This is a genomic window from Dysgonomonadaceae bacterium zrk40 (genome assembly GCA_016916535.1).
In the GTDB taxonomy this organism is placed as follows: Bacteria; Bacteroidota; Bacteroidia; order Bacteroidales; family Dysgonomonadaceae; genus Proteiniphilum.
The window spans coordinates 633,445-691,115 of record CP070276.1; the positions used below are offsets into that span (position 1 = coordinate 633,445).

Genomic DNA, 57,671 nt, shown 5'->3' on the forward strand with positions numbered 1-57,671 from the left:
GCTATCCACATATGTAATGCCTGTGCATTCACCAAATCCAAAGAGTTTGAGCAAGAGCATGAAAGGTACAATCACCCTGGGTTGCAACTCGACAAAACGGTTGTAGGAAACGGCATTTGGAAAATAGCTCTTCATGTGTTTGCAAATATAAAACAGGTAATAATTCTTGAAATTATGGAAGGTTCCGCAGTGGAAACAGACCATCACGGCAATAATCTCGCTCTGGGACATTTGCGTTTTCCTGTTTCTCCTTTTAGTTGTACCCCCGGCTTGAAGTTGATGATTCTGAATTTCATTCTCATATTCTGCACAAAAATCGTCGGCAATACAAAATATTTCAATAACTTTGTCTGTTGTGATCATAGGGCTGATGTTTGTTATTTGTTTGATTATCAGCTATAAATATACAAATAATCTCCCTATATCACAACTTTTTTTATGCTTTTCTTATCCCGAACTCACGTTACTAGTGTATTCAGATAAATCCTGTGCAGTCAAATTCAAGTTTCTGATATATAGAAGTTCAAACTCCTTTCCGATCTCAGTATTTGAGTTAAACATATCACGTAATAATTCTAATTTACCATTATCGATATGCGCATCTAATGGTAAAAAATCACCATAAAGAGCCAGTATAAATAACTTCGAGGTATCTTCATCAAATTTTCCTTTGTCTGCTTGGCGCACTATTTCTCTGATAACTCTTTGCTTAAAACCTGTAAAATCAAGCTTAATTTTAGGTAAACGGTTAAACTTACGGTTATCCCATACTTCACTAATCAACTGTCGTTTAATGCCATACAAATAGCCGTTATCATTCTTTGGGGGATTTAGTTTGTAATCTCGCCAAAATTTCGTGTATTGCAGAACTGCTTTTATAGCTCTACCTTCACGATTTAATTTTTTGAAAAGCTGTTTTAGTTCTTTTTTTATATTGTTTGTCGTAGCTTCATTGGGATTATTAAAAAGAGGCACATGTTTAATATAGTGATTTTTGAAAAAAAGTTTTTTTCCTTCACTCAACGGCACACCACTAACATCTATAAAGAATATTTTCTCTTCATTGTTTTCTGCACCTCTGCGATCCAAAATATCTTTTACCCATGACAACCAACTTAAAAAATTGGGGTCATCACCGGAAAAGCCAATGAGACAAAATGAATCCTGAAGTAACGCTATTCGCATGAGATTCACGAATGCTTCATGTTTTTCCTTATACTGTTCATAGTCATGAGATGCAATGATATAATGACAATGAGAATCATTGTCGAATCCATATGTGTCATTTTCAGGGGTTCTTATTGTACCATGGAGTTTAATCAAATTACGTTGTTTCTGAAGTGATAAATCAAAGGAATTACGGACAAGATGATAGAGGCCGTTTTGCTCTTTCTCAAAGGATTCTATAGTGCGTTTACAAATTCCCTTCTCCTCTAACAATTTTCCTCGCTCTTCCACTAGGGATTTTTGCTGTTTATTGATCGATTCAAGTTTTTCAGGGTCAGCACTTGAACTTACAAGGCTCTCTTTCTCATTGAAGACATCTTTGAATTCTAATTGATTTGGTTCTTCTGCTATTTTAATATTTTCGAGCTCTTTATTAATATCTCTGAGCCGTGAATCAATTTGAGTAATACGTGAATTTAAATTATTCTTCTCGGCTTCAAGTTCCTCATTTCTGTCGGCTCCACCTGCAATATCCAACAGGTTGTCATAATTAAAAGTATACACATTATTCCATTGAACATCTAAAAGATATTCGTGTGTTGTTAAATCGACTTCATGTTTCTCGTCGTTTAGTTTTGCAAAATATTTATCTTGATCCTTGATAACCAATGGCGTTCTTGCTTCTATATAATTATCTATGATTTCTCTGTAGCCATACCTTTTGATATATTCAGATGCGATGTTTAAATATCCCTTTTCGGCAATAATCTGATCAACAAAACAATTCCATAACAGTTGTTCATTATCACTACCTCTTATTTTAGCATACTCGGCTGTGTTACGGACCCTGGAACCATACATTTCAAGAATCATATCCTTAAGAAGTTCTTTCCAAGAAAGGTATTTAGGGCTCGCATTCTTGCTAAAGCCTGCTCCAACAACGACAGAAAGTTTATTTTTATCAACAAGCTTAATTAACTGTTCAATTGTGTCTTTCATGATATATATAGTTGTATTTTAATTTTATCACTTCACATGAATTCTCCAGTTTGGATGCACGTTGTCGAGGATTCAGTCTGATTTATTTTAAAGCTCTTCACATTTTATCATTCTTTGCCAACAGTCGTACAGCTTCATCCAATTGAAGTGAGAAAAGTACCCTGACTTTTATATTATCTATATCTTTATCCTATCATATAATGAGCAAATATTGTGTTTTTACTATACTTTATGATGGGTTATAATTAAGTTAAGGCGAATAATCTTATTACAGTTATCTAATCTACAACTCTTCTTTCAAAAATAACAATGATGTAAAGATACACAAATCCTTCTATCGCTTCTTTCCAGAATTCATCCATTATGTTAACATATTTCTAATACTGACTCCAGACACATAAATGATTCCCATCATTCCGCCGGGTCAGGGTTACACATGTTCGCATATATTCTTTGGTTCACAACCAAAAACAAAAACGTTACCTTAACACAATGGGTTCGCTGATCTGTATCCTATTACCTCTTTAAAGTGATCAGTACATCTGCAACGTCATTTAGATCATCCTTCAGATGGTTATCTACTCCATTGTATCATCCAAGATTCCATTGTCAAACAAAAAATCACACATGTATACCATCGCTTCATATGCTACAATAGTTTCTTTTACTTCCTCATCATCCACACTCCGATTTGTCAATTCAGAGAGCATCTCGATACTCATAAACTCATTATGTAACACAGAGAGATAGGCGACCCTCGCTAAACGTGTTCTATCAAAAGTTTGTGTACTGAGTGGTGCGATACTGATCCACAGATCGAATGCTTGAATTAAATCATTGTTTTTAAAATAACTAATTCCCATAATACCAATTTATTAATATATATTTTCGTTTAATTACGCCAAAGATAATGATTGATGGTTAATAATATTTGCTATTTATTAACCATCAATCGATTTTTATTGAAAGGAATTTATAGTGCTCACAATTGCGTTTTTGTGCAGCATGATAGCAACAACCATTCATTTTCACAATTGACTGATGATCTAACGGTTGAATACTGCACAAATGCTTCGTAAACCACTGGTTTTAAACTGGTGTATCAATTTTCTTGTATATTTACGATTATAAAATAAATCTGCAAACTATCAAAACCCGCTATTAAATCTACAATGCTTCTTTCAATAAAAAAATCAGTGATGACAATTATCCTCTTTTCACCGGTTTCCGGAGGGCGTTTGAAATACGGTTCCAATGTCGAGTACGGTATCGTCTCTGGCTATCACTCAGAGAGTGGTTCAGGCTCTGCTGTAATACATAATGAATAGAATTTGTACGATTGTCTGCAAAATTAATAACTTTGTGGCGATTCTCATCAAATAAATGGTGTAACAAATGCGACTAATTGATTCATATTCATAAAATGTAATGGAATAGTTAAATATTTCTATATTTTATAGCTTACACTTGCTGTTATCTATTTTTTACCTATCTTTACAATGAAATTGACATTCAGAACAAAAAAAATTGAGAAACTGGCAAACGATTACAATAAATGTCAGAAGGAATTAGGCCCGCTACGTGCAAAACTATTCAATAAACGGCTTAATGATTTACTCGATGCTGTAACATTAGAGGATGTAAGAAATCTACCGGGACATTATCATGAACTAAAGGGAAACAGGAAAGGACAATGGGCATGCGATCTCGACCAACCCTATCGCTTGGTCTTCACTTCTCACGAAAATCCAATTCCGACCAATAAGGTGGGTGGATATATATGGATCGAAATTAAAGGCGTGGAAATAATTGAGATCATTGATTATCACAACGAATAGAATGCAAACAGTATGATTACTAGAGAAAACAAATATATGCCCCAAATTGTATTTCATCCGGGTGAAACACTCTCTGAAAAACTGGAAGAGATGAATATGGGGCCGAAAGAATTTGCCGTTCGTACCAGTAAGCCGGAAAAGACGATCATCGCTGTATTGAAAGGTGAGAGTTCCATTACTCCTGATATGGCGGTACTGTTCGAGAGTGTAACAAAGATACCGGCCCATTTCTGGATGAACAGACAACGTAGCTATGACGAGTACCTGGCCAGGGAACGTCAGCAGACATTGATTGCAGAATCGATTGAATGGGCCCGAAATTTCCCTCTTGCTGATATGATCAAAAAAGGATGGTTGCAGGGAACAGCTGATATCAAAGAGAAAACAGCAGGCTTGTTGTCATTTTTCGGGATGAGCAGTCCAAAAGCATGGCACGATTATTATTTTCATAAAGAGTTAAAGGTGGGCTTCAGCATCTCGCTGGCACATACGGGTGATCCTTTTGCAATCTCTGCATGGTTGAGAAAGGGGGAATTGCAGGCAGAGGAGCTGACTTCGACAAATGCATATTCGGAGAAAAAATTCAAAGAGATTCTTTCTCATGTGAAGGGGTTGATGGCCGATCATCCGGCTGATTTCTTCAATCGATTACAGTTGCTATGCCTGGATGCCGGGGTGAAAGTTGTACACACTCCTTGTCTGCCACATGCCCCCATACACGGTGCTACCCGATGGTTAAACAACACACCTTTTATTCAACTTAGCGGTAGATACAACCGTAACGATCTTTTTTGGTTCACCTTTTTTCATGAAGCCGGACATATTCTGCTGCACGGGAAAAAGGAAATTTTCCTGGAGAACATGGAGTACCCGGATAAAAGTGATGCAAAAGAAAGAGAAGCGAATGAATTTGCCATAAAATGGACACTGACCAAAGAACAAGAACAGGAGATTATAACAAAAGGTCATATTTCTTCATCTGATGTAATGGAATTTGCGAAAAAGTTCTGCACTCATCCGGCAATCATCATCGGTAGACTACAACATGACAAGTATATACACTACTCGGTTGGTCGTGAATTCTTCGAGAAAGTGGAATTGAGTTAAATCAGCATTGTTGAGGGTTGCTCCACCCTTTATCTCCAATACATTTAGAGGTTGAGCACCTGTCTTATTCTTCCTGCACATAGCCCCCAGGATTCGCGTGAAGGTAGTTCTAGAACGGATCTGATTTGAAGGGGGTTCATTTTATACATATTTGCATTACGAATGCAAATATGTATAAATAATCGGGCGATTGTGCAAATAAAATGATTAGTGTTTCCTGAAAACTATCAAGACCGCTATTAGATTTACAATGCTTCTTTCAATAAAAAATCAGTGATGTACAAATGAACAACTCCCTCTATCGCATCTTTCCAGAATTCGTCCATCGTGACTACATATTTCGGATATTGGTCACCGACGGACAAAAGATTCCTAAATTCCCTGGCTACTGTTGCCTGGTTTTCCAATTTGTATGCAACCTGGATATATACCTTCTGACCTTGTTTTTCAGCGACAAAATCGATCTCACCATTGTCTGATTTGCCAACATACACGCTGTAACCTCTTCTTTTCAACTCCAGAAATACAATATTCTCCAATATTCCGCCAATCATCCGGTCGCGGTTGCCCATGGTGGCGTAAATGATGGATATATCGCTTACATAAAACTTCTCTTGCGTTTTCAGTATCTCTTTTCCTTTGATGTCGTATCGGGGTACACGGTAAAGGATAAATGCTCCTTCCAAGGCATTCAGGTAATTGTAGATTGTATTGAGATCGACCTTCCTCTGCTGACTTTTGAAATAATCCGCTACATTCTTTCCGGAGAAGGTATTTCCGATATTGTCGAAGGCATACTTGATCACTCGTTCCAGTAGTTCGACATCACGGATCTTGTATCGCTGCACGGTATCCCGAAGAATCACGGATGAATAGATGTCATACACAACCTTGTAGGCCGATTCATCGGGATAGTCGGCGGTATGGATGACGGGGAAACCGCCTTTGCGCAGGTATTCCAGAAAGAGGTTTCCCTTGTTCTGCCTGTCAGAAAAATAACTCTCCCTGAACGCCAAAAATTCCCGGTAAGAGAGGGTATATACGGGTATCTCAACGTAGCGACCCGCGAGAAATGTAGCCAGCTCTGAGGATAACAAATGGGAGTTGGAACCGGTAAGGTATATATCCAAATCAAAGTCGACCAAGAACGAATTGATCGCTTTTTCCCAATCTTCTACTTCTTGTATTTCATCTAAAAGCAAATAGTACTTGCCGGATGATTGTACTTCATTTTTGATGTGCTGGTACAATTTTGTGGCTGTCAGAAGATGGGAAACGGAAAAGCTCTCAAAATTGATGGATATGATTTGTTCTTTCTTTACGCCCCTGGACAGTAATTCATCTTTCAACAAAAGCAACACTGTGGATTTACCGGAACGTCTGATTCCGGTAAGGATCTTTATCTGAGGCTTATCGATAAAGGGTTTAAGCTGCGCGATGTAGGTAGGTCTTACAATCATATCTTTTAGGGTTACATCCACAAAAATAATGTTTATTTTTGATTATTTAGGGTTATAACCACAAATATAGTCATTTTCCACTCCCAACCAATCCCTGAATTCAATCTTTCAAACATCCCAACGGAATTACTTTGACACCATCGGCTCGTGTATAGGAGATTTCGCCCCCTGTCAGTATGATCAAAAGGTCGGGGAGCCTTAGGGAGGTCTGTTTCTCTTTCCGAATCCTTTCTTCCACCAGATTTTTCAGCGCAATCAAATGTTTAGCACCCTCTTCTATATCACGGCTGCCGAGCTTGCATTCAATGAGTGCATATCTTCCGTCATCCAGATGTAGCACGGCATCTGCTTCCAGCCCGTATCTGTCGTGATAGTATGACAACCTGCCTCCCAGGGACTGGGAGTAGATTTTCAAGTCGCGTATACACATGGATTCAAAAATAAATCCAAATGTCTTGAGATCATGTTCCAGGTTCTGCGGGGATGTTCCCAATGCTGCGACAGCGATGGAAGGATCTACAAAACAACGTTTCTTTCCCGTTCGGATTTACTTGCGATATGTAACGATGCAGGCCAACCGCCCCTGCATGCAGCAAATATAAGATCTTCAATTGACAAGCTTGAAACGATTCCATCTATATCAAATGCATCATTGTCAAAAAGTTCTCGCAATGAAACCTCTCCGCTGGATTCTTTGGACTCATAAAGGCTCATGGGGTACATCGACATTTTAGATATTCTTCCGGTGCCGGTATGCATGATTTGATCGCTATCAATAACAGTTGAACCTGTAAGTATAAATTGTCCTTTTAATTGTCTTTCATCAACGGCATGACGAACCGCATCCCATAGAACAGGTGCCACTTGCCATTCATCAATCAATCTTGGGGTCTCTCCTTTAAGCAAAAGAAACGGCTTGGTGTGTACAGTAGCCAGAAAACCTTCCAAAGTTAGATTATTTATTCATGAAAACTATAAACATTACGTGTTTTTGAGGTAAATCGTTACCTGTTTTTGAGGTAAATCGTTATCTGTTTTTCGGCGACAAAATCGATCTCACCATTGCCTGATATGCCAACATACACGCTGTAACCTCTTCTTTTCAACTCCAGAAAAACAATCATATCACACTGACAACTGATCCCTGACAACTGACAACTGCTTCCTCAGCTTTTTCCCTCCCCAATGCGTTCACTGTCTGAGTACCATTGTTTAATATTTTAAAATTTCACAGATGAAAAAGACGATCTTTCTATTGTTCCTGCTGGTGTGCATGCATGCCCAGGCGCAAAATCAACGCAAGTTACCCATCAGGGAAGGGGGCCAAACCATTGATCCGGGAAACATTCCGGAAGCGATCCGCTCGAACGATACCACCCTGAACGGGGCGACCGATGCGGTGCGCAAGAGGCCGGGCAAGATGAAGGTGGGCAGGGTCACCTTGAGAAATGCTGCTTCGCGGGAGGTGAAGGTGATGGATGCGGAGCTGCTGGAGGCGGTGGCCAAAGGGGCGAAACTGACCAAGGCGGACGGCGACGGGGTGCTGGATGTCACCGCCCTGACAACGGACCACTGATTACTGACAGTGTAGCGACATCTATTGAAACCAACGAACTCCTAAGTTTAGACAACGTTTTCTGCATCATATTCTTTGCAGACTGCTCGGTGATATCCATGACTATGGCGATCTCGCGATAGCTAAGTTGCTCCCGAAATCGCAGATAGAGGAGCTGTCGTTGTCGTTCGGTTAACTGTGAATTGAGTTCAGAAAGAAGACGTGCCCTTTCCTCACGCTTTTCTCGTTCCAGCATATCACAATCTGCTTGTCGGTCGGCAGGGGGTTCTACTTCCGGCAGCTGCTCCATGGAAAAGGTGAGTGCTTTCTGCTTGAGATTTCGCAACAAACGGCGGCGTAACGACACAAGCAGATAGGCCGAGATGCTATCCACGCTCTTGGGTAGCTGTGCACGTTTCTCATAAAGGTAAACAAACAGGTCGTGAATGGTATCTTCCAACAACTCCCTGTCGCCGGTAAAGTGCTTGCCATAACGATACATCATCTTCGCATACAGTACGTAAAGCTCTTCAAAGGCTTCTTGTGAACCTTGAATAAAACGACTCCACTGTTCCGATTGATTCACCATTCTTTCCATTTGGGGTTCAAACGTAGTGAAAATTGTTGAAAAGAAAGGGGTACCTTTTACAGTTTTTGGGTTCTTTATGGTGTTAAGTTTTCGTTACAATAGAATAATTTTTGAAATATTGGCAAATAAAGAAACATACAATCTGGAGGATTTGCTTGACGACAAATGTTTTGTTGACGCGGTAAAGCGGAACGACAAAAAAGCGTTGTTGAAATGGGAAAAGGAGCTGATTGCAGGCAACCTCGACGCCGATCTGTTGGCAGAAGCCAAATTACTGGTGAAGCTGTTTGAAGAGGAGCCCGGTGAAGAGGAGGAAGTTGATTTGCGTGTGCAGCAGCTGTGGGTGAGAGTGAACGACTCTGTGCACAGACGCAGATCACGCAGATGGATAACCCTGACTGCAGCAAGTGCGGCTGTGATCCTACTGGCTTTCATTTCCCTCCGGCAGATCTTGCAAAGAAGCAATTACAATGAGATGCGTCACGCGAAAGAGATGTTATTGTCATATCAGGGTGACATCGGCGACCAGATCATGCTCATAGACGGGGAGGACAGCATCAATGTGGAGGGCGATTTTGCAGAAATTGAACACAACGAAGAGGAGCGGATCAGTATCAACCACAAATGGGTTGATAAGAAAAGTGCACCACAGGAGAAAGTAGCCATGCTACGCCTCATCGTGCCCAAGGGGAAACGCTCTTTCCTGAAATTGAGCGATGGCTCCACACTATGGGTAAACTCAGGATCACAGGTGGTTTATCCGGTTGCCTTCAACGAAGACAAAAGAGAGATATTTCTGGATGGTGAGATATATGGCGACATTGCAAAAGACCCACAAAGGGCTTTCTCTGTGCATACCGAGAGGTTGGAAGTTACCGTGCTGGGCACGGAGCTAAACGTGCAGGCTTATCGCGCCGATCAAAAAGAGGCAGTGGTACTGGTCACCGGATTGGTGGAGGTGAAGCCTGAGAAAGCAAAAGCAGAACGGCTCACACCCGGTAAGATGGCTGTGATGGAGCAGAACAGGCTCTCGGTGACGACGGTGAACGTGCAGGACTATGTCTCCTGGAAAGAGGGCTATTATCGGTTTAAGAATGAAACACTGACTACTGTTGCAAAAAAACTGTCGCGTTACTATGGTGTGGAAGTAACATGCGACCCGGATGCGGGTAAACTAAAATGCTCGGGGGGTATCTTCCTGCAGGATGACCTGAAGGATATTCTTGAAGGACTCTGCATTTCTCTCCCGATCAGTTATGTGAAGAGTGATAACGATTATTATTTACAAACAAACACAAACTAAACATTCTTGCCTATGAGAAAAAAAACAGGAAAACAAAAAAGACGAGCAATACCGGAAATATTGCCCGTCAGAGATGTTACAAATTTTAGCGGAATTCATAAACACCTATCTAACTTACAAATGTATGACTTTTTTCACGGTTATTGAAGGAATGAGACAATTTCTTCCAACTAAAATCAAAATGACAACAATCCTGATTGCTTATCTTGCCATTTTACCCCTACAGGTAAGGGCTGATTCGGTCACTTATGACGTTGAACTGAAAAATGAGAGTCTGGTGAACGCCATGGAGGTGATTCAGCAAAAAACCGGTTATATCTTTTTTTATCACGATGAGCTGGTGAATGCGTCTCAAAAAGTAGACCTGCACACCAATGGTCTATCCATCACGCAGACACTGGATGAATTGCTGAAACAAACAGAGCTGGGATATCACATCAAGGAAAACCAGGTCTTCATCTATAAGAAAAAAAGTGAGCCCCGAAACGAGTTACCTTCTGAACAGCAAATCAGTAAAATCACAGTATCGGGCAGGGTATTCGACAACGAAGGGCTCCCGGTAATTGGCGCCAATGTGCTGGAAGTGGGCACCTCAAACGGCACCATCACGGATGTGGATGGCAGGTTCACTCTCCTCAACGTGACTCCCGGAGCGAGTGTGAACATCTCATACATCGGGTTTAACACCCATACCTTCACGGCACAGGATGACCAAGTGGTGGAGATTGTGTTAAAGGAGAACTTGCTCACGATGGATGAGCTCGTGGTGATTGGCTATGGTACCCAACGTCGCTCACTTGTGACCAGCGCAATCAGCAAGATGGAGCTGGATGAATCGAACAAACGACAGGTTGCCAGCCCGGGGCAGCTGCTCAACGGCAGGATTGCCGGAGTCACAACCTTCACCGGCTCCGGGAACCTGGGGAGCGGTGAGCGAATGAGCATCAGGGGAATGTCATCTATCAGTGCAGGCAACGAACCGCTCTACGTCATTGATGGGATACCAATTACCAACGACAACGCCAATATTTTCAACTTCGGTGAGTCGATGAGTCCCCTGGCAACGCTCAACACTTCCGATATTGAATCGATTGAGGTGCTGAAAGATGCTGCTTCGGCGGCCATTTACGGTTCCAGGGCAACCAACGGGGTCATTGTGATCACCACCAAATCGGGGAAAGAGGGGAAATCGGATATCAGCATCAATGTGAGCACCGGCATCTCAAGGTTCCCTGATATCGGGAAAATTGAACTTGCGAACTCTCAGCTTTATGTGCAGGACTACAATGCCGGGGTCCACAACTACAACAAACAGTATGGATATGGCATAGGCGACTCAGGCTACAAAGTGCCCATCTCCAATCCATTTGGTGACCTTCCCGACACAGATTGGATGGAGCTGATAACACAGACCGGTTCTTCACTCAACATGGATGCCTCTTTTTCAGGTGGTTCTGCCAAAACGAAATATTACATCGGTGCCAACTATAACTCCATGGAGGGGGTGATTGTCTCTAACAAGCTGAACAAGATTAACTTCAACACCAAGCTCAGTCACGCTTTCAAACCATGGCTGGAGGTGGGTCTCAACAACTCCGCAAACTACACCAAAAACTTCCAGGTGCCGGGTGCCAACATGGGGTCTACGGTGATTGGTCGTGCCATCGAACAGAGACCTTTTGACCGGCCCTATAAACCCAATGGTGAATATTACATCGGCGGTACCGATGAACTGACACGTCACAACATTGTACAGATCCTCAATGAACAGGATGCTTACTTGGAAAACTTCAGATTCCTGGGGAACTACTATGCACAGTTCAATTACAAGGAGAAGCTTACTTACAGGTATTCATTCAGTACGGATATCTATCACACCTACGACTTCACCTACTACAACGAAAATCACCCCTACGGCATGGGTAGCGGGCGAATGGTGGACCAGAACAGGCTTGTGAATAACTTTGTGAGTGACAACATCATCAACTACAATGATCAGATCAGTGATCTTTCCATTCACGCAACACTGGGTCACTCTTTCCAGAAGGTGACCAACAGGAACGCAAGCGTTGATGCCCGCGGGTTTCCCTCCCCCTCGTTCGATGTGGGCAGCGTGGCCAGTGAGATTCTCGGATCGACTAGTGCCGGAGTATATGCGATGGAGTCGTACTTCGGTCGCACAACCCTATCCTATCTAGACAGGTACATCCTGACGGGGACCTTCCGCACCGACGGGTCCTCAAAATTTGCAGAAGAGAACAGATGGGGCTGGTTTCCTTCAATCTCGCTGGGATGGAACATCTCAAACGAAGAGTTCATGAAGGATAAGGATGCGGAGATCAAATTCAGGCTCAGCTATGGCAAGACGGGTAACCAGGGAGGTATTGGTCGCTATGACTACCAGGCTCTCATGCTGGGGGGATACAACTACAGGGGCAGTAGCGGTATTGCCGTCTCAACCTTCGGGAACAAAGAGCTCACATGGGAAAGAGCCGATCAGTATGACGTGGGCTTTGACATCACCCTCTTCAGGGGCAAAGTGAACATGATGTTCGATGCTTACCTCAAAAACACCAACGACCTGCTCTACAGCATGCCCATGCATGCTACGTCAGGGGTGACATCAATCATCTCCAACATTGGATCGATGCGCAACGCCGGAGTGGAGTATACATTGAACACGCACTTCAACTTTGGTCCTCTTGAATGGCTTTCACAGTTCAACATTGCTACCAACCGCAACAAGATTACCTCATTGATTGATGAGACCAACCCCATAAGCATCGGTTCTAACAGAGCCCTGAAGGTGGGCGAAGAGATGGGTGCTTTTTATATCTTCAAAATGGATGGAATCTATCAGTACGACGGTGAAGTTCCCAAACCCCAATACGACATGGGCATCCGTGCCGGTGACGTGAAGTGGCAAGATGTGGATGGCAACGGCATCATCAACGACAACGACAGGGTGATGATGGGCTCGTCCAATCCGGACTTCTACGGTGGACTCAACAACACACTGCGGTTCAAGAACCTGCAACTGGATGCCTTCGTTACCTATATGTACGGCCAGGATGTATACGCCCAGTGGATGACTACTGTAGCTCGCACGGGCTACCGTATGGCCACACTGAAGGAGTACGCCGAGAATGCCTGGACCGGTCCTGGATCGACCAACCTGTATGCTCGTCCCATGGAAGGTGATGTGAACAATAACCGCAACTCAGATCGCTGGCTGAAGGATGGCTCCTTCATCCGCCTGCGATCACTGACGCTGGGTTACAACCTTCCCAGAAAATGGCTGGAACCAATTGGCATGAAGAATGTGAGGATCTACCTGCAGGGGGACAACCTATTGTTGTTGACCAGATATCCAGGATGGGATCCTGAGATCAGCACCGATCTAGACCCACGGTACGTGGGTGTGGACAACTGGGTAGTACCACAACCCCGTACCATCCTCTTGGGAGCCAACTTTAGCTTCTAATGGAATTACAATAGAAACACGAAAAAAAAAATCTTATGCATAAATATATCATACCCATCATCCTGTTGATAGGCCTGACCTACTCCTGCTCCGGACAACTGGATCAGTTTTCACGGGCAGCCATCGCTCCTGATGCTGTGACAGAAAAAGATATCCCCGCAGTAAGAAACGGGATGTACAGCCGTGTACAAAACGCTCCCAGTGTTCGCTCTTACATCATGTTCGACATGCTGGGTGGCGTGATATCTACCAGCACCGGTAACGCCAGGGATCTGATAAACTCAACATTGAGCCCCCTGAACGGTTATATCTCTTCTAGCTGGAATGGTTATTACAACGCACTCTTCCAGGTGAACAACATGCTCGATATCACTGAGCGCTTCCCGGACTCAGACATCGCTCAGCTGGCACGGGGCGAAGCATATTTCTTCCGTGCACTGATATACTACAACCTTGTAACACGTTGGGGTGGTGTACCTGTTCTCCCAGAAAACACTATGGAGAAGGTCCCCAGAAACAGTGAAGAAGAGGTGTGGGCTTTCGTGGAGGAGAATATTGAGGATGCACTCTCCATTCTTGACCGTTCCACAAGCTTCTACCTGGTATCGAGCGACGCAGCACTGGCCCTCAAGGCAAGGGTGATGCTCAGCCAGGGCAAGGAGAGTGAAGCAGCAACAATCGCCGACCAACTGATCTCCTCAGGACAGTATAAGTTGGATAGCTTTGAAAAGATATTCAGAAAAGAGATGAACAGTGAGATCATTTTCGCCTTCGAGAACCTCACCGAAGAGTCGTCGATCAATATCAGTGACCTCTATTACACCTACGCCCACCCCAATAAGGGACAGGGTGTATATCGTCCCACTCCCGAGGTGGTGAAGTTATTTGCCGACAACGACACGCGGAAGAACATCTCGATTGTCAACATCGCCGGAACGGACTGCATTAACAAGTATCCAAGCGGACAGACCGGCAACGACCCAATCATTCTCTTTCGCATTGCGGAGATGTACCTCATCAGCGCCGAAGCTAAAGGAAGGGCGGCAGGAATAGGCAGGCTCAATGAGCTTCGTCGTTTCAGAGGCCTGGATGATATCTTCCCCTCAAACGAGGAGGAGTTTCTTACAGCCATCCTCGATGAGAGAAAAAGGGAGCTGCTGGGTGAAAACTTCATCTATTACGATTTGGTGAGAACAGGTCGTGCGCAGCAAGACCTGGGACTGCTTGATCACCAAATGCTTTTACCTATCCCCGGTAGAGAACTGCAACTGAATCCAAACCTCACACCCAACCCGGGTTATTAACTCACCAAGTAAAATAATGACAATGATTACAAAAAAATATCTATTCATGCTGATCGCATTGATCAGTATGACCACCACACAAGGATGCAGCAACAATGAGTATGCACTGGAGTATTCGCTTCAAACGCAAACAACTGTAGGAGAGAAACTGGTTGGTAACACCAATCTCTTTGGTCACATTATCTCCGACTCAACCTACATGGTTACAAGCGGAGTGGAAGCTACCGAAGTGCAATATCTCTCACAAAAGGGTCTGGCAATGAAGATATTCATCATGCAGGTAGACCTGAGCAACCCGGCTCTATCGATTGGAGCATCAATGCCCAACAACAAAAACAGTTTTGCCATGCAGCGCATGACCCTCCAGGCCTCACATGCCGACACGGAGGAAAACAAAGTGTGGGCCGGTATCAATGGTGATTTTTACAACATGACCACCGGGGTACCACAAGGAATTGTTTACCGTAATGGCACCGCTGTGAAGACTACATTCCAGGATGCTGTTTGCACTTACTTCGCTGTGACACACGACGGTAAGGCAATTGTGGCCGGACAGGAGCAATATCCAGACCTGAAAGATCAGATAAAAGAGGCTGTAGGTGGTAGGGTATGGCTTGTACAAGATGGTGCGGTGGTGAAACAGACCAACAACACCGTGGAACCTCGTACCTCCATTGGTGTCTCGGAAGATGGTACGCAGGTTTACATCTTGGCTGTAGATGGAAGAAACTTCCACTACTCCAACGGTATGTCGTATGATGAGCTGGGACAATGCCTCAAAGCATTAGGAGCATACAATGCCATCAACCTGGACGGGGGTGGTTCCACTACCTTTTTCATCAGGAACACTCCTGACTTCACTGACGATCGCTTTGAGATTCGCAACTGGCCTAGTGACAACGGTGGTGATGAAAGATCGGTTGCCAACGGATTACTGATTTTCTCAAACGAATAACGGTTAAAACAATGGTACAGATGAAACATTATATATTATCCTTACAGAACCTACTCCTGCTCATGTTAATAGTTGGAGTAGCGCCATCATGCTCGGAGAAGATTGAGCTGGGCAGCTTCACACCCGAAACACCTGTCTACTCGTTCGCAGTAGATGAAATCAATATTCCCAAAGAGGGAGGTGACTTCAGCGTGGAGGTTAAATCAAACCTCCCCTGGCGCGCCAAAACAAATGCTACATGGATCAGCCTCACCGAGGAGAGTGGGCTCACAGACGGTACGGTCACTTTCACCGCTAGCCGCAACAGGACCATCGATCAGCGGGAAGGGGAAATCATTGTCTGGGTGACCGGGGATGATCAGAAATCGATACGGATTGTACAGGCACCCAGTGAACCAAGCGACCTGATCACCCATTATTACGCAAAAGAAGCAGGTAGCGATAGCAACGACGGTCTCTCGTGGGAAACAGCGGTCTCTCTTGCCGGGGCGCTTGACAAGGTGGTCTCGGGTGACGTGATTCACATTGCCGCTGGCACACACCTCCCAAAAAATATGGTTACCGGTGGAAATGAACAGGGTGATATCACCTTCGAAATACACAGCAATGTGACATTGATTGGTGGTTATGCTGACGATGCTACCGAAGGGGCACAGCCTGATCCGTTGAACAATGAGACAATTCTAAGCGGTAACAGGGAGGTGTTTCACACCATGACCATCACAGCTCCCGTGGAAGAAGGAAAAAAGGTAATGCTCAATAACCTCACCATCACACAGGGTCATGCAGGTCAATCGAACGCCGGCACGCTTAGCATTGGCGGACTCACTTACCGCCGTTCCTATGGTGGGGGAATCAGTGTGGGGGGCTCGAAGGTGGAAATTAACAACTGCGTGATCACCGACAACGAATCAAGACAGCATGCTGCCGGTATCTATATGTTTAACGGTGCCGAGCTGATGATGCGGGACTGTGACATCACCAATAACAAGGGGATACTGGAAGCTTCCAACGGAGGGGGTATCTTCAACGAGTCTGCCACACTCTATCTGATGAACTGCAACGTAACTGGTAACTCAGTATGGGGTGTAGGAGGTGGATTGTACAGCTATAGTGCTAACACGCTGACCTACCTCTATCTCTATAACTCCACCGTGGCTTTCAACTCCACAAACGCCGGCCCGAATACCGGACGCAGAGGTGGGGGACTCTATGCCCGTGAGTTTTCAAGAGTTCAGGTGGTTAACTCTACCTTCTACAGTAACGAGAGCGGTCGTGGTGGCGGTATCAGTATTTATGGAGCAGCCGGTAAGACCTCATCGGTTGATTTGATTAACAGCACTGTGTTCAATAATTATGCAATCAACAACGCTGCAGGCGTAGAGGTTCTGGCCAATACGACATTCAAGGCTTACAACTCAATCATCGCCGGCAACAGTGCGACCACAACTCCAGATTTGCAGATGGCACCCAACACCACTACCCTGTCGTACATGGTGACAGGCAACCAATTGTTGGATGCCGCCGGTGCTGTGATGACGGGTGTGACATTCGATGCTGCCACCATGCTGGGGACATTGATGGTGAACGGTGGAAGAACGCAAACTTCAATGCTCTCTTCCTCCTCACCTGCAGCCATCCACGGAATGACAACCACTCAACTGGAAGAGCTCGCTGCGGAATATAACCCGCCCATTGACACGGAAATAATCCTGAAGGACCAGACTGGTGCTTCACGCAACAGCCAAAAAGCCATGGGTGCAGTGGTACCAAGATAAAAGGAGACTATTTAATTGACTCCCATAGGGGTTTATCAAATGTTACTTGATATTGTAGGAGGGAAACGCAAGTTTTGCCTCCTACTTTTTTTTGCTTATCACTTATGGGTTATTACGGACAAGTATGTTCTATTAAATGCCCGCATTCCGAAAGATGCCCGCTCCATGCGAAGTGAAAAAAAACTTGTTTCTCTTCAACACAATAGGAATTAAATCTGAAAGTAATTTGGGCAATACCAAGAATATTTAGTGGCATTATTTGCATATTAACATTAAAAATTTGCATCTGATTAACCTATAGCTTAATTTTTCGATAAAAAGAAAATGTCGACAACTGATTTCGTCGTCTGACGGTCGTAGAGATTATCTTGGAAGGGCACAATAATTGTGATAGCTGCGGTTTTACATCCGAGGAAAAAGTCTCAAAAAAACTCCATGGTAGAAAAAGTCATTATTAAAAGAGTTGGAGGATACGAATATGAAATTGACTGAAAAATATATTGTTAATCCTGAATTTGAATACAGCAAAAATGACCTTTTTTATGTAATTGTTGTACAAATCAAAATAAACAATCCCGATAATTCACCTCAATTGGGAGGATATTCTTTAATGGTTGAAGGCACATCGATTTTTGAATTTAAACAAAATCATGAAATTTCAAAAGAGGATAAAGGTGCACTGTTAAAATACTCAGGACTTTCAATTACGATCAATTTCATTAGGGGCTTTATTGCAACACTTACCGCCTACGGACCTTATGGGAGATACAACCTACCTACCATTGATTTGAATGACCTTCTCTCGCAGAAACGAGAGAAAACACTGACCGGTAATCTAACCCCTGACAACTGTTCACTGACAAGTGTTCACTGACAACTGTTCACTGACAACTGTTCACTGACAACTGTTCACTGACAACTGATACAACCGCTCGTTGAGGATCCGGCTCAACTTGGCTGCACCTTGCTTGTTGAGGTGGTCGGGGTTGAAGAAATCATCGCGCGTGAACCGTTCATCGTTGTCGTACCGCCAGTAGGGGATGTCATGCTCACGACATATCGTTCCGATGTCATGCAGGTTGCGCGCTGTCTGGGCGCTTTCGAGGTGGCGGTTGTACTCCCGGTAGGTGGGTGAGGAGAAGAGGATGGGCCGAATGTTGCGCTCCTTGAGGAAACGGATGAACTGGTGCAGGTCGGACAACACCGCGGCACGCTCGCCGGAGGTGGTGTCTTCGCGGAACTCGTTCGCGAGCTTCCTGTATTCCGATGGTGTGAAGGAGGACTCTTTGGTCCCCTCCAGACCGAGGAACCCACGGGTGAGGCTGTCTGTCACGTTCACTCCCCGCTCCACATGAAAGGGTACCGCTTCGCCGCCATGCTTGAGCCGCCACTTGAGGGCCCTGCGCGCCATGATGTAGGAGACGCGGGGAGTGTATCCCCAGATGAAGGGGGAGAGAGAGGATTGCCTTGGTGTAGTCCTGATCCTTGTAACGGATGCCGTTGGCGTAGAACGACCAGGCGTTGCGCTCATCCTGGCTGGAGGTGTGCAGCGAGTGGTAGTCGACGCTGATGAAGAGGTAGCGCAGGTTCGTCACCCCCTCCCCGATCGCCTTCATGGTGAGCCGCTTGTCGAAGTAGAGCTGCTGACTCACCATCGCCAGGTTGTAGGCCTTGAAGCCGGGCATGTGGAGGGGGTTGATGCCGTAATGGGCGTGTGAGTTGCCGACGAACAGCACCTCTACCCGGTGTTTCATCTTTACGAGCCCGTCGTACTTGGCACTGTAGAGCGTCTCCATGTTGCGCAGGTAGAGATCGAACAACAGCACCACCACGATGGGCAGCAGCAGGAAGAGGAGGGTATCGCGCAGGAATCTTTTCATGGGTGCCGTCAGAATTGAAAGTAGATGAATTGCTGATTGCCCACGCCAAACCAGAAGAGGGAAAGGATGAGGGCGTAATAGAAGGCGCGCCGCAAAGGGCGCTTCCAGCGGAGGCCCAGCTCCTGAATGGCGTATTCACGCTCCCTGCCGAACCATTCGATGGCGAGGAAGAGGAGGATGAGCAGTGCCGTGGTGATGGCATCGTCGCTGCCCGGGAAAGTGGGCAGGGTGAAGAGCGAGGGGGTGAAGATGCCCGCGATGTAGGTGAAGGCTTGGTCGAGGTTATCGGCACGGAAGAGATCCAGGCGAACACCGTGAGGGCGAAGGTGCCCGCCATGGCGACCGTTTCGCGGGGCGTGGGCAGGATCCGTCCCTGGGCGACGACGGAGAGGTTCTTGCGGTTTTGCCGTGCGAGCAACAGCGGCAGGAAGTAGAGGGCGTTGAGCGCTCCCCAGATGAGGAAGGTCCAGTTGGCTCCATGCCAAAAGCCGCTCACCAGGAAGATGATGAAGGTGTTGCGGATCTTCATCAGCAGGGTGCCGCGGCTGCCTCCCAGCGGGATGTAGAGGTAATCGCGGAACCAGGTGGTGAGGGAGATGTGCCAGCGCCGCCAGAACTCTACGATGTCGCGCGAGAAGTAGGGGTAGGCGAAGTTGCGCATCAGGTTGATGCCGAAGAGGCGGGCGGTACCGATGGCGATGTCGGAGTAGCCGGAGAAGTCGCCATAGATCTGAAAGGTGAAGAAGAGGGCTCCCAGCACCAGCGTGCTGCCCGACATGGCTGCGGGATCCTGGAAGATGGCATCGACATGCACCGCGCAGTTGTCGGCAATCACCACCTTCTTGAAGAGACCCCAGAGCATCTGCCGCAGGCCGTCGACCGCCTGGTCGGGACGGAACACCCTCTTCCGCTGGAACTGGGGCAGCAGGTTGGTGGCCCGCTCGATGGGACCGGCGACCAGCTGGGGGAAGAAGCTGACGAAGGCGAAGAAGGAGAGCAGGTTGCGCGTGGGACTTATTTGCCGGCGGTAGACATCGATGGTGTAGCTCAACGCCTGAAAGGTGTAGAAGCTGATGCCCACCGGCAGGATCACCTGCAGGGTGCGGGGCGACAGCTCACGGCCGAAGAGCGAGAAGGCATCGACGAAGCTGTCGACGAAGAAGTTGTAGTATTTGAAGGTGCCCAGTATGGCCAGGTTGAGGGTGATGTTGAGCGCGGTGATGAGGCGTGACGCGCGGCGGGCGGAGCGCCCTTCACGGTTGTTACGCACATGACGGATGGCCAGGCCGCTGAGGTAGCTCAAGGTGATAGTGACCACCATCAGGAGCAGGAAGCGCCAGTCCCACCAGCCGTAGAAGAGGAAGCTGGCGGCGACGATCAGCAGGTTTTGGCTTCTCAGGTTCTTGTTGGTTGCGAACCAGTAGAGAATAAATACAAGGGGCAGGAATATTGCAAATTCCAGCGAGTTAAAGAGCATATGGGTTGTTTCTTATAGCTTTCCGTCCACCAGATGGGCCGGGAGCAGTCCCTTGACATCGTAGGCCACGCCGGGCTCGTTGAGGAGGCTGTTGACGTCGATCTCCCTGAATGCGTTGTGTGCCACCGCCAGGATGAGGGCGTCGTAACGCTCTGCCGGCAGGCTGCTGACGATCTCAACGCCATACTCGTGGAGCGCTACGTCGGGGTGGGCCCACGGGTCGTGAATGGTCACCTGCACGTTGTACTCCTCCAGCGTGTGGATGATGTCGATCACACGGGTGTTGCGCACGTCGGGGCAGTTCTCCTTGAAGGTGAAGCCGAGCACCAGCACCCTGGAACCGAGTACCTGGATCCCCTTCCTAAGCATTAGCTTCACCACCTGGTCGGCCACGTACTCGCCCATGCTGTCGTTCATGCGGCGACCGGCGAGGATGATCTCGGGGTTGTAGCCGTGGCGTTGTGCGGCCTGCGCCAGGTAGTAGGGGTCCACGCCGATGCAGTGGCCTCCCACCAGTCCCGGCCGGAAGGGGAGGAAGTTCCACTTGGTAGCGGCGGCTTCGAGCACGGCGGCGGTATCGATCTCCATCTTGTTGAAGATCTTGGCCAGCTCGTTCACGAAGGCGATGTTGATGTCGCGCTGCGAGTTCTCGATCACCTTCGCTGCTTCGGCCACCTTGATGGTGGGGGCCAGATGGGTGCCGGCAAGGATGACCGACGCGTAGACGGTATCGACCGTCTTACCGGTTTCGGGGGTGCTGCCGGAGGTGACCTTCTTGATCTTCTCTACGGTGTGCTCCTTGTCGCCGGGGTTGATCCGCTCGGGACTGTAGCCGGCGAAGAAATCACGGTTGTAGGTAAGGCCGCTCACCCGCTCCACGATGGGGATGCATTCATCTTCCGTGACGCCGGGGTAGACGGTGGACTCATAGACGACGATATCGCCTTTCGCAATCACCTTTCCCACCGTTTCACTGGCTCCGTACAAGGGGCGCAGGTCGGGGTTGTTGTTCCTGTCCACAGGAGTGGGTACGGCCACGATGTAGAAATTACATTCGCGGATTGCGTCGACATCAGTGGTGCAGGTCAACCCACCGACGCTGCCGGTCCGCCCGGCTTGGATCGCTTCCTGAAGCAGATCATCCTCCACTTCGAGGGTGCTGTCGCGGCCGCTCATCAGCTCCGCCACGCGGGTGGGGTTCAGGTCGAAGCCCACGGTCTTGTATCTGGTGCTCATCAGCCGTGCCAACGGCAGGCCTACATATCCCAGGCCGATCACGGCCACCTTGATCTGGTTCATATAAAAGCTTTCAGTTTACAGATTGTCACGGTACCATTTCACAGCCTCCTGCAGCCCCTGCCGCATGGTGAACCGGGGCTCGTAACCCAGAAGGGCGCGGGCCTTGGCGATGCTGGCCAGTGAGTGGGGGATGTCGCCGGCGCGGTTGGGACCGTGCTGCACCTCGATGGCGGCGATGGCCGGATCGGTGACGGAGAGTTCATCCTTCAGGTATTGCACCAGCCGGTTCAGCGTGGTGCGCTCTCCCTGGGCGGTGTTGTAAACGGTGTTCAACGCCTCGGGATTGGTGGTCTCCATGGCGAGCAGGTTCATCCGGATCACGTTGTCGATGTAGGTGAAGTCGCGGCTGTGCTCCCCATCGCCGTTGATCACGGGCGACTCATGGTTCATCAGTTTCTTCACGAAGAGGGGGATCACCGCAGCATAGGCGCCGTGGGGGTCCTGCCGCCTGCCGAAGACGTTGAAGTAGCGCAGCCCGATGGTCTCCAGGCCGTAGGTGCGGGCGAAGACATCGGCATAGAGCTCGTTCACATATTTGGTGATGGCGTAGGGCGACAGGGGCTTCCCAATCACCTCTTCCACCTTGGGCAGCGTGGGGCTGTCGCCATAGGTGGAGGAGCTGGCGGCGTAGATGAACCGCTTGACGCCTGCATCGCGGGCGGCGACCAGCATGTTGAGGAAGCCGGAGATGTTGACTGCGTTGGTGGTGACGGGGTCTTTAATGGAACGGGGTACCGAGCCGAGCGCCGCCTCGTGAAAGACGCAGGCTGCTCCCTCTGCCGCATTGCGGCAATCGTCCGGGTTACGGATGTCTCCCACCCGGAGGGTAAGGGTCTCGGGATATTTTTCCAGCAGGGGCAACAGGTTCTCAATCTTACCGGTGGCGAAGTTATCGAGCACCGTCACCCGTTCTCCCCTCTCCAGGAGTGCCTCCGTGAGGTTGGATCCGATGAAGCCGGCACCGCCGGTGACCAGTATTTCATTCATCTCATTTCTTTTAGACTGCAAAAATAGTACAAAAAGAAACATCCCCCCTCATGGTTCGGGGGATTTGTGTCAGTTGAAGACGGCTTTAATCACCCCCTCTTCCTTCAGGCGTTTCTTGATGACGTAATCTCGATTGCCCCGGCTCCTCTTGCCGTGCGCCAGACGATAGACATGGATGGCCGATGTTTTGTATTCATTGGCTATAGACCGATAGATCTTCTTGTAACTTGACAGGAAATAGCATCTGATGAAGGAATACATGCTGATTCTTTTTTATTTATTTTTTTAACTACACTGAAAATTAAAGAAAATATATTGATATTATATTTTTTCAACCGAAATAGTTACATTTGCACACACAAATGACGCCTATGGTTGGGTTTTGTCATCAAAGCAATGCTTCTATATTGAACTGAATGGTTATGGATTATTATTATCTCAAATATTATCCTGATGAGGTTGGGAAGAAGAGCGAAGTGCATCGCGAAGGGTGCCCCCGGCTCAACGAGGCATCTCACACTGTCTACGTGGGTTATTACTCATCCTGCCGCGATGCGATAGACCATGCGAAACGTATTTATCCCTACATTGCCGACCTGTGCAGTGAGTGCTGCCCGGAGTTCAAGGGGTTACCATGAGGTGTAGTGGACTGATGATCAATGAAACAGTTCTCAGATGTGTCTCAACGCAACGTGCTGTCGATTACCCCATGTTCCTTGAGGCGCTTCAGGATGTAATAGTCCCTGTTCCCCTTCCCTTTCTTACCGTGCGCAAGACGGTATACATGTACCGCAGAGGTATTGTATTCACGTGCAACCAAACGATAAACCTCCCTGTTGCGGGAAAAGAAATAACATCTTAATGTAGAAACCATTGCTGTTGTAATATTTCAAATAATTTGTGACGGGAATTGGTGTTCCCGGCATATAGATTCAGCTCCCCCCCGGGGAATTCATTCACTTTTTAACTTCCTTTACTTTTGATTGCGCACCGATATCACAACCACACTTACATTTACTTACAAAAATAGGACAATGTGTGTAAAATAAATAGAACCATTGGGGAAAATATTCTCTATTTAATTTAATTTAACATAATAGTTGGGCCTAGAAAATGCATTGAAAAAAAAAGGGCAGCCATTCAACCGGCTGCCCTTTGCATTTTACTCCTAAGTGCTTACCGCTTTCAGTTTATCGCTCATAGAATCGTATCCAGTCTATATCGAGCGACAGTGGCAAGTGAGCACTGTTCACGTTACCCACCCAGCTGCCTCCCAATTGGGCGCTCAGAATCAGGTAGTAGTTGTGTTCGGTGAAGGGGAACTGTCCGTCGACGGCGGGCGACAAGCGGGGATAGCGAAAGGTGACCTGGTCGTTGACCAGGAAGACTACCTCATCGGTATGCACTTCCACACTGTAGATGTTGAACACCTCGCTGTTGATGCCCTGGGTGCCGTGCGCCTGGGGATTGCTCTTGCTCACATGCTGCGTGTAATCGGAATGGACAGTCTGGTAGACAAAGCTGTCGAAGTTGAGGTGCTCCATGATGTCCAGCTCCCCTCCCGTGGGCCAGCCGGCACCATCGCCCAGCATCCAGATGGCGGGCCAGAAACCTTGTCCCGATCCGTAACGGGCACGCACGTCGATCCGCCCAAGATCGAAGGTCAGCTTCTGGTTGCCCCAGAGACCACCGGTAAGGTAGGGCGAGGGGTCATCGGGATAACTGGTGTTGGCGATCGCTTTCAGGCTCAGCACACCGTCGTTTACTTCATAGAGCTCGTCGGCATCGCTCATGGTGTTGTTCCAGTCAGAACCGGCACGCGGTGTCTTGGACCATACATCCCAGTTGATCTCGCTTCCTTCGAACTGTTCTTCCCAGACCAACTGCCAGGAGTGATCCTGCGGGTAGCCTTCGCTGCTCTTGCCTACCCAGTCGGGCAGCAGCAGCTGATATTCGCAGCTCTCTCCGTCGAGGGTGACGGTGAGGGTGTTGCTGCCACTCAGCTGCGCCAGCAACAGCGAATCGTTGGGTGTGAGGGTACCCCCCTGCCCGAGGTGGGAGACCACCCCGGTAATCTGATCGGTGTATTCGATGCCCCCGATGGTAATCGTACCCGCTTCGTGGTTGATGTAGCCAAGGTAGGTCTTGCCGTTGTAGCCGAAGCCAAACGACTGCAGGGTCTCCCGCACCTCCATCGACTCCGTCTTGACGTTGCAGGAGAAGAGAAAGAGGAGGGTGAATATAAATGAAAATATTTTCTTCATAGCTTTTTTCTTGTTGTTGTTTTGTTGTTGGGGATGATCATGCCGCCGAAGCGGCATGGATCAGTCACCCCACCAGTCAATACCGCGGACAACAGAAAAAGTGACATTGCCCAGTGATATTTTTTCAGTATGATTACCTACCCTATTCGTTCAACCATAGAGGCGTTCATCTCGACGGCGGCACAGCCAAGAAGTTCGATGCGGATCACGATGGAGGACTTGCCATCGACGGTGACCAGCTCGCCGGTGAGCCCCTTGAGTGGGCCACGCACCACACGCACCTTTTCACCTGGCTGCAGGTCGCATCCGTCGAAGTTGACAGGGGTCTCGGAGAGGTCGACCATGAAGCGGAACGCCTCCATCTGCACATCGGGGATCGCAGCAGGGGTATGCTCGCCGCGCAGCACCACGTAACGGATCACTGCCGGAAGCTGCAACACCTCCAACTGTTCCACACGGTCCACATACACGAAGATCATCATCGGGATCAGTACGCGGTCGACCTGCTTCTTGCGATCGCTCCACTGCCGCACCACGCGCTGCACCGGCAGGAAGGTGGTGATGCCCATCTCCGTGAGACGGTCGCGCACCTTCTTCTCGTGATGCATCCGCGTGTAGGCCGCCAACCAAAGGCGTTCGCTGTTCTCTTTAGAATCCTTGGCCATGATTTTGAATGTTCTTCAGGAGCAAAGATAATAAAAAAACATTCAGCGATCAGTTGTTGGCCGATGGCTGAATGCTTCCTCCACAGTGTAGCCCGAATTACAACCTGAAGGAGATACCCAGCTCAAGCGCGGAGATGCCATAACCGATCTCCCCGTAAGCAGCAAATTTATCGGAGAAATGATATCGCGCTCCCACGAAGGCTGAGTAACCGATGCCGCTGGCACTGGATGCCTCCGGGGTATAACTGCCCAGGTCGTCACCGAAATACTTACTGCCAACAACGTTGTAGCCCAGCATCAACCCGGCATATGTGTCCAGTTTTTCCACGAACTGGTAGTGGAAGGCACCACGCGCACCAATCATCATGTAGCTGTACTTGTAGCCATAGGTGTCACCTCCGACTGATGTCTCCCACTTGTTCGCGGTGTAGCCAAGATAACCTCCCACGCCAATGGATCCCTTGCCATCCAGCAGGCCGTCGATGATGCCTTGCTCGAAGGAGATAGAAAGAGGCGGGATGGAGCTGCTATATCCGGTGCCACCGTAGTAGCTGCCGATTCCAAGACCGATATTCACAGCCCGCTCACCCTTTGAAAAGATATTCTGCGCATTGATGACAAAGGATGCCCCGCAAATAAATAGCACAAATGATGCAATTAGTTTTTTCGTGATCATAATTTGAATAGAGAATGTAATAAATGAGTGCCTACTCATATAGCTTTTCGGCTTCCGCTGATATTGTTCAAAACCCGTCTGAGAAAATCGCAGGCAAAGGTAGAAATTTCCCAAAACGACTGCAGGGAGGCTGTTTGCGCTGTGTAAATATGTTTTTGCATCCGGTAAAATTTCACTATTTTTGCGCTTATTTATTCATGAATCATGAAAAGAAACACAAAACAATGCAATGCCGAATAAACTTTTGTGGATGAATGAAAGGATGAGCCCCTTGACGAAACAGAAACGTCCCCTGGTCTACACCCTCATCCTGCTCCTCGTGGTTGCAGGTCAATATTTCGCCATGAAGATGCCTCTCGACCCCTTCAGGTATACCCGCCAGTCGGTCATGTCGATGCTTTGCCTCCTGGGTTTCTGTGGTGCTTTTGTGTTGATGTCCCGAAAAAAAGGGGGACGTGCCGATCTGCTTTTCGCCTTCCTGATGTTCACGATCGGACTTACCAACCTGATCTCTCTGATAAAAGGATTGACCACCGGATATGCCGGAGTGGTGGAATACAGGTATCTCTCACTCTCCATGCTGGTCTACGGCAGCACCTTCGCCTATTTCTATCTCCTCTACCCCATCGAAGCGTTCCGGCCCGGCTGGCTTACACTGAAAAGGGCTCTCTTGCTTTTTCTGCCCACCCTGGCAATCATGGGACTCTATCTCCTTGCTACCAAAGTATTTCGGGTGACGGTGCCGGTGATCGACGACTGGAGCGATCTGACCCGTGAGTTTTGGAATGTGACGGTCTGGCTCCGCCTCCTGGTCCTTTTCTATCCCATTTTCGGACTGGCAATCATGCTCCGCTACCGAAAAAACTACAAGGAGTGGTGCGAAAACAATTTTGCCTCGATGAAGGATATCGACAGCAAATGGCTGGGAGATTACATCTTCGGCAACTTCGTAATCACCTTTTCATGCCTGGTAATCGTCTTCAGCAACAACCCCCGCAGTGTATTGGTGCACAACATCATTTTCCTCTGTTTTTTCCTCTACGGATTTCATCGCGTCTTTTCCCGCAAGAATCCCTATCCCGAAGGTTATTTCAAGGCAAGCATGAACGAAACAAAGGCTGTGATGAGTGAAACCGGTGAGCAGGATCAAAAATCGCAGAGTCACTTTGCAAGGAGATTGCCGGAGTACAGGGAGAAACTGGAACAGTGGATGGAGCATGAGAAGCCATACCTGCGCAAAGATTTCAAGCTGACCGATGCCATGGAGATACTGCCGCTGAACCGCAGCTACCTCTCACGCCTCTTCAACGAGGGATATGGCGAGAGCTTCTATCAGTTCGTGATGCGCTATCGTATTGCGGAGAGCAAACAGCTGCTCCTGTCCCGTCCGGACCTCACCATTTCCTCGATTGCAGGGATGTCGGGATTCAGCTCTCCCTCTGTCTTCGGGAGAGCTTTCACCCAGGAGATGCAATGCAGCCCCATGCAATGGCGCGAGAGGGAGCTGACTTCCCTATTATAGTTTCTTCAACATTATAATTTCTTCAACCCTTTTGCCTGAGACTTGTCGGTTACCGGAACAATCGAGATCGCGTAGCCGCCGCCCGGCGCGGAGCGCTGCGTCAGCTTCGACTTGCTGGTCACCTTCACCTTGCGAATGGTGTAGGCTTGCGGGTTGCTCTTGTAATGGGCATCGGGCGTATCGGCATAAATGGTGGCGATGTAATCCCTCCCCTTCTCCAGGAAATCGAAACTGATCTTTGAGGTGAAGGGCTCGTTGCCTGCGGTGTTGCCCACGAACCAGTTGTCGCTGCCCTTCGCCTTGCGGGCCACGGTGACATAGGCGCCCGGCTCAGCCTCCAGGTAATGGCTTTCATCCCAGTCGAGTGCCACATCCTTGATGAATTGGAACGCGTCGGGGAAGCGCATGTAGTTTTCCGGCAGGTCGGCCGCCATCTGCAGGGGACTGCTCATGGTGACGTAGAGTGCCAGCTGGTTGGCGATGGTGGCGTTGACGTGCGAGTCGTTGTTGGGGTTGAGCTTGGAGATATCCTGCTCGAAGATGCCGGGGGTGTAGTCCATCGGCCCGCCAATGAGTCGCGTAAAGGGGAGGATGGTGACATGGTTGGGCTTGCTGCCGCCGAACGCCTGGTACTCAGTGCCACGGGCGGACTCGTTACCGATGAGGTTGGGCCAGGTGCGGCTGATGCCGGTGGGGCGCACCGCCTCGTGGGCGTTGACCATGATCTTGTATTGGGCCGCTTTCTCGATGGCGTACTGGTAGTGGTTGTTGATCCACTGGCTGTAGTGGTTCTCACCACGCGGGATGATGTCGCCCACGTAGCCGCTCTTCACCGAGGGGTAATCGTAGCGGTTCATCAGCTCGTATGCCTTGTCGAGGTGCCTTTCGTAGTTGCGGATGGAGGAGGAGGTCTCGTGGTGCATCATCATCTGCACCCCCTTGCTCTTCGCATAGCGATGGATCTCGTCGATGTCGAAGTCGGGATAGGGGGTCTGGAAGTCGAAGACGAAATCTTTCGAATTGCCGAACCAGTCTTCCCAGCCGATGTTCCACCCCTCCACCAGCACGGCGTCGAAGCCATGCTCCGCGGCGAAGTCGATGTAGCGCTTCACGTTGGCCGTGGTGGCGCCATGGCGACCGTGGGGCTTCACCTTGGTATAGTCGGTAATGCCTATCTGCACCGACGGCAGGTCGGCAGTGTAGGACCAGTCGCTCTTGCCGGTGATCATCTCCCACCAAACGCCTACATATTTGGTGGGCTTGATCCAGGAGGGATCTTCAATCCTGGAGGGTTCATTCAGGTTGAGCGTGATGCGCGAGGCGAGGATATCGCGGGCGTCGTCGCTCACGATCACCGTACGCCAGGGGGTGTGGGACGGGGTCTGCAGGTGTCCCTTGCTGCCGTTGGCATCGGGGGTCACCCAGCTGCGGAAGGTGAGGCTCTCCTCATCCAGGTCGAGGTGCATGGCGCCGTAGTTGATCAGTGCCGCCTCGTGCAGGTTGATGTAGAGGCCGTCGTCGCTCTTCATCTGGAGGGCTGTCTGCACGCCCGTGTCGGAGAAGCCGGTCTGCGACAGGTTGCCCTGGCGGCCGGCACGGTTGATGCTGCCGATCTCGGAGAGGCGTGAGGTGATGTAATCATACTCCTGCGTGTCATAGTCGCCCGGAATCCAGAACGCCATGTGGTCGCCCGTCATGGCGAACTCGGTGAGCTCCTCGCGCACAACGAAGTAGACCAGCTCCTTCTGCTGCGGAAATTCATAGCGGAAGCCGAGGCCGTCGTTGAAGAGGCGGAAGCGGACGATCATCTCACGGCCGGTGGCCTCCTGCGCCAGGCGTACCGCCAGCTCGTTGTGTTGGTCGCGGATGGTGCGGCTCTCGCCCCACACCGGTTCCCAGGTCTCATCCACGCTGTTCCTTTCAGCCGCCGCCAGGTGGAAGCCGTCGTAGAGCGAGGTGCGGGGGTCGCTGCTCTTGCGCACCTCCTGGCCGAACGTGGCGTTCTCACTGCCGGTGAGCTCCAGTCCCAGGCGACTGGGACGAATCACCTCCCGCCCCTTGTAACTGAGGCTGTAGGCGGGCACACCTCCCTCTTGGAGTGTGAACCGGAGGGTCAGCTGTCCGTCGGGTGAATGCAGCTCTTCGGCTGTCAGGTTCTGCTGCAGTGCCACACCTTCCTGGTGCGCAGTGATCACTTCTGCCTGCATTGTCAAGCTTGCCAGTGCCAGGCAGCTACTCAAAATCAACTTCTTCATAGGAATATATGTTTATTCAGTTTTTATGTCTCTGCGGGCAAATATAGAGTATTTATCTGCTCTGCAACAAGAATCAGCTTAGAATCACACCCCGTTGTTAGGCAATCGTTGGCATGAATGTTAAGTTGTAAGCGATCAGCGACAAGCGATCAGCAGTAGTTCCTGCATAGTTGTTCCAATTTTATTCAACTTTCTATGCAAAAACAGTTAATTTTGTCAATCACATCGGTCACAATCGCACGTTGTAACAGGGTTCGATTGGTCTGGGTGTCGATTGACACTTCATCAAAATATCGAAATATGAAACATCTGAACCTTATCCTGCTCTTCCTGATAGCCTCGCTCACATCGCTGACGGCACAGGAACCGAAGTTCACGGAGTACCCGCTCAACACGGTGAAAGAAAAACCGAAGGCAGATATGGATCCAAAAAAGGGGCTGACGGCACCCTCACTGCGCATCTACCTGCCGGAGGCGGAGAAGGCGACGGGACGGATGGTGATCGCACTGCCGGGCGGTGGCTACAGTGGATTGGCAATGTTCCACGAGGGGTACGACTGGGCCGAATATTTCCTCAGCAAGGGGATCGCCTTGGGTGTACTCAAATACCGCATGCCGGCCGGGGATCACAGCATCCCCTATGCCGATGTGCAGGCTGCATTCAACATGGTACTGGAGCATGCTGCAGAATGGAAGGTGAACCCGGAACAGATCGGCATCATGGGCTCCTCGGCAGGAGGACATTTGGCTTCGACCTTTGCCACCCACGCTCCGGTAGTTGAAAAGCCTGCCTTCCAGATATTGCTCTACCCGGTGATTACGATGGACCCGCTCCTTACCCACAGCGGTTCACGTAGGAACCTGCTGGGTGAGAACCCATCGGAAGAGCTCACCAACCGCTTCTCAAACGAGCTGCGCGTAGATGGCAACACCCCACCCGCTTTCATCATCTTCGCCGCCGACGACAGGGCGGTGCCCCCCGCCAACGGACTCCGTTACGCGGAGGCGATGACACGGCACGACCGGCCGGTCACCTTCCTCCTCTACCCCACCGGCGGCCACGGCTTCGGCAACCGTGAATCGTTCGCCTACAAGAAACAGTTCCTGCTGGAGCTGGACCGCTGGTTGGAAGGGCTCTGAACAATTCATCAGGAAGCAGGCGTTTTGTTGTCCTGAAAGGCGACATAAAAAAACAAGCCGACACTCTTTACAAGAGATGCCGGCTTGTCGTATGTTCCAAAATAATGATTGCGGCGTCAGAGCTGATAGACCACTGTGGTGACGCTTGCAGCATCAAGCACAACCGGTTTGCCCGGGGCAAATACCGCCTCCTGCAACTCCTTCACCGTAGAGGTGGTGTAGGTCTTCACCGCGGCACTGCTGTCCCAGCCCTTGCGTGTCTCGGTGAGCTGCACCGGCTTGTCGCTAAGGTTGGTGTAGACAGCTACCAGCTGCCTCCCGTCGGGGGAGAGATAACCGGAACCAAAGAAGCTACGCGACTCGTTCATGGAGAGCTCAATCCGCTTGTAGCCGGGACGAATGAATCGGCTGTAATTGCCCAGCACCCACAGTGTGGGCGTGGCTGCAAATGTGCCATCACCCGACATCACATCGCCCCACTCGCCCCCGTCGGGTGTGAGGGAGATGAGCAAGAATCGGTTCTGGTGGCCCCAGTGCGCCACATCCATGGCTGTCCAGAAGCTCCAGGAGGTGACACCGGCCACTGTGAGGTCGTTGTGTATTACCTTCGACATATAAAGCGCAATGTCCATCGTGGTGGCATTCTCATGACCCACATATTCCGATGAACTGTAACCATCGCCGATCATACTCCATTCGCTTTGCCATACCTCCAGATTGTACTGACGGGCAATCTCTGCCACATTCGATCGTACCGTACGCATGCCCTCCCACGAGCCATCGGTCCAGTAGCTGTGACCGCTAATCAGGTTTTTGAGATGCTTCAGGTCACCGACATAGGTTGGTCTTTCAGGATTGAAGAAATCGGCAACCACATAGCTGCGGGCACGATCACCCTTGCTCTTGTAGAAATACTCCCAGTCGCCCGACTCACCAAGCAACATGTCAACGGGAAGATTTCGCTCGTTGAGAGCACGATCCAGTTCCCTGGCCAGTGTAGCTATCTCATCGTTGGTCCATCCGCTGCCCTCCTGGTCGTGACCCTCCCAGTTGTACTGTGGTTCATTCACCGGTGAGATGTGGGTGATGTTGTATCCATCCGCATGAAAATGGGAGGCCACATCGGCCAGGTAATCTGCAAAATCGTCAAAATATTCACTTCTCAGGTTGGCATACCCACCCCGGTCGGAGCGACCCTGACCGTTGTAGGTATACTGCACCGGAGGGGAGTTGCTGAACAGGATGAACTGCTCCACACCCAGCTCACGGGCACGCTGCATGAAATAACGCTGTCCCATGCACTTTTCCCAGTCATAGCTCCCGTCAGCGGTCAGGAAGCTCTCGGCACGCCGCGTGATGGTGTTGATACCGCTGGCATCACCCTGCTCTGCCGAACCGGCACCCAGGTTGACACGCCACATGGAGAGGCCGATTCCTTTGGGCTGTCCATCAGCGATCTCCTGTGAGAAGAGCAGCTCGCTGAGGCGGTCACGGCTCCCGGTCCAGTACTTGCCTACCCAGGCTGGCTGCCAGGCATCGGAAGCACCGAAGCCGGCAACAGTCTGGTAGGTGAGCGCTGCATTGAGGGTTACCTGCTTCTCTACCGCATTGGAGGGAACCGGCTCTTCCAGTTTCTTTTCATCCTGCTTGTCACTGCAGGCAATCATCCCTCCTGCCAGCAAGGCAAGTACCCAGATACCGATTCTATTCATTACACCCATCATCAATTCCATCCGGGATTCTGGGTGATGGATCCATTCGACATTGTAATCTCGTACAAGGGTATCGGGAAGAGCAGGTCGCGATCTTCACGGAAGGTCGATCCCTTGTCGCTCGACTCACGCTGGTTCTCCCACTCATAGGGATCACGCGTGTCGGGGTTGTTGTTCCAACGGACAAACGATCCATTCTCACCCATGAGGTTGCTCATCACCTTCTTGCCATTGTCATCCACCCAGCGACGGATGTCGTAGAGGCGGTTCTGCTCGAAGGCAAGTTCCAGGCGGCGCTCGGTGCGGATCAGCTGACGAAGATCGTTGCCACCGGCAGTGACTGCTGGCAAGTCGACACGTGCACGCACTTCGTTGAGGGCAGCTCGCGCTGACACATCGTCACCGGTCTCATTGCAGGCCTCGGCATAGAGCAGCAGGATATCGGCGTAGCGCAGCAGGCGGTGGTTGAGGGGTACCTTGTCGATATTGAACACTTCGGGACGTTTTGACAGCGGGATGTAATACTTGCGCATGAGACGGGCCGACTTGTGCTTGGAGGGATCAACGGCATAGGTGCCGTCACCATTCTGGTCACCCTGCAGCTCGATTACCTCTTCAAAGTCAGGCTCACCGGCAATGTCTGCATCACCATGCTTGATGATTGTCCAGCGCAGACGCTCGCTGTCGCCGGCCTCCAGATAAGCATTCTCAAGGTTCGCAGATGGAAGACCCCAGGCCCAGCCATCCTGATCGCCACCGGAACGGTTGCCGGCAACTACGGAGAGACTGCCACCAAGCGCATAGACACCATCGTAGGTGAACTGCACCTCGAACAGCGACTCCACGCTGTTGTCGTTATCGATATCCCACACATCGCCAAAGTTATTGAGCAACTGGTACTCCCCTTCGTCGATCACTGTTTTCAGTGCTGTCTTTGCCTCGTCCCACTTCCCTTGGTAGACATAGACCTTACCCAGGAAACCGAGAGCGGCACCACGTGTGGCACGACCTACCTCGTTGTCGGACTGACTGCTACGCTGGGGCAGCACTGCTGCTGCATCCTGCAGGTCTTTCTCAATGAAGGCGTAGACCTCCTCGGCGCTGTTGCGTTCGATGCCCTGAATCTCATCGGGCATGGCAAAGCTCTCTACGATGGGTACACCACCAAAGTTCTTCACCAGCTCAAAGTAATAGAATGCACGAAGGAACTTAGCCTCGGCAATGAGTCGTGCCATCTTGGCCTCATCGGTGATGGGTGCTTCGGCAATCTTGTTGATGGCGATATTGGTACGCAGGATGCCCTTGTAACGATACTGCCAGAAGTTGGAGATGAGACCGTTGCTCTGTCCATTGCTCTGGAAGAAGGCGAGAGAGGTGTAATCACTCTGCTGGGTGGTGTTGCCCATCCAGCCGTCGTCACTGGTCATCTCGGAGAGCAGCCAGACGGTGTTAACCTGCCACCAGCCATTGAAGGTGAGGGCATTGTAGCAACCGGTCACAAACGACTCAGCTTCGGCTTCTGTCTTGAAATAGGTGTCCAGGTTCTCCTGGCCTCTCACCTCCTCCTCCAGGAAATCGGAGCAGGAACCAATCAGTATGGTGAGAATCAGTGCTGGAAGGATATAATATTTTTTCATATGCATCGGGGATATTAAAATTTAAAATCAATACCGAACAGGAACGTACGGGGATTGGGATATGCAATGCCATCGATACCGGTCTCGATCACGCTTCCGTCAAGCAGCGGACGCTCAGGATCCATACCGGAGTAACCGGTGATGGTGAACGGATTCTGTGCCGAGAGGGAGAGACGCAGGTCCATGCCGCCGACAAACTTCTTCGGCAACGTGTAACCGAGCTGCATCAATTTCACACGCAGGTAGGAACCATCTTCCACGTAGAAGCTGGATACACGCGTGTAGTTCTGGTTGGTGTCGTTGGCCGAGAGACGGGGGATGTCCGTACTGGTTCCTTCACCGCTCCAGGCTTTTGCCAGCGTACCGGCATAAACATTCTGGCCGCTCACACCGGAGTAGAGACCCTTGGTCTTGTTGTAAATGTCGTTGCCGAGGGTGCCGTAGAAGTTGGCCGAGAAATCCCAGTTGCGGTAGTTGACACCAATGTTCGATCCTACCATCAAATCGGGATAGGGATTGCCGATCCATGTCTTGTCATTCTCATCGAGCACTCCGTCGTAGTTCCGGTCGGTGAAGCGAATGTCGCCCGGACGCGCGTCGCGCTGGATAAGACGGCCATGCTCATCGGTATGGGCATTGACCTCTTCCCAGTTCTGGAAGATGCCGTCGGCAAGGTAGCCATGGAAGCGGCTGATGAGTCCGCCATCCTCGTTGCGGATGATCTGGTCGCCATTGAAGCCGCCGGTGAGGATGGGTCCGTCACCTGAGAACTTGATGGCTTCGTTGCGTACCTGGGACAGGTTGAGTCCCACCTGATAGCCGAAGTCACCCACTTTGTCGCGCCAGTTAAGTCCCAGCTCCCATCCGCTGGCTTTCATGCTGCCGATGTTCATCCATACCTGACCGTTCCAGTCGGGATAACCGGTAACAAAGACGTTCTGCTTGCGGTAGAGCATGTCGTGCGACTTCTTCTGATAGAGATCGAAGATCACATCCAGCCTGTTGTCGAGGATGGTGAGATCGATCCCGAAGTTGTAGTCTTCCACTGTCTCCCAGCGCAGGTTGCTGTTGCCCACCGAGGTGATGGTGGTGCCGGGAACACGTGTCGGCGTATTGCCAAAGACATAATCGGAGGAACCGATGGTGGAGATATAGGCTGAGTTGGCAATGGACTGGTTGCCCACGCGTCCCCACCCTAGACGTATCTTCATGTTATCGATCAGATCCTGATCCAGCATGAACGACTCGTTGCTGACACGCCAGGCGGCCGATACCGAAGGGAAAGTAGCATACTTGTTGCCTGTGGGGAAGCGGGAAGAGCCATCCACACGCACCGATGCGGTGAGGTAGTAGCGATAATCGAAATGATACATCACACGACCCAGGTAGGATACAAGCGTGTTGTAGCCGGTGTTGCCGCTTGCTTTCTGGTTCTGTGTACCGGCACTCACCTCCTGCAGGTTATCGCTGTTGTTGGGGATATCCTCGCTGGAGCCGTTGAGCCAGTAGTTGGCAAACTTCTCGGCAGTGAAACCGGCCATGGTGTTGAGGTGATGCTGCTCACCCACTGTGAACATATAATTGGCCGTGTTGGTCCAGTTGTAATCGAACCACTCGTTCATGGAGCGGGAGGCAACACTGAGGTCCGACTTCTCGAGTGCATCGATGAAGAACTCAGGTGTGAAGGAGTCGCTGCGACGGAACTGTGCGTTGACACCATACTGAGTGCGGAGCGTGAGTCCTTCAATGGGACTGATCTCCAGATAGGGGTTCAGCAGCATGCCATAGAGACGGCTGTGTGCATTGGCGCGGGCCAGTGAAGCACGGGGGTTCCACTCCTGGTTGTTGTATGAACGGGCATAGTTGTTGTAGATGTTTTCACTCCACTCCTCTTCGGGACGATAGATGGGCGTGGTGGGGTCCATAGACATTGCAGCCGAGAAGAGGTTGGGTGTATTGTCCCACGACTCCACACGGGGAGCGAGGTTGAAACCGAGCTTCACAATTCTGTTGAAGGTGTACTCGGTATTGAGGCGGGTGTTGATCTTATCCCAATAGCCCACGTCATATTGTGAGTTGTTGCGGAAATAACCGAGGCTCAGGTTGTAAACAAGCTTGTCGTTGCCACCGGCAACGCTGAACTGGTAGTTTTGCACCATCGCTGTTTTGTTGACGGTCTCATTCCACCAGTCGGTACCTTCCGCATCGGTATAACCATCCTTGCCGTTCCACACCGGTGTGCGACCATCGTTGGTGTAACGGGTCTTGAACACCTGCTCATATTCAGAAGCGCCTGCCATGCCGGGATCAGAGAGCGTCTGAAAACCGGTACCGGCACTGAAGTTGAAGCGGGGTTTCCCTGCCGACCCCTTCTTGGTGGTGATCAGGATCACACCGTTGGAGCCTCGCGTACCATAGATGGCAGCGGCAGAGGCATCCTTGAGCACTTCCATCGATTCGATGTCATTGTTGTTCAGGAAGTTGATATTGTTACCCACGGGCATGCCATCCACCACGTAGAGTGGATCGGTACCGTTAACGGTGGTGACACCGCGGATGAGCACCTTGGGAGTGGTGCCGGGACCGCCACCACTGGTGATCTGCACACCGTTCACCTTGCCCTGGAGGGCATCCATGGCATTGCCGGTGATCACCTCGGTGATTTCTTCTCCTTTCACCGTTGAGATGGAGCTGGTGAGGTCGCTCTTGCGCACCACTCCATAACCCACGACGACCAGCTCATCGAGCAGCTCGGTCGATTCCTCCATCACCACATTGATGGTGTTGCGTCCACTGATGTTCACCTCAACCGTTTCATAGCCGATGGTAGAGAAGATGAGCACGCCATCGCTTGCCACATTGTTCAGTTCATATTCCCCGTCGAGACCGGTCATGGTCCCGTTGTAGGTTCCTTTCACCTGCACGGTTGCTCCTATCATCGGCTCACTGTCGGTGGCAGATGTGACTACACCTTTCACGGTTATCTGTGCGTGGGTGTAGAAGGAGACAAGTAACAGGCACAGTATGATTAATTGTTTTCTCATGTCGAATTTTGTGTTATAATTAGTTTGCCGGAATCATTTTGCCTCTGCCGAGGTGTGCATCGAAATAGAACCTGTAGCTGCCGGAGACCTGTACAACAGGCTTGGCCCAGTTGTCCATACCCTTCTTGCCGGTCCACTCGGGGTTCACCTTGTCGCCGTAGTAGTCGAATTTCTCAGGATCGGCAGAGTTGTCGACACGCCAGGTGCAGTAGTTCCACCAGCCATTGCTGTGCCAGTTGTGGATGATGAAGTTCATCTGCTCGCCTGCTTCGAGCACCAACGGATCTTCCAGCCAGAAGCGGTGCGGATTTTGAGGATCCTGCACGAAGCGGGTGATGTCACCGGGACCGCTGGTGGTGTATCCGAAGTAGAATTCCTGCAACCATGAGCCACCGTCGAACCATGTATCGAGGCTGATGGAGCCATACACGTGCGGGATGGGATCGATTGCTTCTGATACGGGATAGGTGCTGATGCTGTAGTCGCCGCTCTGCACGTTGAAACGTATCAGGTAGTAGACACCGGCTTCATTGAGCACGATGGGCTGTGCTACCTCCGGATCATCTGTCAGCTTGCTGTTGTCGAGGGGATCGATGCCGAAGCTGATGGGCGAGAAGTCACTGCGCTGCGGGAGGAAGAAGATCTTCGTGCCGGCCGCAGCATTGTAGTAACGTGCTTCATATTCATATTCGCCTGTATGGTCAATCAGCATGGGTACGCCAAACACGTCGCTGTTCAGCTGCTCTGCCGTCTCCACGTCGCTGAGCCACATCTTCGGGAAGTCGGGCATCTCGCTCACGGTGATCACGCTTGTGCGGGTGACACTGTGGTCGAACTTGTCGGTAGCCGTGATGGTGAGGTTATAGGTAGCAATCTCGGAGGGTACCACAATGGGGTCACTGTAATCGAGTCTGTTGCCGTTGGTAAAGGAGGTGATCTCCTTCAGGTAGTCCAGCTCGGGGATGGCGACTGTCACTGTTTCCAGTGCCTTGTCGTCGCTTACCGTGAACTTCACATTCAGACGCGTGGTCTCCTTGAGGAGAACAGTCATCTCATCCGAGGGAGCAGCGTTGAACACGGGAGCAACGAAATCACCATCCATGGTGATGAGCAGATCCTGCGTCACTTCGCGTCCACCAACATCCACAACAGTCACCTGCACGGTGAATGAGTCGCCAATCTCATCGGCATTTGTCTTGAAGCTGTAACTCAGGTCGTACGACTCGAGGGGCTTCTCGTAGATCTTGATGATGTCGATGGTCTTGTTTAGCTGCAACGGAGAGCACAACAGACGGATGGCAGCTATTCCGTCCTTGTCGGTAACCAACCCTTCAATTGTAAAGGTTCGTCCTGCTTCGGTCTGAATATGAGCCGAAGTGAGTGTGAGCGTGGGTGCTGCTCCGTCAACATCACCCCACTGGGGATCATCGTCGCTGCAGGCATTCCATCCGAAGAGGAAGAGTGCACTCAAACCCATGAGCAATAAAAATTGTCTTGTTTTCATTAAGAGTTTAATTGTAAAGGTTATTAATCAATTTTTTCAACTGTATCAGCTTGTGTTCACACAGTGCTGGACGGGATGCGTTGCATTGCGTTGCAGTCCCGCCGATGTCCGGTAATACAGTGTGCAAATATAGAGATTACTATTGCTGGGGATGGACTGAAATTGCTCAAATAGGGACTGTTTTTCGTCATTAACACGTGCCACGCCTCTCCTTACAAACTGAAAACCTTTATATTAACATTTACAACGCAAAGAATCAGGTGCAGGAGTTGATGCTACTTAAATCTTTGCTATTTTTGCACCATGTACAGACTTCTCCTCACACTTATCACCTGCATCCTGTCGATGTCGCTTCATGCCGCACCCTTCTACATCAGCCGCATCACGACGGAAGAGGGCTTGTCGAACGGTTACATCATGGGTATCACCCAGGACAGGAACGGATTTATCTGGTTCGCTACCGAATCGGGACTGAACCGTTATGACGGCAGGCAGTTTCGCACCTATAAGAAAGAGAACTCACAGTCAACCACCACCTCCATCTCAGGCAACGAACTGAACCGTGTCTATGCCGACAGGTTTCAGGATATCATATGGATTGCTACACAACGAGATGGACTGAATGCTTTCAATACGATTACAGAGGAGTTTACCCATTACATTCACAACGATGAATCAACTACGAGTCTGATCACAAACGATGTGACAGACGTGACAAATTCTCACAACGGCAACCTGTGGGTGACAACCTACTGGCGGGGGTTCGACTACCTCGATATTGCGACAGGCACGTTTACGCACTACCACACCGGAACACTACCAGAATTGGCAAGCGATAACATCTGGTCGGTCGCGGAAAACAGCAAGGGACTGCTCTTCCTGGGACATGTGAATGACGGGCTCACGATCTTTGATCCGGCGACGAAGAAAACCCGGAACTACAGGAACAACGAAGCTGATTCACGCAGCATCCCCGGCAACCAGGTATACAAGGTCTTCATCGACAGAGATGACAACCTCTGGGTGGGCACTGACCGGGGACTGGCTCTCTTCCACCCCGATAGCGAACAGTTCACCCGGTTCAGGCACAATCCCATGAATCCCGGCTCCCTCATCTCCAACAACGTCTATGACATCATGCAGGACAACACCGGACGCCTATGGATTGCCACCGAGAACGGAGGGGTGAGCATCCTCGATATGCATCAGGAATGGTTCTCTTCACCGGGCGATGTCACTTTCACAAACATCTACCCCGGCACCACCTACAACACCCTCTCGAACAAATCGGTGCGGAGCATCTTCCAGGATCACTTCGGCAATGTATGGATTGGCACCTACGGCGATGGTGTCAACTTCATCAGTTACCGCGACACACCCTTTCGTCTCATCAACAGACTCTCACCCGAGTATTCACTGAGCGATGACATCGTGATGGCTATCAGCAGCGACGAACAGGGACGTCTATGGGTGGGAACGGATAACAGCGGAATCGACCTGCTGCAGGAGAAGGATAAACAGCGCAACTTCAACACCGAAAACTCTGCGCTGACCGACAATGCCATCATTGCTGCCTTCAGAGACTCCCGTAACAACCTCTGGTTCGGATCCTACTCGGGAGATGTAACCCGCTGGAATGCATCAATCGGGAGACTGGAAGGAATGGGGAACCGCATTGCCAGTGATGTAAGATGTTTTGCCGAAAACGACCGCCGCGAGATCCTCATCGGCAACGGAAAGGGGATAGAGATTTATGACCATACGGGCAATTGGGTGCGCAGTTATTCCAGAAGAGAAGGCACCTTGCGCGAGGATCAGGTGCGAAGCATCGTACTGGACAGCAACGCCAATATATGGGTGGGCTCCTTCGGTGACGGCCTCACCATCTACGACAGGGAGATGAACGAGCAGCGCCATTTCACCATCAACCAGCAGTTCCCCTCCAACAGGGTGAACCATATGATCCGCGACAACGATGGAAATATATGGATTGCGACAGGAAACGGGCTGGTACTTTTCAAACCTGAGGGGAAAGGTGAGAAATTTGAGATATTGAACAGTGAACAGGGTCTCAACGACACGCATATCCGTGCAATCGCTGCCGACAAGAGAGGCAACGTCTGGGTGAGCACATTGAGCGGTATCAGCATGTTCAACAGAGAGAAACAACGTTTCTACAACTACGACAGCGCCTATGGTGTCCCCATGGGTGATTTCATGAGCGGTGCGGTAACCACAACAGCAGACGGCATGATTCATTTTGGCTCTCACTATGGGTTATGCTCGTTCCACCCCGAAGAAGTGACCTCTGAAATCAAACCTTCACCGGTGATCATTACCGACTTCTTTCTGCATCGTGGCGATGAGATCAACGACAGCGAGTTGAGATTGCCGGTGATGCCGAAAATAAGACTCAGCCACAACGACAACTCGTTCAAGGTGGCTTTCGGAGTACCGGACAAATCGCTCAGCGACCTGATGGCATATTCATACAAACTCGAGGGACTGGATGAGCGTTGGTATGATACACACGGCGACAACAGCATCGTCTTCCGCAACCTGCCGCCGGGAGATTACACTCTTTATATCAGGGCAATGATACCCAATCAGGTATGGGAAGAGAATATGACACAAATGTCGATCAAGGTGATTCCTCCATTCTGGGCCACCTGGTGGGCTAAGCTCATCTACCTGCTGCTCACCGCTGTCGTGCTTCTGTTCATCATCCGATTCTACAAACAGAGGCTGCTGTTGGAAAACTCACTCATTCTGGAGAAACAGGATCACGACCGTGAGCAGCGTCTGAACACCGAGAGGATGCGATTCTTCACAAACATCACCCATGAGCTGCGCACCCCCCTTACTCTGATCCTCGGACCGTTGGGCGACCTGAGGGAAGATAAATCACTCACTATGGCTCAGGGCAAAAAAATCTCACTGATACAAAAGAGTGCCGACAGGCTGCTCAACCAGATCAATACCATCCTTGAGTTTCGAAAAACAGAATCACAAAACAAACAACTGGTGGTCAGATTCTCAAACCTGGAGACGCTGATTCGTGATGCCGGTTACAAGTACAAGGAACTGAACAGCAACGGTAAAATCACCATTCAAACCATGATTGAGGAGGGCGAATACCGGCTCTGGTACGACCCGGAGATTGTATCGACCATTGTGGAGAACCTGTTATCGAACGCTGTGAAGTTTTGTGATGAGGGGTCGGTAACCCTCAGCCTCTATCATGTGGAGGAATCGGGAGTACCTTTCACTGAGATTGCAGTGACAGACACCGGCGTGGGCATTGATCAGGATACCCTGCCCAGGATCTTCGATCGTTACTACCAGGATGTGCAGAGCAAGTACCGCATGGGCACAGGGATAGGGCTGGCACTGGTCTACAGCCTCGTGAAGCTGCATGAAGGGGAGATCTTCGCCGATAGTAAACCGGGTAAGGGCTCCACCTTTCGTTTCAGATTGCATACAGACAACCGCTATCCCCATGCCATTCATGAGAGTGAGAACGAGAATGAGAAAGAACAACAATCGCTCCCGGAACAACATCCGGAAGAAGTGGCAGGTGATGACCAGAGACCTGCAACAGGGAGTAAGCTGAAAATACTGGTTGTGGAGGACAATATTGATATTCTCAATTATATCGAAGAGTCGCTCTCAGAGAGGTATACCATCTATACAGCTGCCGACGGCAAAAAGGGACTGGAGAAAGCACGTAAGTTGATGCCCGATCTTGTGATCAGCGACATCATGATGCCGGAAATGGATGGGGTGGAGATGATGAAACGAATGAAGGATGATCTGCTTACAAGCCATATCCCCATTATCCTGCTCACAGCCAAAAGCTCCATTGAAGATCGCACTGAGGCATACGAGACAGGTGCTGAGTCGTTTATCACCAAGCCCTTTTCTGCTCGACTCCTGCATTCCCGAATTACCAATCTACTGGAGACCAGAAAACAGCTGATCGACAAGGTGAGGCTCACGGCCAACATGACCGACAAGGCAGAGATACTGGCCACATCACTCAGTGCGCTGGACAGTGAATTCATTCAAAAGCTGGAGAAGGTGATCAATGCCCACCTGGAGAATGACAGACTGGAAGTGAACTTTATCGCTGACAAGATGAACATGAGCCACTCCACACTCTACCGTAAGGTAAAGGCCATTACCGGGATGAACGTGAACGGTTTGGTGCGCAAGCTACGTGTGCAAAGAGCTGAGGAGCTATTGCTCACAGGTGAACATACCATCTCTGCAGTATCGATGATGGTAGGTTTCAACAGCAACGCCAATTTCAGAAAATGCTTCAGGGAGGAGTTCGGGCTTGCACCCAGTGAATACCTGAAACATATGAACAGGAAAGAGAAGAAGTGAACCGTACTGGATTCGAACCAGTGACCTCTGCCCTGTCAAGGCAGCGCTCTAAACCAGCTGAGCTAACGGTTCGGGAGCACAAAAATAACAATTATTCCGATACATCCCGCATCATCGGAGCAGAAAAATCAATTAACAACAACCGATGTCAGAAATATCTTCCGCAGCATCCTGCTGGCTTGGCTCGTGCTGAAGCTCTACGATGAGCCGCTGCGCCGCTACCTCTCCAAACGGTTCAAATAGAATCCCGGCACAAAGTGTGACAACTTGTGTCATTTGCATCCATGATTTCGAAGACAATGGTCGCCTAATTGGCTATACAAAGGCAAGGAATCGGCCTCTGCCACTCCAATAATTTTTGGAGGGGCTTGGGAGAGACATTGGAGAGGCATTGGAGGGGCACCAGCCCAGTCAATGCCGAATGGTTGCGAATAGGTTGTATATTATACAAATATAATTGCAGGACTAAAAACATTGAGTAAATTTGCTCATCATATTGAGTAAATTTACTTTTATGAAGGTAACTGGGTTTGAGGTGAAAAGCGGAATGAAAGCAGAAAATGCAGGAATGGCTGTTTTTGTGAAGTCATTCTCAAGCTGAAGTTGTCCAACTTTCTTGAAGAGAGCCTCTTGGAATTACTAACTTAGCGGGGACACAGAGTTAAGCATAAAAGCTTATTTTTGTGTAATATGAGAAAACAAAGAACACATTTTGACAAGGCATTCAAAGAGAATGCGGTTAAACTCAGTTTAGAGCGCAAGAATGTTTCCGAGCTTGCACAGGAATTGGGTATTGCCCCCTTTCTTCTATATCGTTGGCGGAAAGAATACCAGCAGAAAGGTGAAGCCAGTTTTCCCGGACACGGAGTCCAGTCATTAAGTGAGGACACCAAAAGGATTGCTGAACTGGAAAAACGTCTGGGTGAAGCTGAAACGGAGCGGGACATATTAAAAAAAGCTTTGAGCATCATCTCCAAGAGAGATCGTTGATCTATCTCTTTATCAAGGAATACAACTCTAAACAATGGACGATCGAGGTGATGTGTAAAGTACTGAAAGTGCCCAGGAGCAGTTATTACCGCTGGCTTAAAGATCCGGAGGGCGCGCGTAAGCGTAAGTATATGGAGCTGGACGAAAAGATCAGGGATGCCTATTTTGCTGCCAAGGGACGCAATGGAAGCCCCCGGCTGGCGAAGGATTTGCAGGTATCCGGAACTCCCGTCTCGAGAACCACCGTAGCATGCCATATGAGGGAAATGGGCTTGCGCAGTAAACTCTCGAGACGATTCAAAGTGACGACGGATGCCTCTCACAACTATAAGGTTGCTCCAAATCTGTTGAATCGCGAATTTAATCATAAAGAGCCTGTGAAAGCGTGTGTCTCCGACCTGACCTATACCGTAGTCCCGGCTATCAGGATGGCCAATAGGAACAGACCTTCTGGAGAAGGATTGATATTTCATTCTGACCGGGGCATCCAATATGCCTGCAAACAAACTGTAAACCTGTTGAAATCCTTGAAGCTGGAGCAAAGTATGAGTGGAAAGGGAAATTGTTGGGATAATGCTGTGGCTGAAAGCTTTTTCAAAACTTTCAAATCTGAATTGGTCTATGGTACCAAACTCAAAACAAGAGAGCAGATGCGCTTGCATGTATTTGAATATATTGAAACCTGGTATAATCATAAAAGGAGATTCTCAGCATTGGGTAACTTAACCATTGATGAATTTTGGAATCAGTATAATCTTAAAAAAGAATCAATTAAAAATGTCGCTTAACTTTTTGTCTCAATTAAGTTTGCAAGACCAAATACAAGATTTGGATTAAAATTTATTTACTATAAAAATGCCATTTTTTGGTAGAGCAATACGACTTGCCTGTATTCACTACGAGGAAAATCGAGATGATTTTTTTGTAGACAAGTAGTTTATTTGTTTACTAACAGTTGTTTAACTATGAATAAACCGATAAGATCTACTAGATAAATTTGAGTATCAATTGAAATCTAATCCAAGTTCAAAATTATGCTCTGTAGAATCATATAAGCGCTGTTTTTTATTAATTTTGCTAAAATTCGTCAGATATTGACAAACACGATCAATAGAGGGAAGATTGATAGCCATTCTCAGCACAAAATATTCGTGTTTGAAGAAGACTGTTGAGTTTAGAATGATTCTTTATATTGCCAGAAATAAGTAATAAGCCATTGCTATGATTTTAGATAACGAGAACGAAAACTTAAAAGTTCATGAATGGATATCTTCTTATACAGAAGAAGGAAAACTGGATATTGTAACCGGATATTTCACCATCGGGGCATTAGCTTGGCTCTCGAAAGAGGTAAATAGTAAAATTTCAGATTTCAGGTTAATATTGGGAGATATTGTAAACATTGATTCCATTGATAACCGGCCGCTGGATCTTCTAAATGAAAATATCAGTATAGAAGCATCTTTAAAATTAAGTACCCTTTCTCAAGAAGCAGTAAAGTTTCTAAAACAGGAAAAAGTGACTGCAAAGACATTGGAGCCCAATTTCTGTCATGCTAAATGCTATCTTTTCAATCCTGAAAAAAAAGATGATAGAAATAAATATTTTGTTTCGGGTAGTTCAAATCTTACAGAAGCAGGTATTGGCTTAAAACAAACAAATAACTTTGAACTGAATATAGCCGAAACAGGAAATGGCAATCAATATAAAGAATTGATTTCTTGGTTCGAATCATTATGGAACAGGCAGCAGGCACACAAGGAAAAAACGTTAGTCGCTCTCGATGGAACTAAATCCAAAGTTGATTTCAAGCAATACTTAATTTCTGAAATCGAACGGGTTTTCATCAAATATAGTCCGCGGGAACTTTATTATAAAGTTCTGTTTGAGTTGTTTGGTAACCAAATGATGGAGAATGAGAATGATCCAAATTTCAACCGCCAGATAGGAAGGTTGGAGAATTCCGTCGTATACAATGACCTATATGATTTTCAGAAAAAAGGAGTTTTAAGTCTTATCAGGATGCTCCAGAAATACGACGGTGCAATCTTGGCTGATGCTGTGGGTTTGGGGAAAACATGGAGTGCATTGGCTGTTATTAAGTTTTTCCAATTACAAGGTAGGGAAGTATTGTTACTATGTCCCAAAAAACTGGAACACAATTGGAGACGTTATATGAAAAAACAAGACTCCCGGTTTGAGAAAGATCAGTTCGACTATTCCATTCGCTTTCATACAGATATGAATGATATGCGAATGGAGACATATAACGACAGGGCAGATAAATATTTTATCAATGATAAACCAAAACTGATCGTCATTGATGAAAGTCACAATCTCAGGAATGATAAGTCAAACAGGTATAAGTTTTTGCTTGAGCAGATTTTAGCAAAGAATGAGGATGTAAAAGTCCTGCTTTTATCCGCAACGCCCATCAATAATTCTCTAATTGATATTCGTAACCAATTTAAGTTGATGGTTCAAGGCGATTTGGAGGGGTATAATGAAAATTTAGGTGTCCGGAATCTGGATTATACTTTTAGGACTGCACAGAAAGTATTTAACGAGTGGAGGTCAGAGCCAAAACCAAGGATGAGTGAATTCATTAAAAAATTACCTGCAAACTTCTTCACTCTTACCGATTCGTTAGTTGTGGCAAGAACCCGTAAAATGATTGAAGGGCAGCAGACAGGACTTATTTTTCCGGCAAAGGCAAGACCTATCAATCTTTTTGTTACACCTACCCAGTTGGGTAATTTTGAATCATTCGAAGAATTGTTCGATCATTTTCCGCCCATGCTATCCGGCTACCAACCCTCCTATTATCTTGAAGAAGAAGAGAAGGATATACTTCACAATGAACGACAAAGAGATCGTTTCTTGGTGAAAATGATGTATATTTTGATGGTTAAGCGATTAGAATCTTCATGGTACTCATTTTATTCTACTGTGGAGAAGATTAAAGACCACCACCAAAATGCACTGGATAAGATAAGGGCTTATCAGGAAGGGAAGATTAATACTAAAATAAAGTACAAAGACGAGAATCTATTTAATGATGATGATTTGGAAAGCGAATATGAAGAACTCACTCTTGGTAAAAAGAGAAAAATAAGCCTATCAGATATCGATGCTGCTGGAAACTTGGAAATTTTCAAGAAGGATTTAAAGAAAGACCTCGACGCATTGGATAACCTTTTTATCAATCTTCAAAAATTTGAATCTAAAATAGATAAAGAGATTACTTATCCTGGCAACTTGTCTTCTTCAGACGATAAAATACAAACCTTAATTTCCAGAATTAACAAAAAACGAGCCTCTGGAAAAAACGGAGGCAACCCTAAGGTTGTAATTTTCACGGTTTACCGGGATACCGCCTTTTATCTATTTAATCAACTTAAAAGTCGGGGATTTGACAGATTAGCGATGGTTTCAGGATCCGGCTCATTCACAAGTGATTCAGATGAGGAATCCAAGAATTTTGAGCCCATTCTCGAACGATTCGCTCCTTATACAAAACTTTTTAAGGAAAAGGAATGGGATTTTCATCCAGGCAAGCATGGATTAGAGGCTTATGCAGAATGGATTGATTGGATAAAGATAAAACATCCAAAGACTTACCAAAAGATTCAAAAGCCGGTTGATATCCTTATTGCAACAGATGCTCTAAGCGAAGGACAAAACTTGCAGGATGCCGATATGGTTATAAATTATGATATCCATTGGAATCCTGTCCGCATCATTCAGCGTTTGGGGCGTATTGACCGTTTAGGAAGCCCCAATAATGAAATATTCGGTATTAATTTCTGGCCATCGAACAATATTAATTCTTATTTGAATCTACAAGGACGGATTGAACAACGGATGGCAGCCATGAAACTGGCCGGAGCAGAAGTAGATGAAGAGTTTTCAGAATCCTTTCAGCAAATGATTCATGATGAATCCTTGGATCAGAAAATGAATAACCGGATGATGGAACAGATGCAGATAACTTTCGATGATCTCGATGGTGAAGATACGTTTGGCTTTGATGATCTTTCTCTGGAAAGATACCGCCAAGATTTATTGGAAGAGTTTAATAAGGACAGGGATAAGTATTTACGAATGCCTAAAGGAATTTATACAGGATTCAAGGCAGATATAGAGATTTGTCCCGAGAGTGGACTTATAGCACTCCTTGGTTATCCTGCCAGAGCTGCGAAAGCGAAGAATCATGAATATAAGATTTTCGATCTTATTTATATCAATAAGCAAGGCTGTTTAGTGAAGTTAAATCAAAAGGATGTGCTGGATGTATTAACCCATCATAAGGATAAGAGCCGGTTTGTACCGGATGAGATAGATAGGGGTGAAAAATCGGCCATTGAGGAATTGGTTAACTCGCTAAAAAGTTGGCTAGACAGCCAAGCATACGAAGAACAGGTTCAAGAAGATGGTTCAACTAAGAAAGTGATGGGAAAGGAAATCAGGGATCTTTTATCTAAACTCAGAAAAGGAGACAAAGATGCGCTGACACGAGTGAAGGAAAATGTAAAGGTGGATGAAAAATATCAACTGGATAATTTCGATTTAATAACCTGGTTTCTGGTTTCATAGAGAAAAAGAATACAGGAAATAATGCAACATAGCCTGCAAAACATAGAAGAGTTAGAAATAAATTAAAGAATCTCGATAATGGATAGCATTAAGTTTTTTAGCGAATTACCTTTTATAGTTGCACTAAAATCGTTTTTTAACGATTTAAAAGTTCCCATGAATTATGTGGCTGACGAGCCTACAACAGCTAAAGACATTCTTAAAGATACTTATAAGGATAATGATACTTTCCAGTTGATTAATGATGTTTATTTTGTTGGGATGGTCGATGATGCCGCATTTGATGGCAATCAATCACTCGATGTAGAGAAAATTAAATCAGACTACGACGGTATTCTGATTTTTGGTATTACGCTGAAAGAACGCCCCAATGGGTTATTTCCCACCCGTTCCCAATTGGCTGAAATATCAAGGGCTTTTAATCGTGAGTTTTATTATACACCTGTAGTAGTGGTATTCAAGTATAATGATCATTTAGCTTTTGCCAATACGGAGCGGTTGAAATATAAACAGGAATGGAGAGAAGGTGAAAAGGCTGGAAAAGTGAGCTTATTGAGAGATGTTAGTATTAATCAACCTCATTCCGGACATTTGCGTATTCTCCGAGAATTGAAGGTTCCAACTACAGGAACTAAACGAATTGATTCTTTTGCTGCATTGTACCTATATTGGCAGGAAGTTTTTAGTGTCAATGTTCTCAACAAGAAATTCTATCTGGAACTTTCCAACTGGTATTTCTGGGCTATAAAACATGTAATCTTTCCCGGAAAACCGACGATGGAAGAAGCCATAAAAAAGAATGCTAATATTGATGACTTAATTCTAGAACATAAAGCAATAAATGTGATTCGTATGCTTACACGTTTGCTTTTTGTTTGGTTTATAAAAGAAAAGAAACTGATACCCGAAGAGTTATTTGAGTTGGAGGTACTTCAGAAAAAAATCCTTAAAGACATATCTCCTTATCATGAATATGGACTCTTTACGGAAAGAAGTGTTGAAGGTATCTATTACAAAGCCATACTACAAAATCTTTTTTTCGCCACTTTAAACTGTCCTATCAAAGCGGATAATATTGACAAGAGAAGTCGAGGCTTCAGGAATCAGGATCAGAATTATGGCGTTACATTCTTGATGAGGCACGAACAGTATTTTAAAGATAAAGATGCATTTTTAGAACTCGTCAATAGCAAGGTTCCTTTCCTGAATGGTGGTTTATTTGAGTGTTTGGATGAAAGGGGAGTTGGCGAAAAAAAAGATGAACGGACCTGGATTGATGGTTTTTCTGATAACCTACCTAAAGATCAGAAGTTGGTAGTCCCGGATTATTTGTTTTTTGGTCTTGAAGAAGAAACCGATTTAAGTGATGTTATAGGTATAAATGACAAAAAATACAAACGTGCTGCGGTAAAAGGGTTGATCAATATTCTGAAATCCTATAAATTTACCATTACGGAAAACACTCCTATCGAAGAAGATGTGGCTCTTGATCCTGAATTATTAGGAAAAGTTTTCGAAAATTTACTAGCAAGCTATAATCCTGAAACAAAAACTACTGCTCGAAAACAAACAGGTTCATTCTATACACCACGAGAAATCGTTAGTTATATGGTAGATGAAAGTTTGATTGCATATCTCAAAAATGCGATTAAAGAATGGAATGGGCTGGATGATAATTCTTTGGATAAAGCACTCAGATCTCTTATTTCTTTTGATAGTAAAGATTATCTTCTAAATAATCCTGATTTAAAAAAAGAAATAATTTCCAAACTCAATACCTGTACTATACTTGATCCAGCCTGTGGTTCAGGAGCATTTCCAATGGGGATATTGCAGAAAATGGTACATATTCTACAAAAGCTTGATCCTGATAACGATACATGGAAAGAAGTGCAATTAGAAAGAGCATACGAAGAAAGCAAGGCTGCATTTGAAATAGAAGATAAGCACACTCGGGAAGAGCGTCTATTGGAAATAAATGAAGTTTTCGACCAAAACGTTAATGATCCTGATTATGCACGTAAATTATACTTGATAGAGAACTGTATTTATGGAGTAGATATACAACCCATAGCTATTCAGATTGCCAAGTTACGTTTCTTTATCTCTCTAGTTGTAGAACAACGAGTAAACCCCAATAAAGTAAATTTTGGCATACGCCCTTTGCCTAACTTAGAAACCAAATTTGTAAGCGCAAATACTTTAATAGGGATAGAAAAACCAAGCGCACAGCTAAGCTTATATGATACTAAAGAAGTGAGAATTCTGGAATCTGAACTTAAGAAAGTGCGTAGCAAACTTTTTGGAGCAAAAAGTAAGGAAACAAAGCTTAAGCATCGGAAACGTGATGAAGAACTTAGGAATGCGATTGCAAATGAACTGGAAAAAAGTGGATGGAAGAGTGATACTGCCAAAAAATTAGCTAGTTGGGATCCTTATAATCAAAATGCGTCTTCAAACTTTTTCGACCCGGAATGGATGTTTGATATTAAAGATGGTTTTGATGTGATAATCGGAAATCCACCTTATATTAATGCAAATGAATTGAAAAAGAGACTTGGAGAATATGATTACGAATTTTTAAAATCAGGTTTTGTTTCTGCGAAAGGTACAATAGATATATATATACTATTTTTCGAATTTGGACTAAGGAATTTAAGTGAAATTGGTCATTTGATTTATATTACACCAAATCGATATCTTTCTGCAAGTTATGGAGAAGCATTACGTGGATTGATTCATGACCAATATTCAATAATAAGTATCTCTGATTTTTCAAGTGTGAAAGTTTTTGAGGCGGCCTCAACATATCCAATAGTGTCTTTAATCGGAAACTCTAAGCAAAGAAGACCCATAAGTATCAAAGAATTTAATGATAAATTCGAGATAAATAAAGAATGGGAAAATCAGTTTTCTGACTTGAATCTTCTTCCAGGAAAAATTTGGGGATTTCTTCTAAACAGTAAAATTGATATTGTGAAAATAATGATTTCTAAGGACCAATCTTTATCTTCTTGCGGAATTATAAATGCAACTTCTACTGCAAAAGAAGCTGATGAGTACCATGATTTAATTAATGAAAAAAAAGGGCTTAAGTTAATTAATACTGGCACCATTGATCGATTTTTACCACTTTGGGGTAAAAGCACATTAACAGACAAAGGATCAACTTTTTTAAAACCTTATCTTGATATAGATAGCAGAAAGATCTCTATGGCAAGGAAAAAGCTTTATCAAAGTCCTAAAATTATATTCGCAAAGATTGGTTTGAGAACGGAAGCCTTCTTTGATCAAAATGGGGAGTTTGCTTCTATAAATACAAATTGTATTCATTCATTTAAAACAGAATATCATCCAAAATATATTACTCTTTGGGTGAATTCGCTTTTATATCAATTTTTATTTAGTTGTTTTTTTGAGGGTTTAAAAATGGCAGGGGGATATCTTTTATATTCAGCTCCAAATTTAAAAAGCACATACATAAAGAAACCCTCACATGCAGAAACAAATGTTGCTATAAATTTGTATGATTTTCAGATTTGGTGTCTTCAAAATAATAATTCTATTAATATTGATACAATAATTGATGGTTACTTCTTCAATCTCTACTTCCCAGACCATATGAACGAGCGAGAAATAAATATTATTGAATTTGTGGAACAGGACATTGTGGAGGTAATGCAAGGAAGGGAATTTGATAAAATGAATAATGAGGAAAAAGAAAAAGTAATAGAACAACTTTCTGGAAAATGGAATCATCCTGATAATGGGATTAATAATCGTATTAAACTATTTGCTGTACGTAGTCCAGAGATTTTAAGACCAATCTTGGAAGGATAATGAAAAGAATTAAAGAAATTAAGATTAAGAACTTCAAAGCTTTTCAACAAGAACAAATTTTTCCTGTAAATGGAAAACATGTATTAGTTTATGGGAATAATGGTTCCGGAAAATCATCTTTGTTCTGGGCTTTGTACACTATGTTGCAAAGTAGCATCAAAAATGACGATGGTGTGAAGAAGTATTTCGAGAAATATGATGAATCAAATAAAAGTACCCATCAGACGTTGAAAAATGTTTTTATGAATGAAAATGAAGATTCATACATAAAATTGACAGCTATTGACACGGATACATTCCATGAGCAAACATATACTATTTCTTATGACGTTATCAACACAAACGAAGATACAGACCCGCTTATAAGGGAACTGAATATTGCAAGTGATTTTATTAATTATAAGTTATTGCACAACTTTTATCGTGCATCACACAAACACGAAGTAAATCTTTGGCCGGTCTTTGAAAGGGATATTTTTCCTTTTCTTACAGAAGGAACAAAAAATTGGTTAGAGGATATTATAAAGTTCCAAACATCAGATATTCCGAGAACTCCTAAAGGAGCAGCGGTTTCTCGAAGCAGAAAACAAAGATATATTGAAGGCATTGATGATTTAAATACAAGAGTCCAATTATTACTTACAAGTATAGCGGATAGTGCAAATTTTATTTTGAAGAATCATTTCTATAATGGTCAGGATGTTATCCGCATTTCTCTAAGTTTTGAAGGGAAATTTAAATTCAATTTAATCAAAGAAAGAATATGGGATGATAAAAAACAAGGTCAAAGGCATGATGAATTGCGCATAAAACTTGGAGTAGAAATATATGATGAGACCTATCCTGATAATTGGCGCAAAATAGAGCGTGTTCAATCTTTTCTCAATGAAGCGCAGCTTACCAGAATTGCCGTTGCTGTTCGTATAGGCGCATTACGAACCCGGCCATTAGCAGCCGCAAGATTTAAAATACTTGTTCTCGATGATATGCTGATTAGCTTAGACTTATCTAATAGGATGGATATAGTTCGTATAATACTCAATAAAGAAGAAAAAGAGGATCTTAAATTTTTTGATGGTCTGCAGAAATTTATATTCACCCATGATAAGGGATTTTTTAACCTGATACGAAGAAATACTGATGAAGAAGAATGGGTGTATTTTGATTTTAATAAAGATGAGAATAAACATAATGCCCCTGAAGTCAAAGAAAATAAAACCTCTCTACAAAGAGCTATCCGTTATTTTGAAGAAAACGAATTCGAGGCTTGTGGAAATGAATTGAGAAAAGAAGCAGAGGTTATTCTTACAGACTTTTTGGATCCGAATATGAAGAAATTCAATAAAGAATTTGAGGCACTGAGCGTTAAATTGGACAAAGCGTTTAATGAATTATCAAGCAAACGGCATCAAAAGTTTACACAACGATTTCTGTTGGATTTAGAGCCTGAAAAGTTGAGAAAGATAAGAACGGACTATTCTGGAGACGAGTCATTGACCGCACAAGAAAAACTCAGGTTGGACGGGATAAAAGAGAGGCTTTTCGACTTTTTAATAGAATTCAATGAAAAGAAGAACAGGAAGGAGTTGTTAATAGAACAAACAAAAGATATTCTTGATAGGATTATGAATGCTTCTTCGCATCATTCCGAGAATCCTATTCATAGAGAAGAATTAAAAGACGCAATCTCAAAGATGGTAGAATTAAAAGAACAACTGAAGCATGATTGATTCTTGGAAGCTATTAATTTAAAAAATAGTAACTTTGAACGGTTATAATTGAAATAATGATATGGTGAGTGGTAATCTGTAGAGTAACATTTTGATTCTATGGAGAATTTATGAAAGATAAAAATATAATATATAGTCTACATCGTCCGTTTCACAAACCATTGGTCAGTGTCAAATGGGTTTGTCAATACATGGGAAAAATGGAGAAAAGGAAGAAAAATATAATTCCTTCTTCCTTTTATTCCGATTTCTTTTTTTATTTTATTGATATCCTTGATAAGAAATATGATAAAAGAAAATCTACTGATGAACTTGAAGGCATTCCCCCACAAGAAACAATAAAAGAAATATTATCACATTTCAGTTGTTATTCTCGTAAGAAAAAGACAGCCTTATTGAAGGATATTTTGGCAAATAGAGAAAGTGATATTGATAGAAAAGTATATTCAACGTATAAAGCTACTTCTTATTATATCAATCTTGCCAAAGACAAGTTTGAATTAATAGGCAAGAACTATAAGCTTAGTGTTTGCGGCAAACAGTTAGCTTCAAGCCGAAGCCCATTTTTCTCGTTGTCAAAGGCTGAGCAGGAAATTATATTTGAAAGGATACTACATGCTGATTTTTATATGATAATTCCTTTATGCCTTTCTTTGAAAAGCATAAAGAGATATAAATGGGACATTCCAAGCATTCATTTATATTTTATAGAAAAAGTATATAACGTAAATCATTTTAAATATACTCAAGCAAGTATCACGAAAAATTACGATAACGTCAGATTATATTGGGTTGATTCTCTAAACGTATTGGATAAGAACATGAATATCAGGAAAAGATATCTTGATATTATATTAAATGACAACAGATACAGGGAGAGTTATAGTAATATGCAGCAAGATTTTATCCGTTTTGAGGCAGATTTTTTGATTTTTCAGAATCAAAAATTAGGATTCAATTCAAAATTGGAAAACTCATATAATAACAATCTAAAGAGCGGATTACATGATCAGAATTTTGTAAACTTATACGATATAAAAAAAGACTTTCGCCTCTCTTTTACTAATTTTGAGAGTATGCTGAATTCTTATTACGAATCGCAGAGGAAAAAACGATTGATCCTATTTAGTAATACAGTGACAAATATTGATAAAAGGAAGCGTTTCTATGTTCGTAATAAACCGGTTATCAAAATAAAAATATTTTAGTTATGGTCATTGAAAATTTATGGAATAAAATTGATCCGATACCAGCAACCGTAGAGCAATTAAAAAGGGATCTGAAGGAAGGAAAAGTTCCGGAGTTGCCTTACTTTATTGTAGATATGGATGCTGCTAAAAAGAAGATTTCAACTTACTTGGAAAGTCTTGATTTGACCTTTCAGACTTGTCTTGTTACTGCCAATTATGGAAATGGAAAAACGAATTTGCTTAAATATTTAAAATTATTATTTTCTGGAAATGAGAATATTAAAGTTGTATTTCTTCGTGCAGATGTCGATCAATATGATTTGATTTTATTTATCTTGAAAATTATTCAAGATAATTATCTAGACGATATAAAATCGTCCATTATACAGTTGAGAGAGAATAATTATAATACTCCAGATCTGGTATATTCGTACCAAGATGGCTTTGCAGCAATAAGAGATTATACCACTAAATTATTTTCGGAAGATGACGAGGATAAACTGGCTAGATTAATATATCTTGGAACGGGTAGGTTATATACAAAAAATAGTTTTAAGGAATTTGATTTGGAGCAACTAACTAATTTTAATCGTAGGGAGGTATTGGTTCTTTTTCTAAATATTCTTTCTGCAAACAACATTTATATAATATTTGGCATTGACGAAACTGAAAAAATTCAAGAAAAATCAAAACCAAGATTCGGGCATTTTTTAACTTCTTATCGAGAACTATATGACTTGTCTTCTTTGATAAAAGGTCATTTTCTGATAACCTGTTTTACGGATTCATCCGGAAAAAGTTCCCAATCATGGATCGAAGAAGTAAATCCTGCATTTTCTAGAAGAATTGTTGATCGGATCGTTGAGCTACCAATAATTACAAAGACCAAAGACTATAAGGAACTTGTGCAAAACCTGAATGAATTGTTTGAAACAAAGAAATCCCCGGAAGATATTGACAAAATAGTATCAAGTGTAAGAAAGAAAGGTTTGAGTAAAAATAGTGAGATTGTAAAATCAATTTGTACCGAATTATTTGAGGTGTCAGAGCAAAAAACTTTAGATGATTTGTTAGATCAATATGGCATAAGAGAGTTATTTGAGGAGACACGTGAAAGATTGCAGTTAGAAAATGCTTTCGCAAGATTAAACCTCAAGTTTTTTGATCCTCTCGAGGAATATTTAGTTGCAAACAATTATAGTAGTGGTGATTATGAAATAAAAACACAGGGGAGACAATCATATATCGATAAATCTCTAAATATTAGTCACTTGTTCTTGTTCACAACAGACTTTGATATAAATGTAACCCGAATTATAAATATTCAAGCTGACT

At 46.3% G+C, this 57,671-nt stretch carries 40 protein-coding genes, 1 tRNA gene and 2 pseudogenes (2 of these 43 only partly in view); 21 read left to right on the forward strand and 22 right to left on the reverse strand.

All coding sequences use genetic code 11. The features are described from left to right. The 3 genes from JS578_02810 to JS578_02820 all read right to left on the reverse strand — a co-directional run. Positions 1–363 carry the beginning of an IS982 family transposase gene (locus tag JS578_02810; protein ID QRX64207.1) on the reverse strand. 549 nt of this gene lie to the left of the window's left edge, so 363 of the gene's 912 nt are visible here — the first part of the coding sequence; it begins with the start codon at positions 361–363; its stop codon lies off the left edge, out of view. An 84-nt stretch (positions 364–447) separates the two neighbouring features. Next, positions 448–2,166, reverse strand: coding sequence for an SIR2 family protein (locus JS578_02815; protein QRX64208.1), 1,719 nt, complete (start codon positions 2,164–2,166; stop codon positions 448–450). Positions 2,167–2,744: 578 nt separating this feature from the next. Further along, a complete protein-coding gene (locus JS578_02820) occupies positions 2,745–3,029 on the reverse strand; it encodes a hypothetical protein (GenBank protein ID QRX64209.1) in 285 nt (94 codons plus the stop codon). A gap of 636 nt (positions 3,030–3,665) precedes the next feature. Between JS578_02820 and JS578_02825 the strand changes: the two genes are divergently transcribed. Beyond that, positions 3,666–4,004, forward strand: a complete 339-nt coding sequence (locus JS578_02825) for a type II toxin-antitoxin system RelE/ParE family toxin (protein QRX64210.1) — start codon at positions 3,666–3,668, stop codon at positions 4,002–4,004. Between the two features lie 12 nt (positions 4,005–4,016). After that, a complete protein-coding gene (locus JS578_02830) occupies positions 4,017–5,111 on the forward strand; it encodes an ImmA/IrrE family metallo-endopeptidase (GenBank protein QRX64211.1) in 1,095 nt (364 codons plus the stop codon). A 245-nt stretch (positions 5,112–5,356) separates the two neighbouring features. On the opposite strand, the gene JS578_02835 is transcribed toward JS578_02830, so the two are convergent. Both JS578_02835 and JS578_02840 read right to left on the reverse strand, forming a co-directional pair. Beyond that, positions 5,357–6,571 carry an ATP-binding protein gene (locus tag JS578_02835; GenBank protein QRX64212.1) on the reverse strand — a complete coding sequence of 405 codons (1,215 nt, stop codon included), beginning with the start codon at positions 6,569–6,571 and terminating at the stop codon, positions 5,357–5,359. Between the two features lie 100 nt (positions 6,572–6,671). After that, positions 6,672–7,534, reverse strand: a pseudogene (locus tag JS578_02840) (DUF4143 domain-containing protein). Positions 7,535–7,805: 271 nt separating this feature from the next. Between JS578_02840 and JS578_02845 the strand changes: the two are divergent. Next, complete coding sequence (locus JS578_02845) at positions 7,806–8,147, forward strand: hypothetical protein (GenBank protein QRX64213.1); 342 nt, start codon at positions 7,806–7,808, stop codon at positions 8,145–8,147. Here JS578_02845 and JS578_02850 read toward each other — a convergent pair. Then, positions 8,122–8,631, reverse strand: coding sequence for a sigma-70 family RNA polymerase sigma factor (locus JS578_02850; GenBank protein ID QRX64214.1), 510 nt, complete (start codon positions 8,629–8,631; stop codon positions 8,122–8,124). The two genes, JS578_02845 and JS578_02850, sit on opposite strands and share 26 nt — an antisense overlap. Positions 8,632–8,833: 202 nt before the next feature. On the opposite strand from JS578_02850, the gene JS578_02855 reads away from it, so the two are divergent. The 6 genes from JS578_02855 (at position 8,834) to JS578_02880 (ending at position 18,413) form a co-directional block, all read left to right on the forward strand. Continuing rightward, positions 8,834–10,018, forward strand: coding sequence for a DUF4974 domain-containing protein (locus JS578_02855; GenBank protein ID QRX64215.1), 1,185 nt, complete (start codon positions 8,834–8,836; stop codon positions 10,016–10,018). 286 nt (positions 10,019–10,304) lie between these two features. Continuing rightward, positions 10,305–13,502 (forward strand): TonB-dependent receptor, encoded by a 3,198-nt coding sequence (locus JS578_02860; GenBank protein ID QRX64896.1) that lies wholly within the window; start codon positions 10,305–10,307, stop codon positions 13,500–13,502. Between the two features lie 35 nt (positions 13,503–13,537). Further along, positions 13,538–14,806 (forward strand): RagB/SusD family nutrient uptake outer membrane protein, encoded by a 1,269-nt coding sequence (locus JS578_02865; protein ID QRX64216.1) that lies wholly within the window; start codon positions 13,538–13,540, stop codon positions 14,804–14,806. 22 nt (positions 14,807–14,828) lie between these two features. Beyond that, complete coding sequence (locus tag JS578_02870; protein ID QRX64217.1) at positions 14,829–15,761, forward strand: phosphodiester glycosidase family protein; 933 nt, start codon at positions 14,829–14,831, stop codon at positions 15,759–15,761. Between the two features lie 20 nt (positions 15,762–15,781). Further along, positions 15,782–17,539 carry a hypothetical protein gene (locus tag JS578_02875; protein ID QRX64218.1) on the forward strand — a complete coding sequence of 586 codons (1,758 nt, stop codon included), beginning with the start codon at positions 15,782–15,784 and terminating at the stop codon, positions 17,537–17,539. 478 nt (positions 17,540–18,017) lie between these two features. Continuing rightward, positions 18,018–18,413 (forward strand): hypothetical protein, encoded by a 396-nt coding sequence (locus tag JS578_02880; GenBank protein QRX64219.1) that lies wholly within the window; start codon positions 18,018–18,020, stop codon positions 18,411–18,413. Positions 18,414–18,434: 21 nt separating this feature from the next. Here JS578_02880 and JS578_02885 read toward each other — a convergent pair whose 3' ends face one another. Then, entirely contained in the window at positions 18,435–19,070 is a 636-nt protein-coding gene (locus JS578_02885) for a hypothetical protein (protein ID QRX65021.1), read from the reverse strand. Between JS578_02885 and JS578_02890 the strand changes: the two genes are divergently transcribed. Continuing rightward, a complete protein-coding gene (locus JS578_02890; GenBank protein QRX64220.1) occupies positions 18,982–19,257 on the forward strand; it encodes a hypothetical protein in 276 nt (91 codons plus the stop codon). The genes JS578_02885 and JS578_02890 overlap by 89 nt on opposite strands. A gap of 170 nt (positions 19,258–19,427) precedes the next feature. Here the strand turns inward: JS578_02890 and JS578_02895 are convergent. From JS578_02895 to JS578_02910, 4 genes and pseudogenes are all read right to left on the reverse strand, one after another. Further along, positions 19,428–20,896, reverse strand: a pseudogene (locus JS578_02895) (MBOAT family protein). A gap of 12 nt (positions 20,897–20,908) precedes the next feature. Further along, positions 20,909–22,195, reverse strand: coding sequence for a nucleotide sugar dehydrogenase (locus JS578_02900; protein QRX64221.1), 1,287 nt, complete (start codon positions 22,193–22,195; stop codon positions 20,909–20,911). Positions 22,196–22,210: 15 nt separating this feature from the next. Beyond that, entirely contained in the window at positions 22,211–23,182 is a 972-nt protein-coding gene (locus JS578_02905) for an SDR family oxidoreductase (GenBank protein ID QRX64222.1), read from the reverse strand. Positions 23,183–23,251: 69 nt separating this feature from the next. Next, positions 23,252–23,443, reverse strand: coding sequence for a hypothetical protein (locus JS578_02910; GenBank protein QRX64223.1), 192 nt, complete (start codon positions 23,441–23,443; stop codon positions 23,252–23,254). 161 nt (positions 23,444–23,604) lie between these two features. Between JS578_02910 and JS578_02915 the strand changes: the two genes are divergently transcribed. Continuing rightward, a complete protein-coding gene (locus tag JS578_02915) occupies positions 23,605–23,820 on the forward strand; it encodes a hypothetical protein (protein ID QRX64224.1) in 216 nt (71 codons plus the stop codon). A gap of 44 nt (positions 23,821–23,864) precedes the next feature. On the opposite strand, the gene JS578_02920 is transcribed toward JS578_02915, so the two are convergent. The 4 genes from JS578_02920 to JS578_02935 all read right to left on the reverse strand — a co-directional run bounded on the left by JS578_02920 (position 23,865) and on the right by JS578_02935 (position 26,787). Beyond that, positions 23,865–24,056, reverse strand: coding sequence for a hypothetical protein (locus JS578_02920; protein QRX64225.1), 192 nt, complete (start codon positions 24,054–24,056; stop codon positions 23,865–23,867). Between the two features lie 316 nt (positions 24,057–24,372). Continuing rightward, positions 24,373–25,446 carry a glycoside hydrolase family 16 protein gene (locus JS578_02925; GenBank protein QRX64226.1) on the reverse strand — a complete coding sequence of 358 codons (1,074 nt, stop codon included), beginning with the start codon at positions 25,444–25,446 and terminating at the stop codon, positions 24,373–24,375. A 137-nt stretch (positions 25,447–25,583) separates the two neighbouring features. Next, positions 25,584–26,111: a UpxY family transcription antiterminator gene (locus JS578_02930; protein QRX64227.1), complete on the reverse strand. Its 528-nt coding sequence runs from the start codon at positions 26,109–26,111 to the stop codon at positions 25,584–25,586. 97 nt (positions 26,112–26,208) lie between these two features. Continuing rightward, on the reverse strand, positions 26,209–26,787 hold the full coding sequence (locus tag JS578_02935; protein ID QRX64228.1) for a hypothetical protein: 579 nt from the start codon (positions 26,785–26,787) through the stop codon (positions 26,209–26,211). Between the two features lie 229 nt (positions 26,788–27,016). Between JS578_02935 and JS578_02940 the strand changes: the two genes are divergently transcribed. Then, on the forward strand, positions 27,017–28,309 hold the full coding sequence (locus tag JS578_02940) for a helix-turn-helix domain-containing protein (GenBank protein QRX64229.1): 1,293 nt from the start codon (positions 27,017–27,019) through the stop codon (positions 28,307–28,309). A gap of 11 nt (positions 28,310–28,320) precedes the next feature. Here the strand turns inward: JS578_02940 and JS578_02945 are convergent, their stop codons facing one another. Continuing rightward, entirely contained in the window at positions 28,321–30,516 is a 2,196-nt protein-coding gene (locus tag JS578_02945) for a glycoside hydrolase family 97 protein (GenBank protein QRX64897.1), read from the reverse strand. A 348-nt stretch (positions 30,517–30,864) separates the two neighbouring features. Between JS578_02945 and JS578_02950 the strand changes: the two genes are divergently transcribed. Continuing rightward, complete coding sequence (locus tag JS578_02950; GenBank protein QRX64230.1) at positions 30,865–31,704, forward strand: alpha/beta hydrolase; 840 nt, start codon at positions 30,865–30,867, stop codon at positions 31,702–31,704. A gap of 116 nt (positions 31,705–31,820) precedes the next feature. On the opposite strand, the gene JS578_02955 is transcribed toward JS578_02950, so the two are convergent. From JS578_02955 to JS578_02970, 4 genes are read right to left on the reverse strand one after another with little or no spacing between them, the layout of a single operon-like run. Further along, complete coding sequence (locus JS578_02955; GenBank protein QRX64231.1) at positions 31,821–33,416, reverse strand: beta-glycosidase; 1,596 nt, start codon at positions 33,414–33,416, stop codon at positions 31,821–31,823. 11 nt (positions 33,417–33,427) lie between these two features. Then, positions 33,428–35,053, reverse strand: coding sequence for a RagB/SusD family nutrient uptake outer membrane protein (locus tag JS578_02960; protein QRX64232.1), 1,626 nt, complete (start codon positions 35,051–35,053; stop codon positions 33,428–33,430). Between the two features lie 14 nt (positions 35,054–35,067). After that, positions 35,068–38,097 carry a TonB-dependent receptor gene (locus tag JS578_02965; protein QRX64233.1) on the reverse strand — a complete coding sequence of 1,010 codons (3,030 nt, stop codon included), beginning with the start codon at positions 38,095–38,097 and terminating at the stop codon, positions 35,068–35,070. 19 nt (positions 38,098–38,116) lie between these two features. Then, positions 38,117–39,601 (reverse strand): hypothetical protein, encoded by a 1,485-nt coding sequence (locus JS578_02970; GenBank protein QRX64234.1) that lies wholly within the window; start codon positions 39,599–39,601, stop codon positions 38,117–38,119. Positions 39,602–39,904: 303 nt separating this feature from the next. Here JS578_02970 and JS578_02975 point away from each other — a divergent pair, with 303 nt between their 5' ends. Further along, positions 39,905–43,990, forward strand: coding sequence for a response regulator (locus JS578_02975; GenBank protein ID QRX64235.1), 4,086 nt, complete (start codon positions 39,905–39,907; stop codon positions 43,988–43,990). Here the strand turns inward: JS578_02975 and JS578_02980 are convergent. Both JS578_02980 and JS578_02985 read right to left on the reverse strand, forming a co-directional pair. After that, positions 43,988–44,062: transfer RNA gene (locus JS578_02980), tRNA-Val, on the reverse strand. The two genes, JS578_02975 and JS578_02980, sit on opposite strands and share 3 nt — an antisense overlap. A gap of 60 nt (positions 44,063–44,122) precedes the next feature. Further along, positions 44,123–44,266 carry a hypothetical protein gene (locus tag JS578_02985; protein ID QRX64236.1) on the reverse strand — a complete coding sequence of 48 codons (144 nt, stop codon included), beginning with the start codon at positions 44,264–44,266 and terminating at the stop codon, positions 44,123–44,125. Positions 44,267–44,680: 414 nt separating this feature from the next. Between JS578_02985 and JS578_02990 the strand changes: the two genes are divergently transcribed. From JS578_02990 to JS578_03020, 7 genes are all read left to right on the forward strand, one after another. Continuing rightward, positions 44,681–44,980, forward strand: coding sequence for a transposase (locus JS578_02990; GenBank protein ID QRX64237.1), 300 nt, complete (start codon positions 44,681–44,683; stop codon positions 44,978–44,980). Between the two features lie 50 nt (positions 44,981–45,030). Continuing rightward, complete coding sequence (locus tag JS578_02995) at positions 45,031–45,768, forward strand: IS3 family transposase (GenBank protein QRX64238.1); 738 nt, start codon at positions 45,031–45,033, stop codon at positions 45,766–45,768. A 433-nt stretch (positions 45,769–46,201) separates the two neighbouring features. Further along, a complete protein-coding gene (locus JS578_03000; protein QRX64239.1) occupies positions 46,202–49,576 on the forward strand; it encodes a DEAD/DEAH box helicase family protein in 3,375 nt (1,124 codons plus the stop codon). Between the two features lie 78 nt (positions 49,577–49,654). Beyond that, a complete protein-coding gene (locus JS578_03005; protein ID QRX64240.1) occupies positions 49,655–53,416 on the forward strand; it encodes an Eco57I restriction-modification methylase domain-containing protein in 3,762 nt (1,253 codons plus the stop codon). Beyond that, positions 53,416–55,146 carry a hypothetical protein gene (locus tag JS578_03010; protein ID QRX64241.1) on the forward strand — a complete coding sequence of 577 codons (1,731 nt, stop codon included), beginning with the start codon at positions 53,416–53,418 and terminating at the stop codon, positions 55,144–55,146. Before JS578_03005 ends, JS578_03010 begins: the two co-directional genes overlap by 1 nt. 110 nt (positions 55,147–55,256) lie before the next feature. Next, a complete protein-coding gene (locus tag JS578_03015) occupies positions 55,257–56,354 on the forward strand; it encodes a hypothetical protein (protein QRX64242.1) in 1,098 nt (365 codons plus the stop codon). A 2-nt stretch (positions 56,355–56,356) separates the two neighbouring features. After that, positions 56,357–57,671, forward strand: partial view of a hypothetical protein gene (locus JS578_03020; protein QRX64243.1) — the 5' portion only. The gene runs 209 nt beyond the window's last position; only the first 1,315 of its 1,524 coding nucleotides appear in the window; it begins with the start codon at positions 56,357–56,359; its stop codon lies off the right edge, out of view.

Bases quoted from the DNA above. Each gene is read 5' to 3' on its own strand.
- JS578_03015 (QRX64242.1), top strand. From the start codon at position 55,257: ATGAAAGATAAAAATATAATATATAGTCTACATCGTCCGTTTCACAAA.
- JS578_02970 (QRX64234.1), bottom strand. From the start codon at position 39,601: ATGAAAACAAGACAATTTTTATTGCTCATGGGTTTGAGTGCACTCTTC.
- JS578_02825 (QRX64210.1), top strand. From the start codon at position 3,666: ATGAAATTGACATTCAGAACAAAAAAAATTGAGAAACTGGCAAACGAT.
- JS578_02915 (QRX64224.1), top strand. From the start codon at position 23,605: ATGGATTATTATTATCTCAAATATTATCCTGATGAGGTTGGGAAGAAG.
- JS578_02905 (QRX64222.1), bottom strand. From the start codon at position 23,182: ATGAATGAAATACTGGTCACCGGCGGTGCCGGCTTCATCGGATCCAAC.
- JS578_02880 (QRX64219.1), top strand. From the start codon at position 18,018: ATGAAATTGACTGAAAAATATATTGTTAATCCTGAATTTGAATACAGC.
- JS578_02900 (QRX64221.1), bottom strand. From the start codon at position 22,195: ATGAACCAGATCAAGGTGGCCGTGATCGGCCTGGGATATGTAGGCCTG.
- JS578_02995 (QRX64238.1), top strand. From the start codon at position 45,031: ATGTGTAAAGTACTGAAAGTGCCCAGGAGCAGTTATTACCGCTGGCTT.
- JS578_02820 (QRX64209.1), bottom strand. From the start codon at position 3,029: ATGGGAATTAGTTATTTTAAAAACAATGATTTAATTCAAGCATTCGAT.
- JS578_02945 (QRX64897.1), bottom strand. From the start codon at position 30,516: ATGCAGGCAGAAGTGATCACTGCGCACCAGGAAGGTGTGGCACTGCAG.
- JS578_02920 (QRX64225.1), bottom strand. From the start codon at position 24,056: ATGGTTTCTACATTAAGATGTTATTTCTTTTCCCGCAACAGGGAGGTT.
- JS578_03010 (QRX64241.1), top strand. From the start codon at position 53,416: ATGAAAAGAATTAAAGAAATTAAGATTAAGAACTTCAAAGCTTTTCAA.
- JS578_02965 (QRX64233.1), bottom strand. From the start codon at position 38,097: ATGAGAAAACAATTAATCATACTGTGCCTGTTACTTGTCTCCTTCTAC.
- JS578_02865 (QRX64216.1), top strand. From the start codon at position 13,538: ATGCATAAATATATCATACCCATCATCCTGTTGATAGGCCTGACCTAC.
- JS578_02925 (QRX64226.1), bottom strand. From the start codon at position 25,446: ATGAAGAAAATATTTTCATTTATATTCACCCTCCTCTTTCTCTTCTCC.
- JS578_02875 (QRX64218.1), top strand. From the start codon at position 15,782: ATGAAACATTATATATTATCCTTACAGAACCTACTCCTGCTCATGTTA.
- JS578_02985 (QRX64236.1), bottom strand. From the start codon at position 44,266: ATGACACAAGTTGTCACACTTTGTGCCGGGATTCTATTTGAACCGTTT.
- JS578_02835 (QRX64212.1), bottom strand. From the start codon at position 6,571: ATGATTGTAAGACCTACCTACATCGCGCAGCTTAAACCCTTTATCGAT.
- JS578_03005 (QRX64240.1), top strand. From the start codon at position 49,655: ATGGATAGCATTAAGTTTTTTAGCGAATTACCTTTTATAGTTGCACTA.
- JS578_02975 (QRX64235.1), top strand. From the start codon at position 39,905: ATGTACAGACTTCTCCTCACACTTATCACCTGCATCCTGTCGATGTCG.
- JS578_02940 (QRX64229.1), top strand. From the start codon at position 27,017: ATGCCGAATAAACTTTTGTGGATGAATGAAAGGATGAGCCCCTTGACG.
- JS578_02870 (QRX64217.1), top strand. From the start codon at position 14,829: ATGATTACAAAAAAATATCTATTCATGCTGATCGCATTGATCAGTATG.
- JS578_02815 (QRX64208.1), bottom strand. From the start codon at position 2,166: ATGAAAGACACAATTGAACAGTTAATTAAGCTTGTTGATAAAAATAAA.
- JS578_02910 (QRX64223.1), bottom strand. From the start codon at position 23,443: ATGTATTCCTTCATCAGATGCTATTTCCTGTCAAGTTACAAGAAGATC.
- JS578_02990 (QRX64237.1), top strand. From the start codon at position 44,681: ATGAGAAAACAAAGAACACATTTTGACAAGGCATTCAAAGAGAATGCG.
- JS578_02860 (QRX64896.1), top strand. From the start codon at position 10,305: ATGGAGGTGATTCAGCAAAAAACCGGTTATATCTTTTTTTATCACGAT.
- JS578_02955 (QRX64231.1), bottom strand. From the start codon at position 33,416: ATGAATAGAATCGGTATCTGGGTACTTGCCTTGCTGGCAGGAGGGATG.
- JS578_03000 (QRX64239.1), top strand. From the start codon at position 46,202: ATGATTTTAGATAACGAGAACGAAAACTTAAAAGTTCATGAATGGATA.
- JS578_02950 (QRX64230.1), top strand. From the start codon at position 30,865: ATGAAACATCTGAACCTTATCCTGCTCTTCCTGATAGCCTCGCTCACA.
- JS578_02935 (QRX64228.1), bottom strand. From the start codon at position 26,787: ATGATCACGAAAAAACTAATTGCATCATTTGTGCTATTTATTTGCGGG.
- JS578_02845 (QRX64213.1), top strand. From the start codon at position 7,806: ATGAAAAAGACGATCTTTCTATTGTTCCTGCTGGTGTGCATGCATGCC.
- JS578_02930 (QRX64227.1), bottom strand. From the start codon at position 26,111: ATGGCCAAGGATTCTAAAGAGAACAGCGAACGCCTTTGGTTGGCGGCC.
- JS578_02885 (QRX65021.1), bottom strand. From the start codon at position 19,070: ATGAGCGCAACGCCTGGTCGTTCTACGCCAACGGCATCCGTTACAAGG.
- JS578_02830 (QRX64211.1), top strand. From the start codon at position 4,017: ATGATTACTAGAGAAAACAAATATATGCCCCAAATTGTATTTCATCCG.
- JS578_02890 (QRX64220.1), top strand. From the start codon at position 18,982: ATGAAGGGGGAGAGAGAGGATTGCCTTGGTGTAGTCCTGATCCTTGTA.
- JS578_02850 (QRX64214.1), bottom strand. From the start codon at position 8,631: ATGATGTATCGTTATGGCAAGCACTTTACCGGCGACAGGGAGTTGTTG.
- JS578_02960 (QRX64232.1), bottom strand. From the start codon at position 35,053: ATGAAAAAATATTATATCCTTCCAGCACTGATTCTCACCATACTGATT.